The sequence below is a fragment of the Deltaproteobacteria bacterium genome (assembly GCA_017302835.1).
In the GTDB taxonomy this organism is placed as follows: Bacteria; Bdellovibrionota; Bdellovibrionia; order Bdellovibrionales; family Bdellovibrionaceae; genus UBA2316.
Genome location: JAFLCC010000008.1, coordinates 115,343 through 168,007, shown reverse-complemented (window position 1 = coordinate 168,007; position 52,665 = coordinate 115,343). Strand labels below are relative to the sequence as shown.

General features: G+C 37.0%; 48 protein-coding genes (1 of these 48 running past the window's edge). 7 read left to right on the top strand and 41 right to left on the bottom strand.

The annotated features are described in order from the left end of the window. Positions 1–667 precede the first annotated feature (667 nt). The 22 genes from J0M15_10975 to flgF form a co-directional block, all read right to left on the bottom strand. Positions 668–958, bottom strand: a complete 291-nt coding sequence (locus J0M15_10975; GenBank protein ID MBN8537565.1) for a helix-turn-helix transcriptional regulator — start codon at positions 956–958, stop codon at positions 668–670. Beyond that, positions 936–1,220 (bottom strand): type II toxin-antitoxin system mRNA interferase toxin, RelE/StbE family, encoded by a 285-nt coding sequence (locus tag J0M15_10970; protein MBN8537564.1) that lies wholly within the window; start codon positions 1,218–1,220, stop codon positions 936–938. Before J0M15_10970 ends, J0M15_10975 begins: the two co-directional genes overlap by 23 nt. A gap of 967 nt (positions 1,221–2,187) precedes the next feature. Further along, positions 2,188–3,603 (bottom strand): glutamate synthase subunit beta, encoded by a 1,416-nt coding sequence (locus J0M15_10965; GenBank protein MBN8537563.1) that lies wholly within the window; start codon positions 3,601–3,603, stop codon positions 2,188–2,190. Further along, positions 3,596–8,266, bottom strand: a complete 4,671-nt coding sequence (gene gltB / locus J0M15_10960; protein MBN8537562.1) for a glutamate synthase large subunit — start codon at positions 8,264–8,266, stop codon at positions 3,596–3,598. Before gltB ends, J0M15_10965 begins: the two co-directional genes overlap by 8 nt. 133 nt (positions 8,267–8,399) lie before the next feature. Beyond that, positions 8,400–9,182: a FliA/WhiG family RNA polymerase sigma factor gene (locus tag J0M15_10955; GenBank protein MBN8537561.1), complete on the bottom strand. Its 783-nt coding sequence runs from the start codon at positions 9,180–9,182 to the stop codon at positions 8,400–8,402. A gap of 153 nt (positions 9,183–9,335) precedes the next feature. Next, positions 9,336–10,151: a MinD/ParA family protein gene (locus J0M15_10950; protein ID MBN8537560.1), complete on the bottom strand. Its 816-nt coding sequence runs from the start codon at positions 10,149–10,151 to the stop codon at positions 9,336–9,338. Continuing rightward, positions 10,148–11,566: a flagellar biosynthesis protein FlhF gene (locus tag J0M15_10945; protein ID MBN8537559.1), complete on the bottom strand. Its 1,419-nt coding sequence runs from the start codon at positions 11,564–11,566 to the stop codon at positions 10,148–10,150. Before J0M15_10945 ends, J0M15_10950 begins: the two co-directional genes overlap by 4 nt. Then, a complete protein-coding gene (gene flhA, locus J0M15_10940) occupies positions 11,556–13,667 on the bottom strand; it encodes a flagellar biosynthesis protein FlhA (GenBank protein MBN8537558.1) in 2,112 nt (703 codons plus the stop codon). The genes J0M15_10945 and flhA overlap by 11 nt, the downstream gene beginning before the upstream one ends. Next, positions 13,664–14,734 carry a flagellar biosynthesis protein FlhB gene (gene flhB / locus J0M15_10935; GenBank protein ID MBN8537557.1) on the bottom strand — a complete coding sequence of 357 codons (1,071 nt, stop codon included), beginning with the start codon at positions 14,732–14,734 and terminating at the stop codon, positions 13,664–13,666. Before flhB ends, flhA begins: the two co-directional genes overlap by 4 nt. A 2-nt stretch (positions 14,735–14,736) precedes the next feature. Beyond that, positions 14,737–15,507, bottom strand: coding sequence for a flagellar biosynthetic protein FliR (fliR, locus tag J0M15_10930; protein MBN8537556.1), 771 nt, complete (start codon positions 15,505–15,507; stop codon positions 14,737–14,739). 1 nt (position 15,508) lies between these two features. Continuing rightward, positions 15,509–15,781, bottom strand: coding sequence for a flagellar biosynthesis protein FliQ (gene fliQ / locus J0M15_10925; protein MBN8537555.1), 273 nt, complete (start codon positions 15,779–15,781; stop codon positions 15,509–15,511). Positions 15,782–15,796: 15 nt separating this feature from the next. After that, on the bottom strand, positions 15,797–16,516 hold the full coding sequence (gene fliP, locus J0M15_10920; GenBank protein MBN8537554.1) for a flagellar type III secretion system pore protein FliP: 720 nt from the start codon (positions 16,514–16,516) through the stop codon (positions 15,797–15,799). Between the two features lie 77 nt (positions 16,517–16,593). Continuing rightward, positions 16,594–17,178 (bottom strand): flagellar biosynthetic protein FliO, encoded by a 585-nt coding sequence (gene fliO, locus J0M15_10915; protein ID MBN8537553.1) that lies wholly within the window; start codon positions 17,176–17,178, stop codon positions 16,594–16,596. Beyond that, positions 17,169–17,549, bottom strand: coding sequence for a flagellar motor switch protein FliN (gene fliN, locus J0M15_10910; protein MBN8537552.1), 381 nt, complete (start codon positions 17,547–17,549; stop codon positions 17,169–17,171). The genes fliO and fliN overlap by 10 nt, the downstream gene beginning before the upstream one ends. A gap of 10 nt (positions 17,550–17,559) precedes the next feature. Then, complete coding sequence (gene fliM / locus J0M15_10905) at positions 17,560–18,564, bottom strand: flagellar motor switch protein FliM (protein ID MBN8537551.1); 1,005 nt, start codon at positions 18,562–18,564, stop codon at positions 17,560–17,562. 11 nt (positions 18,565–18,575) lie between these two features. Then, on the bottom strand, positions 18,576–19,124 hold the full coding sequence (locus tag J0M15_10900) for a flagellar basal body-associated FliL family protein (GenBank protein MBN8537550.1): 549 nt from the start codon (positions 19,122–19,124) through the stop codon (positions 18,576–18,578). Between the two features lie 154 nt (positions 19,125–19,278). Further along, complete coding sequence (locus J0M15_10895) at positions 19,279–20,004, bottom strand: rod-binding protein (protein MBN8537549.1); 726 nt, start codon at positions 20,002–20,004, stop codon at positions 19,279–19,281. 386 nt (positions 20,005–20,390) lie between these two features. Further along, on the bottom strand, positions 20,391–21,395 hold the full coding sequence (locus J0M15_10890; GenBank protein ID MBN8537548.1) for a flagellar basal body P-ring protein FlgI: 1,005 nt from the start codon (positions 21,393–21,395) through the stop codon (positions 20,391–20,393). Then, positions 21,392–22,117 (bottom strand): flagellar basal body L-ring protein FlgH, encoded by a 726-nt coding sequence (locus J0M15_10885; GenBank protein MBN8537547.1) that lies wholly within the window; start codon positions 22,115–22,117, stop codon positions 21,392–21,394. Before J0M15_10885 ends, J0M15_10890 begins: the two co-directional genes overlap by 4 nt. Continuing rightward, positions 22,114–22,977 (bottom strand): flagellar basal body P-ring formation protein FlgA, encoded by an 864-nt coding sequence (flgA, locus tag J0M15_10880; protein MBN8537546.1) that lies wholly within the window; start codon positions 22,975–22,977, stop codon positions 22,114–22,116. Before flgA ends, J0M15_10885 begins: the two co-directional genes overlap by 4 nt. Before the next feature lie 8 nt (positions 22,978–22,985). After that, complete coding sequence (flgG, locus tag J0M15_10875) at positions 22,986–23,771, bottom strand: flagellar basal-body rod protein FlgG (protein ID MBN8537545.1); 786 nt, start codon at positions 23,769–23,771, stop codon at positions 22,986–22,988. 24 nt (positions 23,772–23,795) lie between these two features. Next, a complete protein-coding gene (gene flgF, locus J0M15_10870; protein MBN8537544.1) occupies positions 23,796–24,614 on the bottom strand; it encodes a flagellar basal-body rod protein FlgF in 819 nt (272 codons plus the stop codon). 208 nt (positions 24,615–24,822) lie between these two features. On the opposite strand from flgF, the gene J0M15_10865 reads away from it, so the two are divergent. Then, complete coding sequence (locus tag J0M15_10865; GenBank protein MBN8537543.1) at positions 24,823–25,764, top strand: lytic transglycosylase domain-containing protein; 942 nt, start codon at positions 24,823–24,825, stop codon at positions 25,762–25,764. Positions 25,765–25,814: 50 nt separating this feature from the next. On the opposite strand, the gene J0M15_10860 is transcribed toward J0M15_10865, so the two are convergent. From J0M15_10860 to J0M15_10850, 3 genes are all read right to left on the bottom strand, one after another. Further along, a complete protein-coding gene (locus tag J0M15_10860) occupies positions 25,815–26,189 on the bottom strand; it encodes a hypothetical protein (protein ID MBN8537542.1) in 375 nt (124 codons plus the stop codon). Between the two features lie 61 nt (positions 26,190–26,250). Next, the gene (locus J0M15_10855; GenBank protein ID MBN8537541.1) at positions 26,251–27,072 is read right to left on the bottom strand and encodes a hypothetical protein; all 822 of its coding nucleotides are present in this window, start codon (positions 27,070–27,072) and stop codon (positions 26,251–26,253) included. Further along, a complete protein-coding gene (locus J0M15_10850; GenBank protein MBN8537540.1) occupies positions 27,069–28,163 on the bottom strand; it encodes a GNAT family N-acetyltransferase in 1,095 nt (364 codons plus the stop codon). Before J0M15_10850 ends, J0M15_10855 begins: the two co-directional genes overlap by 4 nt. A 177-nt stretch (positions 28,164–28,340) precedes the next feature. Here J0M15_10850 and J0M15_10845 point away from each other — a divergent pair, with 177 nt between their 5' ends. Beyond that, positions 28,341–28,586: a ferredoxin gene (locus tag J0M15_10845; GenBank protein ID MBN8537539.1), complete on the top strand. Its 246-nt coding sequence runs from the start codon at positions 28,341–28,343 to the stop codon at positions 28,584–28,586. Beyond that, entirely contained in the window at positions 28,564–29,205 is a 642-nt protein-coding gene (nth, locus tag J0M15_10840) for an endonuclease III (GenBank protein MBN8537538.1), read from the top strand. The genes J0M15_10845 and nth overlap by 23 nt, the downstream gene beginning before the upstream one ends. Positions 29,206–29,239: 34 nt before the next feature. Here nth and J0M15_10835 read toward each other — a convergent pair whose 3' ends face one another. The 7 genes from J0M15_10835 to J0M15_10805 form a co-directional block, all read right to left on the bottom strand. Beyond that, positions 29,240–29,635 carry an HIT family protein gene (locus J0M15_10835; GenBank protein MBN8537537.1) on the bottom strand — a complete coding sequence of 132 codons (396 nt, stop codon included), beginning with the start codon at positions 29,633–29,635 and terminating at the stop codon, positions 29,240–29,242. 9 nt (positions 29,636–29,644) lie between these two features. Further along, on the bottom strand, positions 29,645–30,787 hold the full coding sequence (locus J0M15_10830) for a citrate synthase (protein MBN8537536.1): 1,143 nt from the start codon (positions 30,785–30,787) through the stop codon (positions 29,645–29,647). Positions 30,788–30,860: 73 nt separating this feature from the next. Next, the gene (locus J0M15_10825; GenBank protein ID MBN8537535.1) at positions 30,861–31,745 is read right to left on the bottom strand and encodes a SpoIIE family protein phosphatase; all 885 of its coding nucleotides are present in this window, start codon (positions 31,743–31,745) and stop codon (positions 30,861–30,863) included. Beyond that, positions 31,738–32,961, bottom strand: coding sequence for a hypothetical protein (locus J0M15_10820; protein ID MBN8537534.1), 1,224 nt, complete (start codon positions 32,959–32,961; stop codon positions 31,738–31,740). The genes J0M15_10825 and J0M15_10820 overlap by 8 nt, the downstream gene beginning before the upstream one ends. Before the next feature lie 53 nt (positions 32,962–33,014). After that, positions 33,015–33,800 (bottom strand): class I SAM-dependent methyltransferase, encoded by a 786-nt coding sequence (locus tag J0M15_10815; protein ID MBN8537533.1) that lies wholly within the window; start codon positions 33,798–33,800, stop codon positions 33,015–33,017. Next, positions 33,797–34,891: a UbiA family prenyltransferase gene (locus tag J0M15_10810; GenBank protein ID MBN8537532.1), complete on the bottom strand. Its 1,095-nt coding sequence runs from the start codon at positions 34,889–34,891 to the stop codon at positions 33,797–33,799. Before J0M15_10810 ends, J0M15_10815 begins: the two co-directional genes overlap by 4 nt. Next, complete coding sequence (locus tag J0M15_10805) at positions 34,888–35,844, bottom strand: polyprenyl synthetase family protein (GenBank protein MBN8537531.1); 957 nt, start codon at positions 35,842–35,844, stop codon at positions 34,888–34,890. The genes J0M15_10810 and J0M15_10805 overlap by 4 nt, the downstream gene beginning before the upstream one ends. 54 nt (positions 35,845–35,898) lie before the next feature. Between J0M15_10805 and J0M15_10800 the strand changes: the two genes are divergently transcribed. Beyond that, positions 35,899–36,309 (top strand): acyl-CoA thioesterase, encoded by a 411-nt coding sequence (locus J0M15_10800; GenBank protein MBN8537530.1) that lies wholly within the window; start codon positions 35,899–35,901, stop codon positions 36,307–36,309. A 12-nt stretch (positions 36,310–36,321) separates the two neighbouring features. Beyond that, positions 36,322–36,852, top strand: a complete 531-nt coding sequence (locus J0M15_10795; protein ID MBN8537529.1) for a YkgJ family cysteine cluster protein — start codon at positions 36,322–36,324, stop codon at positions 36,850–36,852. Between the two features lie 139 nt (positions 36,853–36,991). On the opposite strand, the gene alaS is transcribed toward J0M15_10795, so the two are convergent. From alaS to J0M15_10760, 7 genes are all read right to left on the bottom strand, one after another. Next, positions 36,992–39,730, bottom strand: coding sequence for an alanine--tRNA ligase (alaS, locus tag J0M15_10790; protein ID MBN8537528.1), 2,739 nt, complete (start codon positions 39,728–39,730; stop codon positions 36,992–36,994). 14 nt (positions 39,731–39,744) lie between these two features. Continuing rightward, a complete protein-coding gene (locus J0M15_10785) occupies positions 39,745–40,617 on the bottom strand; it encodes a hemolysin III family protein (GenBank protein MBN8537527.1) in 873 nt (290 codons plus the stop codon). 89 nt (positions 40,618–40,706) lie between these two features. Continuing rightward, complete coding sequence (locus J0M15_10780) at positions 40,707–42,026, bottom strand: hypothetical protein (GenBank protein ID MBN8537526.1); 1,320 nt, start codon at positions 42,024–42,026, stop codon at positions 40,707–40,709. 4 nt (positions 42,027–42,030) lie between these two features. Then, a complete protein-coding gene (locus tag J0M15_10775) occupies positions 42,031–42,912 on the bottom strand; it encodes a M48 family metalloprotease (protein MBN8537525.1) in 882 nt (293 codons plus the stop codon). Beyond that, positions 42,909–43,400, bottom strand: coding sequence for an SH3 domain-containing protein (locus J0M15_10770; protein MBN8537524.1), 492 nt, complete (start codon positions 43,398–43,400; stop codon positions 42,909–42,911). The genes J0M15_10775 and J0M15_10770 overlap by 4 nt, the downstream gene beginning before the upstream one ends. Before the next feature lie 108 nt (positions 43,401–43,508). After that, positions 43,509–45,584 carry an adenylate/guanylate cyclase domain-containing protein gene (locus tag J0M15_10765; protein MBN8537523.1) on the bottom strand — a complete coding sequence of 692 codons (2,076 nt, stop codon included), beginning with the start codon at positions 45,582–45,584 and terminating at the stop codon, positions 43,509–43,511. Positions 45,585–45,715: 131 nt separating this feature from the next. Continuing rightward, entirely contained in the window at positions 45,716–48,259 is a 2,544-nt protein-coding gene (locus J0M15_10760) for an AAA family ATPase (protein ID MBN8537522.1), read from the bottom strand. 176 nt (positions 48,260–48,435) lie between these two features. Between J0M15_10760 and J0M15_10755 the strand changes: the two genes are divergently transcribed. Together J0M15_10755 and J0M15_10750 are read left to right on the top strand one after the other, a co-directional pair. Continuing rightward, the gene (locus J0M15_10755; GenBank protein ID MBN8537521.1) at positions 48,436–49,239 is read left to right on the top strand and encodes a hypothetical protein; all 804 of its coding nucleotides are present in this window, start codon (positions 48,436–48,438) and stop codon (positions 49,237–49,239) included. A gap of 191 nt (positions 49,240–49,430) precedes the next feature. Then, on the top strand, positions 49,431–50,495 hold the full coding sequence (locus J0M15_10750; GenBank protein MBN8537520.1) for a gamma-glutamyl-gamma-aminobutyrate hydrolase family protein: 1,065 nt from the start codon (positions 49,431–49,433) through the stop codon (positions 50,493–50,495). 54 nt (positions 50,496–50,549) lie between these two features. On the opposite strand, the gene J0M15_10745 is transcribed toward J0M15_10750, so the two are convergent. Further along, positions 50,550–51,992 carry an alpha-amylase family protein gene (locus tag J0M15_10745; GenBank protein MBN8537519.1) on the bottom strand — a complete coding sequence of 481 codons (1,443 nt, stop codon included), beginning with the start codon at positions 51,990–51,992 and terminating at the stop codon, positions 50,550–50,552. A 17-nt stretch (positions 51,993–52,009) separates the two neighbouring features. Next, positions 52,010–52,665, bottom strand: the final stretch of a protein-coding gene (locus tag J0M15_10740; GenBank protein ID MBN8537518.1) for an AAA family ATPase. The gene runs 772 nt beyond the window's last position; the window shows 656 of its 1,428 coding nt (coding positions 773–1,428); its start codon lies beyond the right edge, outside the window; it ends in the stop codon at positions 52,010–52,012.

Sequence of the window (52,665 nt, the reverse complement as noted above, 5' to 3'; positions counted from 1 at the left end):
TTTGTTTATACTTTGGAATTAAATTGAAATCTGGACCTGTTAAAACTTAAAGTCTTACTTTAAGTAAAAGTTGAAATTATCTAAACCTAGTTTTCCACATATTTCCCACTAATTTTAGAAAGTTCCTGGTAATTTTTCATTGGTACACAAGTCGTCTTAATGTGTTGATACTCTTTGGTCTCGGATTGGCAATTGTAACAAAAATCGTCCACCATGGTGATTCAGAGGATCGTTCACGCTGAGGTCTTTTTGTGGCTGGATCAATTTCCTAACGCCGGTTCTAAATGACCATGTGATTCGAAAAATCCTTGAACACATGGACCTAGATACAAAACCACCACCACTGCATCCAGGTAGGGCAAATACCATACTCAAGGAAGTGATACCTATGTCGTTGTATTGAATTGTTTCCTATGAGTATAGACTGGACCCCTGGTTGTGGCGTTCAGCTTTGAGTCTTCTGGTCTAAGCTCATCACAAAGTATCCGTAGCAATTCTCATTCGGGAACTCATATCCATGTTGAGTTCTTGACCCCGGATCCTGTCCTCTTTCTATTGACTGAACAGTCATTGGTGTATTTCACTGTCCACGCAATGAATCTATCGGAAAATGTGTGTTTATGATACAAGGGATTTGCGTGTTTTATTCAAATCACAGGTAAATCTTTTATGACGCCTTTTCACTTTCCCAGCCAGGAAATACAATGACCGCAGGGTGAATGCGCAGGGCTTTTGCTAAAACTTTTGCTCGTTCTACGCCGATATTGATTCTTCCAGATTCCATACCAGAAATTGTGGACTGTGGAAGCCCACTGAGGTTTGCCAGTTCATTTTGAGAAAGCTCTTGAAGCTCTCGTATAATTCGCAGAGATTGGCCGGGGCTCACCAAGACAAGAGTCTTCGCGGGAACAAATGAACCACTCTTCAAAATTTCTTTAACCTTTTTTCCTGTAATCATGAGGCGTGACCTCCATCACCAAAATTTTTATCTCATTTGCAACTACGTAATATATCACTCGCCATTGATCATTCAGTCTGCTGGCTCTTGCGCCTTGCCACTCACCTTTGAGTGCATGGTCCCGAAAGCCTTTGATTTCAAACAATCCCTTTGGGCCTTGTAATTGAACAATGTCTTTCCATTTTTCGAACTTTTCCTGGATTTCCTTCGGGGCTTTATTGAGAGCTTTGACTGCGTTCTTTTCCAGAAAGACGTTCCACATACTAAATATGTACTATATCTTTTATGATATGTCCACAAATAAAGCAAGCGTGTTGATGCGCTACAGATTCGAAATGGAATTTTCTTATGTTTTTAATAATTTAGCGACTGAAATGGTCGAAAACGAAGATTTGCGTTCCCTGCGACACCTTTTTAGAACTATAACCACTATAAATCACGGACTTATTCATAGATCAAGGGCTTTGGGGGCTAAATAGATAGCTTCTTACCCGCTTGAGATCAACTTGCCGGCTAGAGAGCCCCATTTATGAATCTTTCTATCGACCCGCACTTGAAACAGAAACGGAATTAGCCGTATGCTAAGTACAAAAAATGATGCTGATTCTAACTCATCGAAAATTTGTCTTTTCAATACTTTTTGAAACCATCTACTGTTGAGTGAGGAGTCAAGATCATTGCCGAGGTCGAGGATCCCACTGTGATTGTGAAAATCTTAGAGCATATGTACTTACCAAGCAGAGCCCCTCAGGCGCATGCAGCCCGAGGGCCACCACGCCAAGCTGAAATCACTGACTTCGACATGAGTCAGTTCCCATCCATCGATGCCTATTTCGATCCAATATTCCAGGATTGAGCGGCTTCCATACGCCTCAACTCTGATTCTTCCTCGTTTTACGGAAGCTCTTACCCACTTCGGAAGCAAAAACATCATCCCGACCAATAATGAACTTTCCGAAACCTAGATTCCAGCCAAAAAATCCCTTCGTATATGTCGGTTTACTTATGCACTTATTAAACGTTCCATTATGAATCGAGCGACTGAAAATACTTAGCTCCATGAACTCATGGGCGATCGTAGGTAATGGCTCCAATGGGCGTGTCGATAGTAGTCTTTCAAATTCCATGTCGATAACCTTTATTTTTCTCATTTGGTGAGCTGTGCTGCTAATACGACCGACCCTTGCCTTTAATTTACTTTCAAAAAAGAATTCAAGACTCTTGACCGACTATCCAAATTTGTTTACCAAGTATTTATCTATACCTGCAGCCATTTTGCGACCTTCGGCGATGGCCCACACGATCAGCGAAGCACCTCTGGAAACATCTCCAGCAGCAAAGACTCCTTCCATCGCTGTTTGTCCCAAACCCTGCGTTTGAATCTTACCACCGGTGAAGTCAAGAGATCGAGAAGTAATCCCATCTAAATTCGCTCCCGTAAAGCCTAGTGCCAAAATGACTAGATCTGTTTTCAAAATCAGCTCTGGCTCTGAGGCGACTTTCTCAAATTTTCCATTTTTGTATTCTACTTTTTCAGCGACAAGGCGTTGGACATTGTTGCCATCGCCCTCAAAACGAGTGGTCAAAACACTCCAACATCTGGAGCCCCCTTCCTCATGGGCATGGGAGGTCCGTAATTTTAGTGGCCAGTGAGGCCATGGTGTTTCAGATGATCGTTCACTCGGAGGTCTCGGCATGATCTCTAGTTGAGTCACTGATCTGGCTCCTTGTCTCAGTGCTGTCCCTACACAATCTGAACCCGTATCCCCGCCTCCAATAATCACCACATCTTTATCCTGAGCCGAATATTTTAATTCAGAAATTTCATTTGCAATCAGTTTATTTTGATCCGTTAAATAATCCATGGCCAAATAAATCCCTTGGAGCTCCCGACCTGGAATCACTAGATCCCTTGGCTTTTCTGCTCCCAGTGCCAGACCCACGGCATGGAAGTCATTTTGTAAATCCTTAAATGAAAAATCCTTCCCTACCTCGGCGGAGGTTCTAAATTCCACGCCTTCTTCACGTAGTTGTTTTAATCGACGATCCAAACGCCATTTCTCGAATTTAAAATCAGGAATACCATACCGAAGAAGACCTCCGGCCTGAGCATTTTTTTCAAACACGGTGACCTGGTGTCCTTTGCGAGCTAATTCCTGAGCCGCTGCCAGACCCGCAGGTCCAGAGCCCACAATGGCTACCTTAAACCCCGTTTTTTTTGAATTTATCTGGGGACGAACCCAACCCTCTTGAAATCCACGGTCAATAATACTCCATTCAATATTTTTGATAGCCACAGGATCTGAATTCAAACCCAGAACACAGGCGGACTCACAAGGAGCGGGACAAAGACTGCCGGTAAATTCTGGAAAATTATTTGTTCGGTGCAAACGATGAAAAGCTTCTTCCCAACGATTTTCTGTTACCAGTTTTGTCCACTCAGGAATTAAATTATCTACGGGGCAACCCGTTTCGCTTTGACAAAAGGGAACTCCACAATCCATGCATCTTCTGGCCTGCTGCCCGATCTCGTCATAAGCCACTTTGGAATGAGCTACTTCATTCCAATCCCTTAGCCTCTCTTCTTTAGATCTGTACTTTAAATCTTGACGTTGGTACTTTAAGAAACCAAATGGATCAGACATGATTTACCTCATTTAGAAAAAAGGCTGACTTTCGATTTTGCAAAATCTTTCCATATTCAATGGGTAATACTTTTACAAAATAAGTTCGATGCACACTCCAACTTTCTAACAATCGCAAGGCTAAAGGGCTTTGTGTCTCTGTATAATGGGCCTGAATCTGAGCTTGTAAGAAATTAATTTCTTCTTTATCTAAATTCCAAACTAATTCTACCGAGGAAAGATTTATAGACGCAGCTGCCGTTCCTTTTGGATCATAGATATAAGCCAATCCCCCTGACATTCCTGCCGCAAAATTTTTCCCGATAGAACCAAGAATAAGTACATGACCGCCTGTCATGTACTCACATCCATGATCTCCCAGTCCTTCAACAACTGCGCTCACCCCGCTGTTACGCACGGCAAAGCGTTCACCAGCAGCTCCAGCAATAAAAACCTCGCCTGAGGTAGCTCCGTACAAGCAAGTATTTCCAACCAAAGATAAACTAGCCTCAGAAGTTAATTTTAAATCTACAGGTGGCCTTATAGAAAGTTTGCCACCTGATAATCCCTTTCCTACATAATCATTTGCACTGCCCATTAAATTGAAGCTGATACCATTGGCTAAGAAAGCACCAAAAGACTGACCAGCTACCCCATTAAAATTAAATTTTAATGTGTCCTTGGATAATCCTTGAGCTCCAAATTTTGAAACAAGAGAATAGGATAACAAAGCACCAATAGATCGATGAGAGTTTTCAATTTTCAAATTTGCTTCCATATTTCGGTGGTTTTGATGAGAGTTATTTTCATTTTTTGGAATGCTTTGAATAAATGAATGACATAGGGATCCGATCTCCTCCTCAAGGGAGTCTTTTTCCATTAATTTTATTTCATTTCCTTCTTGTTCTTTCGTTTTGCGTTTAGCTCCCTGAACCTGACAAGCTGGTTTTTCTAATAAGCTCTTTAAGTCGAGAGATTCTAACTTCCAATTTTCTTTTCTCTGCGCCTCTGTCGTTTCGAAATCTAACACCTCTGTACGGCCAACCATTTCGTCCATACTTTGAAATCCTAAACGGCTCATGAGCTCACGGACTTCTTCAGCTACAAAGTGAAAATAATTAATCACGTATTCAGGTTGTCCAGAAAATCGAGCCCTTAAAATGGGATCCTGGGTAGCAATTCCTACGGGGCAGGTGTTCAAATGACATTTCCTCATCATGATACAACCTTGAACTATCAAAGGTGCTGTGGAAAAACCGAACTCTTCAGCGCCTAGCAAGGCTGCGATCACAACGTCTTTGCCGGTTTTAAGCTGTCCGTCTGTCTCTAGCACCACACGATGCCGTAATCCATTACGAATCAGTGTTTGATGAGTTTCTGCTAATCCCATCTCCCAAGGAATTCCAGCGTATTTGATTGAAGAAAGGGGAGAAGCGCCTGTACCACCACAATCACCACTGACGACAATTTTATCAGCCATGGCCTTCGCCACACCTGCCGCCACTGTTCCAATACCCGCTTCGGCGACAAGCTTTACTGAAATTCTAGCTAGGGGGTTGCTTTTTTTCAAATCATGAATGAGCTGTGATAGATCTTCTATCGAATAAATATCATGATGTGGAGGAGGTGAAATTAAAGTCACACCCGGAGTTGAGTGTCTCAGCTCCGCTATCATTTTGTCGACTTTATGTCCAGGAAGTTGTCCACCCTCGCCAGGTTTTGCTCCTTGGGCCATCTTGATTTGTAGTTCAATCGCATTTGCTAAATAATGGGCTGTCACTCCAAAACGGGCCGAAGCAATTTGTTTGATCGCTGAGTTTTTAGAGTCTCCATTTTTTTCAGGAAAAAACCGCTTTGCACTTTCGCCACCTTCACCCGAATTACTCTTTGCATGGATGCGATTCATAGCAATAGCAAGGCTTTCATGAACTTCCGAACCCAAGGCCCCCAAGGACATGGCCCCCGTTGTAAAACGTCTTAAAATTAAATTTACCGGTTCTACATTTTCTATGGGAATACTTTTTCGAAGCTGATTAAAATGGAAAAACCCTCTGAGGGTATTGCTTGAATTTCTTTCGACCTCTGCCGAAAAAGCCTGGAAGGATTCCAAACTATTCTTTCGCGTCGCAATCTGTAATTGGGCAATACTTTTAGGATTCCACAAATGAGCTTCCTCTCCTTCGCGATAATGAATATTTCCGCCGGTTGGAAGTAATGACAGATAGGGGATCTGATTCAAAACTGTTGATTTTCTCAAGGCCTCGTTCATCGTGTTAAAATGATTGAACCTACCGCCTTGAAGAAATGCGTACTCTTTTGCTATCATTTCTAAACTGAGGCCGCCAATTCGGGAAACCGAGCCTGTAAAATACTTCTGAACTACTTCTGAATTGATTCCTAGAATTTCAAAAAGTTGAGAACCACAATAGGATTGCAATGTCGAAATTCCCATTTTCGACATGATTTTTAACAGGCCTTTTCCAACAGCTTTCATATAATTTTTCTCTAAAAAATCAATATTTGAGTTTAAAGAAAGGCTATTTCTATTTGAAGATAACTTGTTGTCTTTAACTAAAAAAGTTATCAATTCTCTGATGGCCGCTGGATAAACGGCCTCGGCTCCGTAACCAATTAAACAAGCAAATTGGTGCACATCTCGAACTTCATAGGTAGAAATAACTAACGATACTTGAGTTCGGATATTTTTTCTTATTAGGTGATGATGAACCGAAGACACGGCGAGAAGAGATGGTATGACTTGTTGATTTGAATCCACTCCTTCGTCTGTTAGGACTAAAACTTGATTTTGACCCGCTAATTTTTCTGCCCGATCACAAAGATCTTCCAGTGCCTTTTCTAAATTAGAATCTTTAGAAAACAAAATAGAGATTTTTTCTGTCTTTAATGGAAAACCTTCAGATAATAAATTCTGATATTGATCTTGAGATAAAATAGGTTGATCCCGTTTCAAAAGAAATGCTTTTGAAACTGCCGCCTGATCAAACTTACCCAAAGCTGGACGTTTTCCTAAAAACATTGTCAGTGACATCACCCTATCTTCTCGGATCGGGTCAATGGGAGGATTTGTCACCTGAGCAAACATTTGACGAAAATAATTAAATAGCACTTGAGGCTTCTCTGTCAGAATAGCCAAAGGCGTGTCATTTCCCATTGAAGATTGAGGCTCTTCTGATTTATCAATCATCGGAATCAATATCATTTCAATTTCTTCACGAGTGTAACCATAGCTATGAAGCTTTTCAAAAAGGCTTAAAAAAGCCACTTCGCCCTCTTCAGAATTGTTTGTTATTTCTTGTCCCTGGCACACTTCATCGATCCGGTCCGAGGATAATTGTTCTTCAGCAACCCACTGTTGATAGGGATATTGTTGGGCGACTTTATTCTTTATTTGGTCATCGAAATAAATTTTATTTTGTTCAATATCAAAAGCGATAATTTGCCCGGGACCCAAGCGACCTTGATATTCAATTTGATCATTAGGTATATCTAAGACTCCCAGTTCAGAAGCCAAAATTAAAGTCCCATTTTTAAGAACTTGATAACGGCAGGGTCTTAAACCATTTCGGTCTAATCTAGCTCCCATCCATTTGCCATCACAAAAACAAACAGCAGCGGGACCATCCCAAGGCTCCATTCGCGGCGCTTGAAATTGATAAAAAGAATTCAAATCATCAGAAGAAGACTGACTCCAGGGTTCGGGCATTAAGGTCATTAACGCCTCTGGAAGAGTTGCTCCCGATTCACATAGAATTCTGACCATGTCATCCAAATACTGAGAATCACTTTGACCTGATAATATCAGCGGCTGAATCAACTGTGGATTCTGTGGACATAGAGAATGAGCTATATTTTTTTCCCTAGCTCTGAGCCAAGTTAAATTTCCACGAACTGTATTGATCTCGCCGTTGTGACAAATACTAGAAAACGGCTGAGCCAGTCTCCATGCAGGCAAGGTGTTCGTGCTAAATCGCGAATGAACCATGGCATATTTAACTTTTAAATCTGTCGATTTTAAATCCAGATAATAGTCACCCAATTCAGAAGGTAAGGATAAACCTTTATACACGATTGTTTTGTTAGAAAGGCTAATCACATCAAATTCAGATTTTCTTTGAATCGCTTGTCTTAAAAAATAAAGCTTCCTGGAAAAGACTTCTTCTGGCTTTTCATTCCCTTCGGTAGCTGGCACTCCCCCGATTAAAAATTGGAAAATATCTGGTTCTAAAAACTGAGCCTGAGCTCCTAAAATCTTTGAATTAACTGGAACTTTCCTCCAACCTTGGATTTCGATTCCTAAACAAGTTGCCAACTCTTCTACTTTATTTTGCTCAAGAGATATAGATTTGTCCTTAGCAAGAAAAAGCATTCCAACTGCAAAATCGGAAACCATCTCTGAGGATTCGATTTTTGTGGAATTGAATTCTGGTTGCCGTCGAAAAAATGAATGGGACAATTCCATAAGAACACCCGCGCCATCACTGGTTTTACCGTCGGCGCCGAGGGCACTTCGATGATCTAAATTTTTTAAAATTTTAAGTGCTGACTCAATAACTTGATGGGTAGGACTTTTTTCTCCCGAACAGATAAGTCCAATGCCGCATGCATCCTTTTCAAAATTTTCAAGATAAAGACCGTTTTCATTTTTTGTTGTCGTTTTATTCATACAACATTCAGAAATAATATCTTTCAAAAATTTCTGCAAGAAAGAATTTCAAGAGTGGAGATTAAAAAATTTTATTTGATAGAGTAATTATACTTAAATGGAAACCACTAGAGCAATTACGTACCTAGAGCAATTATACCAACTCGATCTCTCCGGAGCCAATCGTCGCCATTAATTTTGCTTTCAATCGAATCACAGCTTGAGCGTGCAGCTGGGAAACCCGACTTTCTGTAACTCTTAAGACTTGTCCTATTTCTTTGAGATTTAAATCCTCATAGTAGTACAAAGACAAAACCAATCTTTGTCGATCAGGCAATTCTTCGATGGCGCCGGCCACAATATCCTTAACTTTCTTAATATTTAACTGATTGTAAGGATTCGCTAGTTTTGATCCTTCTAACAAATTAAGTATTGATTTCTTGTCAGTATTACTAAAAGTTTGAGCGTCATCAATGGAAAGTAAACTGACCGGCCTCACTTGATTGACTAAATCGTGGAACTCTTCCACTGTTATATTTAGGGTCTTACAGATCTCTTCATCCGTAGGTGTTCTTCGTAATTCTTGCTCAAGCATGGCGATGGTTTTATCTAAAACTTTAGATTTATCGCGTATGGAACGAGGAACCCAATCTTGAGAACGCAATTCATCGAGAATGGCGCCACGAACTCTAAACTCGGCATAGGTTTTAAACTTGTTATCGCGAGAGGGATCATACTTATCAATAGCATCCATCAATCCAATGACACCGGCCGAAATTAAATCATCTAGTTCAATATTTGCAGGCAACCGAACTGCAATTTTTTGGGCAATAAATTTAATCAGTGGTGCATATTCTTTTATTAGACTATCTTTTTGCTTTTGAGTTAGCTTTTTGGGATCTTCTTTATATTTCTTTAGCAACGCTAAATTTCTCACTCTACCAACCCTTCCATAATCGCTGTTCAAGTTATTGAAACTTTTTCTCTAGTAGTAAAATTTAATTGAACTTCTTCAGTGTAACAAAAAATACAAATTCTGAAAGTCCAAATAACAAATACTAAACCTGTGGCCTAGTTGTCTCAAAATGGCTCATGCCACGCTGGTGATATTTTCCCAAAATAGTTGTAACCCCCCGTTGTAGTTTACCTTTGGTTGAAAATTTAAAATTTCATTTGCAATCTGATTAATGGAGATAGCTGAATCTGAGGTGGGGTCCTGTTTCATAATAAGACGCTGATTATAATTTGAACTTCTTAAGGCGTTATCTAAAGGCACGGCTCCCAAATATTCCAGGCCTACGAGCAAGAATTTGTGAACCACATCCTGAAATCTTTTAAATAAATAAAATCCATCTTCATGGTTTTTTACTTGATTACAAATAATTGAAAATCTTTTCACCTTGAACTTAGAATTCAGTACTTTAATCAAGGCATAGGAATCAGCAAAACTAGAGGGATCGGGGGTAATAATCACATTAATACACTGAACCGCTGAATTTGTTTGCAAGACATTTGGTGCGATTCCTGGAGAAGTGTCCGTAATGAGATAATCAAATTTTCCGTGAATCTCAGCAAAGGAATCAATGACAGCTCTTCGAGAATAGGAATCTAAATTTTGTAACTCTTCAAATCCATGCCCCCCTGAGAGTAAATACAAATTGGAATCAAGAGGAGTTAATATTTCTTTAACCTTTTTTTGTCCTTTTAAAACATCCAGAATTGAGAAAGGAGCCCTGGTTCCAAAAAAGATATCTACATTTGCCATCCCCAGATCTGCATCGAAAATGAGAACCTTTTTACCTGCCTGGGAAAGCCTATAGGCCACATTGACTGCTAAAGTGGTTTTACCAACTCCACCTTTACCAGATGTAAAGCTGAGGGTTTTCGTATTGTAGTTAAAACTCATATATTGGCCTCTTGGTTAGAATTATTATTCTTTGTTATATGGAAAATCAAATCCACCAATCTTTCTTTGGTGGCATACTCAAAATCTTCTGGGATCTTAGATCCGATACCAAAAGAATGAATAGGAATACAGTTTGTTTTTATAAAACTATAAATGGGACCATTTTGAACAGATTCATCAAGATGATTAAATATAACATCATCAATGTTCAAAATAGAATAATTATGAAGAGTGTCTTGCATATCCTCATACTTACTTCGAGCCGATAAAACTAAATGAATCGCCTTGCTGGGAATTTCGTTCACAAGCAATTTATCAAAGAAAGCTTTTTCTTGAAGAGTTTTTAAATTTAAACCTGGAAAATCCACTAACACACAGTCTATATTGTTAATAAACTTTATGACTTCTTTCCAATCTGATCTATCTCGAATCACGGCAAAGGGAACATTTAAAATTTGTGAATATATTTTTAATTGTTCTACAGCGCCCACCTTATGATTATCCGTTGTCAGCACTGCAATTTTTTTACCCTCTCTGACAATTAACTGTGATGCCATTTTAATTAAGCAAGAAGTTTTTCCTGTTCCGCTTGGTCCAACAAAAAAATGAAATTTTTTATCTTTTACATCACTCAATGAAATGGTTTCTAATATTTTTTTTGCTAACAATCCCTCAATCAGTGATTTGTTTTTTAACTTATTCAATGGTAATTCATTTTGAATATCCAAAATCATCTCAATCGCATGGTCTTCGATCATTCCTTCTTTTAATAAATTTTGATAATTTAGTGCTAAATCAAAATGAATTCCATAGGCACTCCCAGGATAGTTCGCATGATTTGAAGGACTTACTTGATTTACCTGATTTGCTTGATTTGCCTGATTTATATTTTCACTTAGTTGATTTGCCTCTGCTAACTTTTTCTTTAGAGCTAAGATCTCTAACTTCAAGGACTCTATGTCCTCAGTGGATCGACTTTTGGAAGTGTCTCCTTTTTTTATTTCTTCTTGAAAATCATAGGCATTAAAGGCACTAGCAGCAGCATTTCTAATTCTTTCCTCTGCGAGGCTCTGCTCCTTGTCGATGTCTATGTACCTTTGTGCCGTTATCGGCCTGATGGGTGCCGGTGACTTATGATTGTTGACAAACTTATTAATAATTTCTTTCTGCATTCTTGCAGAACTATTACTAAATTTATTTTTATCTTGATCTCCCATTCTAGATTCTACAAATTTCTTTTTATGAAGCGTCTCTTCGCTCACAGCGGCAGTGATTTCAAAGCTACTATCACCAACTAAGCCGTATTTTTTACTATTATCCTTTGCGGACAAAATGATAGCATCTGGTCCGAGCTGCGATTTTACCAGCTCTAAAGCTTCTTTCATTGATCTCGCTTCAAATTTTTTAACTTGCATGGGTCATCTCCACCGTCGCAATTGATTTTATATTTGCATCTGAACTTAATTCATTATGTGAAAGCACAATAAGTTGAGGAATAAATCTATGAGTTAATTTAAATAAATGCCGCCTTGATGTGGGCGTTGTCAAAAGTATCGGCTGACCCGCAATTTCTGGATGAGTTTCAACCGCTGTAGCAATTTTATTTATTAACTGATGTGCCGATTGGGGGTCCATGATCAACTGCACCCCTTGCTCGGTCTGCAATAAAGAATTAGCTATCAATTCTTCGATTTGATGATCTAAAGTCATCACAGGAATTTGACCCTCATCGCTCGAATACTTTCGTGTGATGGAACGGCTGAGGGCTTTTCTTACGGACTCTGTCAGGATTTCAATATCTTTTTGTTTGGAAGCTTCATCAGCTAGACTTTCAAATATAGTTAATAAATCCCTAATTGAAACTTGCTCTTTTAATAAATTTTGCAGAACACGCACGACGGACCCAAGTGTCAACATATCAGGGATCAGTTCTTCAACCACTTTTGGATTTGTTTTCTTAAAGTTTTCAATTAACTGACTTGCTTCTTGTCGACCCAGCAACTCATGGGCATGGGATCTAATAATCTCGGTTAAGTGGGTTGCCATCACGGTTGGCAAATCCACAACGGTGTATCCAGACATTTCGGCATCCTCTTTACGAGAAGGCGTAATCCACAAGGCATCCAAACCAAAAGCTGGCTCTTTTGTTGGAATTCCTTCAATACGTTCTGAAACATTTCCAGGATCCATGGCCATCATGTAATCAGGTTTCAAATTACCTCCGCCAACTTTATTTCCTTTGATGAGGACTCGGTAATCACCAGGGCCTAATTGGAGATTATCCCTAATGTGAACACTTGGAATCACGATTCCTAAATCCAGAGCAAATTGTTTTCTTATGGAAACAATTCTTTCTAACAAATCACCACTCTTATTAGACTCAACAACATTGATTAAACCATATCCAACTTCTAATTCGATCAAATCTAATGGCAGTAAAGTTTCCACATTTTCTTTTTTGGGGACCTGAGCCAAGGCCTCTTCCTTTTTCTTTTCATCCTTAGCAAATTCTTGTTTGTACTTAAGAGTCACCCAGCCCGTCGTAATTAAAATAAGTGCAATTACGAAAAAAGGTACCGTTGGCAATCCAGGAACCAAACCAAGTAAAAACAGAACACCTGCTGAAATCATGACAGCTCTTGGGCTTCCTAATAATTGAGACGTCACCTCATGCCCCATATTTTCGTCATTGCTAGAAGATCGGGTGACAATGGTACCTGCGGCTGTGGAAATAATAAGCGCCGGAATTTGAGCGAGTAAACCATCCCCTATTGTCAACATCGTGTAATATTTAGCAGCCGTAGCAATATCCAAATTCTTCTGAATCACACCAATCAATAAACCCCCAATGATATTGATAAGCATAATGATAATACCCGCAATGGCGTCACCTCTGACAAACTTACTGGCTCCATCCATGGCTCCATAAAAATCAGCTTCTTGTTCAATTTCTTTTCGTCGTTTCCGAGCTTCCTGTTCATTGATCAACCCTGCATTTAGATCCGCATCGATCGACATTTGTTTTCCAGGCATCGCATCCAATGTAAATCTGGCAGCAACCTCAGCAACTCGACCAGAACCTTTCGTAATAACGATGAAATTAATCACAATAAGAATTAAGAAAACGATAAATCCAATGACATAATTATTACCAACCACAAAGTTTCCAAAGGAGTAAATCACATCACCGGCCGCCTTTGTACCCTCATGGCCATGGCTCAATACCAGCCTTGTCGTAGCCACATTTAAAGACAATCGAAACAAGGTAGTGAGTAATAACAAACTAGGAAAGGCTGTAAAATCTAAAGCTCTTTTGGTATAGATAGACACTAGCAATATCAAAATACTTAAAGCTAACGAAAAAGTTAAAGCGATATCTAACAGGAGAGGTGGCAATGGAATAATCATGACTGCCAAAATCGCCAATGTACCAAAAGCTATCAGTAAATCTGTGTTCTTGGTGAGCTTTTCAAATTTTTTCATAAATTGAAAAATGGGGTCTAAAAATTCATTCATGATTTTTTAACCTTTCTTCTTAATTTATACACATAAGATAGCACTTCGGCGACGGCTACAAAAAGCTCGCGAGGAATCACTTGACCTAATTTCATCGTTTTGAAAATGGTCCTAGCGAGTGGTTTATTTTCGATGATTGGAATATTATGTTCTTTGGCAATCGCTTTAATTTTCTCTGCGATAAGATCCGCTCCCTTAGCAATGAGCTGAGGAGCCGGTAAGTTATCTTCATACTTGAGTACCACCGCAATATGAGTCGGATTCGTGATCACCACATCAGCTTTGGGAATTTTTTCCATCATCCGACGGTTTGCCATTTCTCTTTGAATACGACGGACCCGCGACTTAATCATCGGATCCCCTTCCCTTTGCTTTGTCTCTTCCTTAATTTCATGCTTGGTCATCATCATTTTTTTTTCTAAATCCCAACGTTGATAAAAATAATCACCAGCAGCTAAAACCAACATAACCATTCCGATACCAAAAAGGAGTTTGGTGATCATTGTTCCCATGTATATTACTAATTCATTAACGGAATAGGTCTGTAGGTAGGGCCAAACAGCAACTTCTTTCCTTAAAGTCAAAAAAATAACTAGACCTATTAATAAGACTTTAAATAAAGATTTAATTCCTTCGATAAGGCCTCGAAGACTAAAAATTCTTCCTAGCCCCTCGACAGGATTCAGTCTTTCAAATTTAAATGAGAGGGCGTCATCCACATTCAAAAACCCTATTTGAATGAGGCTGGAAATGCTTCCGATCAAGGCACCTAAAATAATAATGGGAAAAACTAAAATGATAATTTTCCTTCCGGCAAGTTCCGTCATATCCAAAAAATTCCCTGATCTGAGTTGTTGTACCAAATTATCTCCATAGGTATTTTGAAACAGCTCTTGGAATTGCAGGTGATAAAAACGAGCAAATAGTGTTAGAATTCCAGAAACTGATAATAATAAAAAAGCTGTCGCTAACTCTCTGGTATGAGCGACTTGACCTTGCTTTCGGTACTCTTCCCTTCTAGCATCAGTTGCTTCTTCTGTTTTTTCGTTATCTTCGTCACTTGCCATAACTAAAACGACCTCATAAATTTAAACATTTCCGTGTGAGTCAAATCTAATATTTGAATCATTTCATTTAAAAATAGTGGAAGAGATATAAAAACAACCAAAAAGCCAACGAGTATAGTTACTTGAAAGCTGGTGACAAAAACATTGATCTGAGGAACTGCCCTTCCCAAAATACCCATGGATAAGTTGACAAGAAAGATACTACTTAAAACAGGTGCCGCGATTTTTAATGCTATTTCAAATAAATTTTTGCACCAAAAAACAAATTCACTAAACCCCATTAATTTAATGTGCAATGATGTTATAGGTAAGATTTCAAAACTTTGGTTGATGCCACCAATTAATAAATGATGCCCCTGTATGCTGAAAAAAACAAGAATCGCTAATACTCCCTGAAACTGTTCAATTAAATTTGAGCTGGTCCCGCTGAGGGGATTAAAAACAGATGAGGCTCCGAGCCCCAAAGACATAGAAATTAATTCAGATCCCATGGCAATAGCGTGAAAAAAAAATCTGGTCAGTAAACCTAGAGTAAGGCCAATAAAAACTTCTTTCACTGCGTAAAGCACAATTAGGCCATCTAAGGGTAATTCTTTATTTTTACTGGCTTCATAAACTAACATCGTAAAACATAAAGAAAATAAAATCTTAACCAGAGTTGGTAATTGCATGGAATGAAAAATCGAACTACTTAAAATAAAGGAGCTGATCCTTAATAAGATGAGCACAAACAAAATCATGGCAGAATCGTTGATAAACAAACTCTGAAACATATTATTCCCTGACCATGACAGCGATGCCTTCAAAAAGGTTTATCGTATAGGAAGAGATCACATCCATCATCCATGGTCCCGCAAACACTAAAATCAATGCAATAATTATCATTTTAGGTACAAAAGTAAGAGTCGCTTCGTTAATTTGAGTCACGGCTTGAAATATACTGATGACAAGACCGATAACTAAAGTGCTTACCAATAGCGGCATTGCCAATAAGGCAGTTGTTCTGAGGGCATCTTGTCCCAATTTAATAATGAGCTCTTCGGTCATTTCATCATCCTTGATTTAGCCAAAACTTTTTACCATTGAACCTATCAGCAATGCCCATCCGTCAACCATGACGAATAACATTATTTTTAATGGCATAGAAATGACAACTGGAGGCAACATCATCATTCCCATGGCCATCAAAACACTTGAAGCTACAATATCAATAACCAGAAAAGGCAAAAAAATAATAAAACCAATTTGAAATCCTGTTTTTATTTCAGAAAGAACAAAGGCAGGAATTAAAACCAAAGAAGGAACATCCGCTCTTGTTTTTGGTTTTTCGACTTTGGCCAATTTTAAAAATAAACCCAAATCATTTGAACGTGTTTGATTAAACATAAATTTTCTCATTGGGGCCATGGACTCTTCAAGCGCCCTATCTTGTGAAATTCTTCCTGCTAAAAAAGGCTGTATCCCTTTTTGATTTACTTCCTCAAAGGCTGGTCCCATTATAAAAAAAGTTAGAAATAAAGACAAACCAACTAAGAGTTGATTAGGTGGCAACTGCTGAACTCCCATGGCTTGTCGTAAAAATGAAAATACAATGATAATTCTCGTAAAACTAGTCATCATGATTAGAATAGCCGGAGCCAGGCTCAGTACAGTTAAAATCAGGACAAGTTTTATGGCATTCACAATTTCATTAGGATTTTCAGCCGTTTTAAATCCTAGATTAATATTTGGCAACGTTACTTGAGAAAAAGCTTGAAAGCTTACTCCTATGATAAGAAATATGACAAGGTAATGTCTAAAAAAAAGGGTCCAACTTTCTTCTAGACAGTACCTAACTCCCAATAAGCTTTTATTTTTCACTAAATAGACCTCATACTTTTAAGCTTCGTTGAAACGATATCTTTTATTCCTTTTATCGAGAATTCATCTTCTTCAGTTAATAATTTATTAAACTCTTTGGGTGTGACCTCTGGAAGTTCTTCATCCAGGATAGATAAGGCTTTAATTAAGTTGACATTGTGATCAGTAACTCCGATCAACAGGGACTCACCAGCAACTCTAATAACCGCAACACTTCTTTTGGGTCCCAAATAGTGTTGAGCTAATATTTTAATTTCGTTTTGATTTCTTGAAATATTTTTGTGATTAAATTTTTTTATAAATATCCAAATCCCTGTTAGCAGGGTACCTAATATTGAAAAAAATAAAACAAATTTAAACACTCCATTTTCATTTCCAGCTAATGCTTTTTTATTTTCAAGATTCAATGGGATTTCATTTTCTGAATTTTTAACTGCGATCACTTCATTTGGTTTTGAAATCTCCATCGACTTTTCAACGACCGTCGGAGGGCTTTCAGATTCCTTATCTGCAGACAAAGAACTCGCTTCGACTCTATTGAAAAATACAAAAAATATAATAGCAAAAACAAATCTCATTTTAATTGCTCCACTCTTTCTGCTGGTGAAATAATATCTGTGAGCCTGACCCCGAATTTTTCATTGACAACAACTGCCTCACCCCTAGCGATGAGTTTATCATTAACTAAGACCTCCATGGGTTCACCGGCCAGTTTATTCAATTCGATAACACTTCCTTGTGTTAAATTTAAGAGCTCCGAGACTGGCATTTTAGTTCTTCCAAGTTCCACAGTTACCTTCAGAGGAATATCCAATATTAATTGCAAATTTCTATCTCCACTTGGCGACAGCGCTTTGGCTGTTTCCAACTTGGCAGTTTTCACTTTATCTGTTGTCATGGCCTCTGCTTCTTGGACCAATTTCTCAGCTAAATTATCTAATGAATCGTCTGACATTCTAATCCCCTTACTTAATAATTGGTCGAGTTACTTGGACGGCAACTGTTCCATGATGGTTTCCATAATAACCTTTATATTTTTTAACATTTTCAATATGAACATCTAGTTCACCAGAAGCATCCTGAGTTAGGGGAATCACATCTCCCTCTTTAAGACACATTAAATCCTCAAGCATAATTTGTGTTTCACCTAAATTGACTCTCACTTCAAGATCGGTATCCATAAGCTGCTCTTTAATAATGGCTGTCCAAAGTTTTTTGTCAGTTTGATCTGACTCCACCTGAAAACCAGTTGAAAGTTTCTGCTTAATCGGCTCAATCGTTGCGTAGGGAATAACCATCGAAATAGTCCCTGTGGCATTTTCTAGTTCCACATCGAATGTCGAAGCAATAACAACATCTGTGGGTGGCACGATTCCAACAAACTGTGGATTAATTTCAGTACGCACAAAGCTGCATCCAATTTTTTCAATACTTGACCATGCAATTTCTAAATCATTTATCGCCAACTCAACAACTTTCCGAACAATACTTAATTCAATGGGAGTAAAATCTTTACCATCAATCTTAGTATAGGGACGATCTGCGCCACCAAAGAAAGAATCTACTAAGGCGTAGGCTAATTTACTTTCAATAACCATGAGTGCTGATCCACGAAGGTGATTAAATCTTAGAACGCTCATACAAGTGGGCATCGGTAAGGTATTAATAAATTCACCAAACTTTAAGAATTCAGTACTTGTCAGAGTCATCGATGCAATTTTTCTTAAAGCTCCAGAAAGTGAAACTCGAAAGGACCTCATGAATTTTTCATAGATCACTTCCAACTGGGGTAATCTTCCGCGAATAATTCTATCTTGGCTTGTTAAATCATAGGCAACTACTTTTCTACTATCAATGACTTTCGCTGATCCAGAAGAAGATTCCTTTTGAGAATCAGATGAATTGACATCTCCATCAGAAACTGCGGCAAGTAGGGCATCCACTTCACTTTGAGATAATACTTGATTCATACAATTATCCTTTAGTTGTAAATAAATTCAGTAAAAAAGACTTTTGATATCTTGCCATTTGTTAAAAATGAATTAATCGTATCTTTAATTTCATTTTTTAAGTTTTCTATGCCTTCTTTTGTTGATATTTCTTCATATTTTTTAGCCGATAAAATGATGATAATGATATCTCTGACTTGCGCTTTTCTTTTGTCAATTTCATCAGCGACATTTTTATCTTTATTATCCTTGAGCTCTAATTCCATCATCACCTTAGCAACCTTACGCCCCTTTGAACCTGCTAAATTGACGATAAAAGTTTCTAGAGGGATCACCTTACCAACAAATTGTTTTTCACTTTTGTTTTCGGCTTCCCGGGTTTCATGCTCACCTTTAATTACATGTTCAATTTTTGGCTCGGCATTTTCCTTTTTTTTTCCTTGATAAATCATCCAACCGACACCAACTAAGAAAACCATATTGATCAATATTAATACTAAATAAATAATATTATTTTTATTTCCACCAGACTGAACATGTGATGAAGACTCTGCCGCTGCTGATGCTTTTTCTTCTGCCAACCCATCCTCCTTGATGAAGAAATGACACTTCCAAATAGATCTAAAGCAAACTAAGTGCCAGCTAGACTTCTTCCAAAGAAGTCATTCTTTTGACGAGGGCATTTGATTGTAGACTTGCTAATTTGTCTCTGGGGTTAATTTCAAAATTTTTCTGTTAAAAATTATTTTTTTCGAGAGTCATTTTTTTGAGTCCAGATATAATTTTGACAGAGAAAGAGTTTGCGTCTGGGCTCAGGTATCCCAGTTCTTGACCTTGCTCTATGAGTTCATTCTCATATAATTTCAATAAGTTTCCTTTGAAGTGCATTTGACTGGTTAAACCATTGGTATGATTTATTTCTAAAAAGTACTCATCAGGAGCTAGCTGTAATTTTTTGGCAATATACCCGCTCCAAGGTTGTTGAACACCTACGGGTTTGGAGTCCATTGTTTTGATCTCTTTCAGAAAATACTGACTAGCATTTGAGCCTGAAGAATTTTTAATATGGTAGGTATCATTTTCTTTTAAATTTAACGGACCCGTTGGTTTATTTACAGGTTCTTTTAAACCTAACTTTTCTCCAAAACGTTCCATCATATTGTTATAGATCAGCTCCGAGAGACCTATGCCCCCTTTAGCTCCCCACTTTTCTACATATTCATTATCAAGCTGTTCACTAAATATTTTCTCAGCTTGATTTTTTTTAATCAATCCTCCATCCGTAACCGTTGTTCTCATGGATTTCATCATTTCTCTTAAAAATTGCTTTTCATAGAGATCCGATACTTCTTTAAATTGATTTTTAATTTTTTGGTTTCTATCAACACTGTCATTAGTTAACACTTTTTGTGGGGAATCTGAAATAATCCCTATCGGCTGACTTGTTAATTTTGAAATCATTTTTTTGCCTAACTAATGACTACACACTAACTAAAAAAAAAGGGGAGTTTGAGTTGGAGAATCTTTTGTGCATCCTGCACTATAGACTCTGGGTAGAATTCCTTCAGCATCAATCCTTGATGTTGCTTTCTTCTTCCTGCTTCCTGCGAGAAACATTCTTCGACTCTTGACCATCCTTGGTTTTCGATCTCTTTCCCACCCTCCCCGGGACTTCACTCTACATCCGTGTACAATGAAGTTACACTTTCATTTTAACTGCATTTGTCTCATTTCAAAACACTTATTTTATTTTTTTAAAAACTCCTCTTCCTACCTCTAGTCTTGCTTTTTAGGCCTCTAGACTCAAGACTGGATCCCCGTACCCTCCGTGCTCAATGGGCTTACTTCTAAAGCACTTCCAGTTCTCCATGAAGTGCTCCTGCGGCTTTAATTGCCTGAAGCAAGGTTATCAGGTCTTTAGGTGTTGTTCCCACTTTGTTTAAAGTTTGCACCAAATCGCCTACACTCACACCTTCAATAAGGGCAATTTTTTCTTCCGTTGTCTTTTCTTTATTTTTTCCATCTCCAATCTTTAAGGAAATTCCGTTATGGGCAACCGCAACTTTGGAAATTTTAACTTTATCACCAATAACTACTGTTCCCGTTTTTTCATTGATAATAACGACGGCTCTGGAATCTGGGTTAATTTGAATGGATTCAATTGTGGCCAATAGTTCAACGCCCCTGTTCTCGTATGAAAAAGGGGTTACTATATCAATGGTCCCCGCATCTTTCGCCGATGCATATTGCCCCCCTAGCTCTCTATTAATCGTCAGAATCGTTCGTGCTGCTGTGGTAAAGTCTGGATTGTGCAAAGTTAGTCTAAACATTTTTCTGGACGAAAAATCACTTTGCATATCTTTTTCTATCATCGCCCCATTTGGAATTCTCCCTGCAGTTAAATGAGCTTCTTTACTTCCATCGCTTCCAATCACAACGGTTCCTTGGGCCACCGCATAGACTTGCTCATTACCTGCCCGCAAAGGAGTTTGCAATAAGGTCCCTCCTTGAAGCGAGCTAGCCTCACCAATGGAGCTTACCGTGATATCCATAGGGTTTCCAGCTTTTGCAAATGCAGGTAAGGTCGCCGTCACAATGACAGCGGCAACATTTTTACTTTGCAAATCTTGCGATTCTAGTTTGACACCTAGTTTGTCTAGCATTCGCACCATACTTTTCGAGGTAAACTCATTCTTGCCATCGCCGGTTCCCTTTAATCCAATGACAATTCCATACCCAACGAGTTGATTTTCTCTGACACCTCGGATGCTCGCGATATCTTTAAGTCTTGCGGCTTGAGCAAAACTGTATACGATATAAAAAATTCCCCAAATGATAAATAGTCTCTTCATTTTGTTGTTTCCTTTTTTCGAATGGATACGACGTCATATTGAGGATCTATGATTTTCGAGGAATTAATTCCTTCATCATTATAATCTTCAGGTCTTAAAAGTCCGACAATAATGACTTTGTATTCGCGCTTGCCAATCATAAATGGTTGTTGGCCTTTGATGCGATAATTCCCATCTGGAAGTCTTTCAACAATTCTCGTTTGTATGGGGCCCATATCAGCTAACTCACTTTTTTCTTCTTTAACTGGCGCTTTTTTTGGTTCTGCGACGGGAGCTGCGGCTGGCGCCCGTGCCTCCGGAGTGGCTTTTTTATCATCTGTTGCTAGTTTTTGCAGTGCCTCTTCTTTTTCTTGTTGCTCCAATTCTAATAACAAACTTTTAATCACTCCCACTTTGGTTTCAACTTGCTTCAAAGCCGCACCTTCTAGTTTAACATTCAAAAAGTCGCCTTCTTTTCTATTTTTGTTTTGTGAAAAATAATAGGATTGTTGTCCATCCATGACCCATAAAGAACCCGCCTTACTATCTAGCTCCGATTCGTCTTCAAGTTGTGTTTTTGTTGTTTTTTTATAATTTCTTTGTCCCCAGACTCCATAGTTTGGATTTTCATTATACTTAGTCAGAGTGCTGTCAGGATCAATTTCTGGAGGTTTTTCTTTTGTCATAAAATAGGAACACGAAGTTAAAGCTAAAGAAAAGACGACAAATATTATTTTTTTCATTCTATTTTTACCTGTCCTTTATCAATTATTTTACCAGACAAATTTTTTAAGGGAGTTTTCACTTTGATATAATCACCAATTTGACCATCGTTTTCGGCAGAACCCATCAACTGAACTTCGATGGGGCCCTCACCCACAATGAGTTTAACGACATCCCCTTTCTTAATGTCTTTTTCAACAATCAGTAATTCCCTGGTGAGAATTGTGTTTTCATTTAGATTTTTTTTAACTTGTCGACCCATCAATTCATCTTTGTTCGCCAGCCTATCCGTAATATAGGTGACCTCTTTTAATTCTTCTTTCATGTCTTGAGAAACGAGTCTTGAATTCTGTGAAACCCACTTATTTAAAACGATAACTTTCTTGAAGGCTTTCCAAGTTCCTGAAAACCAACCTAAGGTCGTTGAGGTGTCAGATTTTAATGGTATTAAGAAACTTCCTTTTTGATTTCGAAACAAAGATTCCGATATGATAAACTCAAATCTTGCATTACTAGGGATCTGACTAATTTGTACTTCATAGATACATTCTTGACATTGAACTGTTAAATAATTTGTGACTTTTCTTATAGCTTCTTCTTTAGATAGCGATTTACTTTGTTTAATTTCATTTTCCTCATTAATGACTAATAGAATACTTTCTTTGTTATTTTTGACAACCCTCAAAATTTCTTCTTTAGATAAATTTTCCAGCTTTATTTTTTTTAAACTTTCAAGCTCCTCAAGCGTTCCTTTTTTCACAACGAGTATATCGAATAGTGAATAGGAACTTTTTTGCGTGACCTCTGTGACCGCAGGTAAATAAACTTCCATTTTCGCTAAAGCACTCATTGATAATAATAAAGAAAATAAAATAAACAAAATAACCTCTATTTCAAATTATTTACAGATTGTAGCATTTGATCGCTGGCTTGAATCATCTTTGAATTTGTTTCGTAAGCCCGCTGTGCGGTGATCATATTCACCATTTCATCAACTATATTTACATTACTCGCTTCAAGTTGTCCTTGCTCTAAATACCCTGTTCCGTTTAATCCTGGCCTGGTGGTTACCGGTTGGCCACTCCCTGGGGTTTGTATAAATAAATTCTTTCCTAGTGCTTTTAGTCCTGCTGGATTTACAAAATTTGCTATGTCAATTTGTCCAACTGACTGTGGAATATCACTTCCTCCTAGACTCACTTTGACTTCCCCCGTTGGCAAAATTTCCAAACCTTTAACTCCCGGAGGAATGGTTATTTCTGGTTGTAGTGCATTTCCATTCTTATCAATTATTTTTCCGCTTGGATCTTTTTTAAATGCCCCATCTCTGGTGTAAGCCAGCTGTCCATCTGGTGTTAGCACTTGAAAAAAACCACTTCCCTCAATTTGAATATCTAATGCATTTTTTGTTAACACCGCTTGCCCTGTTTCAAAATTTTTCTGAACGGCAGCGGTCCTTACTCCTAGACCTGTCTGAACTCCATTGGGAGAAAAGGAATTAGCACCTGTGGAAGAGCCTGGCTCTTTAGTTGTTTGATAGACTAAATCTTCAAATTCTGCTCGAGATTTTTTAAATCCATTCGTCGAGACATTGGCAATATTATTGGCAATAACATCCATATTAGATTGTTGTGCTGCCATTCCTGTAGCTGCCGTATTTAAACTTTTGATCATTTTGACCTCTTACTGACATTAGTTTTAGGCTGTTGTTTTTCCTACCACATTGACGAGTTTATCATTCATTGAATCATAGGCACTGATGGCTTTTTGCGTGCTTTCAAATACTCTCTGGGTTTGAATCATGTTCGTCATTTCCTTAACAATGTTCACATTGCTTGTTTCGATAAAACCACTTTTGACCGATGGATTCTTAACCTCTACTATCTCAGGCGGCTGATTTGGTTTAAAGGCGAACATTGAATTTCCTATTTTTTGCAAAGCATCCTTATTTACAATGTCAACAAGTGAAAGTTTTGCAACCACTTCAGTTCCTTGGATAATCTCACCAACATCATTAACTTCAACATTTCCCAACCCAGTTAATGAAATGGATCTGGACTCAGGAGTCTCACCTTCCCCACCTGATTTAAGAACAAAAAAACCTTCTTTTGTTACCAGTCTCCCGTTTCCATCTAAGGTGAAATTTCCCGATCTTGTTAATTTAACTCCCTGAGGCGTTGCTATTTCAAAAAAACCATTGCCATCAATAGCCACATCTAATTTATTTCCAGTGTGCTTTAGTGAGCCTTGCGAAAAGTCAGTAAATGTTCCTTTGGAATCAACAAAACTTTTATCACCTCCTTGAAGATCATAAAAACTTTCAATGCTGGCAGGAATCCTTGGAACTTGAATCACTGTTGGTGGTTTTTCATTTGCTGTTAAATACTCATTAAACAACTGTGAGTCTTTTTTAAACCCCGGAGTGTTTACATTCGCAATATTATTTGCAATCGTATCCATCTGTAAGCTTTGAGCCATCGCCCCACTTAAGGCTGTATAGACACCTTTGATACTCATAATTTCCTTTGTTAATATATAAAGAACTATAGAGCAATCCAAAGGCCATTCAGACTTTAAACTTGCTGACATCGTCGTAAGCTTGCTAGAAAGATTTTACCTTCGTTTTCTAGACTTAAGTCCATGTTTTATTTTGACGTTTTCTTCAGCCAGACCGTCAAAAGATTTTCTAAACAACATTGCCAATTAAGATGATAATGGACATAATATGGTAAGTTTTTTTGTTTTCTTCTTTGCGATTTGCTCCTGGGGTGCTATTCCACCCCAGGAAGCCATTACTGACTCTGTAAAATTAAAATCTAAATTGCGACAATTAACTTTATCAAATAATACCTCTAAATCAAATGCTCTCATTTTTGATATTCCTGTAACTTACAATAAACAAGTTTCTAAGTGGGTTCATTATTTTCAAACAAAGGGTTCAAAATGGTTTAGGGAATGGCTTGAACGATCCTCAAGATATTTACCTTTTATTCAAAATGAATTGGAAAATGCAAATCTCCCTTTGGATTTGGCTTTTATGGTTATGATAGAATCTGGTTTTTCTTCTAATGCCGTTAGTATTTCCGATGCTGTCGGCCCTTGGCAATTCATTGAGGGAACTGCCAAACGTTATGGTTTAAAAAAATCTTGGTGGCTAGATGAACGAAAAGATGTAAGGAAAAGTACACATGCCGCGATAAAATACTTGAAAGACTTACATACCGAATTTGGTTCCTGGTACTTGGTAGCAGCAAGTTACAATATGGGAGAGGGCGGATTGCGACGAAAGATTGAAAAATACAAAACGACAGATTATTGGACTCTTATCCAAAAAAATGCTCTCCCTGAAGAAACACAAAATTACGTTCCTAAAATACTGGCGGCAATGCTTATTACGAAAGCGCCGAATCTCTATGGATTTCGATTGCTCGAGAAACGAGAACCCCTAAAATATGACTATGTGAGTGTTCCTGGAGGGACCGATTTAAACACTCTTGCAGAAATCTTAGGCGTCACAAAAAAATCAATAAAAGAATTAAATTCCGAATTAATCATCGGTTATATTCCGAAACAAATTTCCACTCACACCATCAGAGTCCCCGCTGGAGCCGGCAAAATTATCGCTGAATTTATTTCACAGAATAAACCTTCTGAATGGACCAATTAGGACTAAGGGCCTGTAACGAAATAAAATGTACATTTTATTTCGTTACAGGCCTAAGCTGTCTTTTTTAGGAGTTGACCTTTTTTATCTTCCAAGTCCAAAGGCAAAGTCCACAAATCAGCTTCGGGAATTTTTCGAATGACTTCCCCCAAATTTCCAAGGACAAGGACGTACCTTTTTTCGTTTTCTATAAGCAATTGAATGACCCATTTGTGCTCTTTTACAAAAGGAAGATTTTTTAAATGCTCCAGCGCCATTTTTATCTGATCATCAGTCATGGGTTCATGATGTTTTTTATTTTGATCATAGGTCTGTTGGCCATTCCCATCTCTATCGTGAGCTATATCTGACTTGATCATCCGATCGACTTTATCAACGGTCTTTACAGGAGAAATAACATTATTGGGTAAAACGCTCTTGATATTCATTCCTCAGTTACATCGGAAGAATAGAATATTTCTTGAGTGTTTTTTTTATTTTTTTAGATTTTTAATTTCCAAGAATGGCATCTTTGACTTGTTGACAAATTTTAATTGGAAACTTTTGATTTTGATACTCTGACATTCCTTCGAAGCAATATTCGACCATCTTAAAAAGGTAGCCTATATTGTTCACAATTTTGTAGCTTATAATATTATTTACCGTTTTACTTTCCTTTGTATCTGGGTCCAGACTCTTCACTTTTAGGACAACAGAGACCTTTTTGCCGCTCCATTCACAGTTTTCAAAATGCCTGCAGTTTTGGTTTTTGATTTCCACGGGGACTTCTTCTTTAAAGTCCTCGACTTTAAGCTTATAACATTCCACATTTTTAAATCCGCACAGGCTCAATATGTAAACGAAATTTTCAAAAGGAGTTGTTTGAATTTCATCTTCAACATCTGTTTGTGATAAAACGTTTTCTTGCTTATTTCCTTTTTTTTCAACACTCAAAACTCTTTCCCGTGATGACATTTTAGAGGGTTGATTCTCTATAACCTCTTCAGAAGTAATGACGAGGTGATAATCCGTATGGTCAGGCGCCTCAACCACATTTGTTATCGTCATCCCTTTTCCTAATACTTTTTTCAAAATTCCGTTGTTGATTCCAATACTTTTTTCTACATAGGCGTAATCATTTTTTTTAATCTGACTGATCTCTGGACTTCCCCACGTATCCACAACCACTTTTTTATATTCTTCATTGGTTACTTTTGAACCCAGATCCTCCTCAAGTTTTTTGTTTTGATTGCAACTACTGATGGAAATAAAGAAAAAACAACACACCATAAGAATTAATTTGTGCCTTAGGTTTAATTCAATTTTTATCATATCGAATCCCAGCCCCAAATCCATAGGGGCAATGGAAGCACCTTCATCAATTTATCTACAGTCCCCTTCTGAAAAATATCGAGTTCATCTAGTTTTGCAGGACCAAATAAAATCTGTACCAGTTCTCCTTCCGAAACAACCGTACAAAGATCTTGACCACACCCAAAAAGAAAATACCCATCATGTCTTTCCAAGACAATGTCACTGGTTCCAAGGCTCCTAAAAGCCTTTTTGATTTTCTGTGACAACTGATTAAAATTAATTATTTTAATCATCCCCAGGTAACCGGTATTCTGATAGCTTGCTAACTCGGTTAACTTTCTGTTCAAATTTTCTGAATGTTTTGGAACGATCATCGTAAAGCTTTGTTTCTTTTGTTCACGAATAAAACCTAAAAGATGGATTAAGGCAGTGACTGAACCACCCCACTCATGAATGTAATTTTGAAGGTCAATGCCCTTACCTTCGACCGCGTAGGCAGCAAGGGCACCTTGTTTGGTCCAAGCCGTATAAATCTTTGTATTTGGAATCTGAATAAATTTTCTAAATTCTTCAATGGTCCTAATGCTTGCAACAGAATGCTGCATGTACATTTTAGCTATGATTTCGGGGGAAACATTATTTTCTGAAGAATATTTATAATTTTCTTTGTCAAAAGACATTTCTTTTTCAAAAACATAGGATATTTCATAACCAGCAAGTTCAAATCCCATTTTTCGATAAAAATCATATAGGTTTGTCCAGAGGATAGAAATATCACACTGTTGCTCTATAGCCAGTTCATTGCATTTATTAATAATTTTTTGCGACCAACCTTGATGGCGATACCTTTCATCAGTTACCACCGAGCCGATGGCTCCCACCTTGTAAATTATATGTGGTGATTTAATTATGAGTGGTTTTAATACCGCATGTGAAACGATTTCATTTTCATTCATCACCACATTTATGTTATGTCGGTTATTCACATTTAAAGCCGTAGGATACTCTTTATCAATAGACCATTGACAGTCCGTCCGTAAATTTTGATTTAAAAAGTCCAAAACTTTTATATACTCACGCTCATTAGGATTTTTTGGTCCCTCTAACATCACAATCCCCCATCCTCATTATTATATCTAAGAAGGGATTTTCATGATATAAAATTGGGCGATGTAGAGATTTATAAGACTCCAGTCCAATAAATCTGGTCCAGAATTCTGGACTTATAGCTTAAGTTAAGATATAGACCACTAACCTGATAAACATGATAACTAACGGAGGAGCCTATGGCAGATTTATCACAAAAATGGAAGGACAACATTCATGGAAAAATGTTTGTTGATCAATCATGCATTGCCTGTGATGCCTGTGTTTTGTCCGCACCCAACAACTTTGCAATGCATGACGAAGATGGGCATGCTTTTGTCAAAAAACAACCAGGGACACCAGATGAAGTTGCAGCCTGCGACGAAGCCATGAAGGGTTGCCCTGTCGAAGCGATTGGTGACTTTGGTGATAAATCTGATTCCTAATCCACGACAAATTTTAGCATTTTTAAAAAAGAATTATCCTGATGCCCACTGTGAATTAAATCATAAAAATCCCTATGAGCTATTGATTGCAACAATTTTATCAGCACAGTGTACGGATGAACGAGTCAACAAGGTGACGCCCGTTTTATTTAAGAAATTCCCTACGCCTCAAGCTTTAGCAGAAGGATCTCTTAAGGAAATTGAAGAAATTATTAGGACTACTGGTTTTTATAAAAATAAAGCCAAAAATATTAAGGTTTGCTGCCAAATGTTGGTTCATCATTTTGATTCTGAAGTTCCTAAGAGTGTGTCAGAGCTCACTCAACTGGCTGGCGTTGGTAGAAAGACCGCTAATGTGGTGCTGGGTGTGGCTTTCAATATTCCTAACGGCATTGTTGTTGATACCCACGTGAGCCGTATCAGCCAACGACTTGGATTTTCTAAACATAAAACCCCAGAAAAGATTGAAGCTGACTTGTTAAAAATTTTTCCTAAGAAAGAATGGATTAGGCTTTCTCATTATTTAATCTTTCATGGGCGACGAAGGTGCAAAGCCAGATCTCCTAACTGTAAAGACTGTTTTCTTAACTCCATCTGCCCGAAAAAGAGCTTTGGGTAACCTATTAAGGGCTTGTGACATTTCTCATTTTCATTTATTTTTTCAAAAAGGAAGTGATTCCTTTTTTGATTCTTTCCATTTCTTCTGGCTGCAGTCTCTTCCCTTTTTTGAAATCTAAATCCGCCATATTCCAAGCTGGAATTAAATGCAAATGATAGTGGGGAACTTCAAAACCTACAGCCACCGTCAAAATCCGTGGAGACTTTGTAAACTCTTTAATGGCTCGACCCATTTTTTGCGCATTGGATTGAACTTTTAAATAGACTTCTTCGGGTACATCCAACCAATGGTCCACTTCCATTTTAGGAATAACCAAGGTATGACCCTCTCGCACCTGGTCCATAGCTAAAAAAGAAAGAGTTAAATCATCTTCATAGATTTTATAACAAGGAAGTTCACCATTAATAATTTTTGTAAAGACACTGGCCATAATAGAACCCTACCGTTTTTCTAATGGTTGCCATTTCAAGTTTTCATTTCCAACCCATTTACCTCTCGGTCTATAGATTCGATTATGAGCATACTGTTCAAAAGCATGGGCACACCACCCGGCCACTCGAGAAACAGCGAAAACAGGAGTAAATAAATCAGTTGGAATTTTCATCGAGTAATAAACAGTTGCCGAATAAAAATCAACGTTAGGCATTAATCCCTTTTCTTTGTACATGGTATCGTCAATTAAAGAAGACATCTCGTACCAAATAGGTTCTCCAATTTTTTTTGTTAACTTTTCAGAAAACTTTCTTAACAGCGCGGCTCTTGGGTCTCCGTTTTTATATACTCGATGACCTATTCCCATCACTTTTTCTTTGGCTTGAAGAGCATCTTTCACAAACTGCTGGGCCTTCTCAAGATTTCCTATTTTTTTCAACATCAATATAACTTGTTCGTTAGCACCACCATGCAACGGCCCTTTGAGAGCTCCCAAAGCTGAAACGACAGCTGAATGCAAATCAGATAGGGACGAGGCCGTGACTCTGGTCGCAAAAGCAGAGCAATTAAGCTCATGATCTGCATGAAGCACCAAGCACGTATCAAATATTTTTACTAACTCAGCATCAGGTTCTTTTCCGTCCTTAAGCATGTACATAAAATTCCAAGCAATTGTTTTATCCGCCAAAGGCTGTAACGGTTCTTTTCCATTTCGGATCGCCTCGTAAGCACAAACAAGAGCGCTCATTTTTGCAGTTAGCTTCAAGGCTTTATGTAAGTTGGCATCTTCAGAAATTTCATTTGCTTCTACATCCCAATGAGCTAGCAAAGAGACAGCCGTTCGTAGCCAAGCCATTGGATGGACTTTGGTTGGAATCTTTTTTAAAACTTCAATATAAGAAGGCTCTAACTTGATTTCATGATTAAGCTCGGACTTAAACTTTGAAAATTCGATTTTATTTGGTAGTTTATTATTCCAAAGTAGATAGATAACCTCTTCGAAATTGGAATTTTCAATTAACTCTTCGATAGCATAACCACGAAAATTTAAAGTATTTTCAATAATCGAAGAAACTGCAGTTGTGCAGGCAACGATTCCCTCTAAACCTTTATCAATTGCACCTTCATAAACTTGAACTTCTGCAGACATGAATACTCCTCCGTCTTATTTAACACAAAATGATCTTCAACTTAATAACAACTAACTCAAACTATCAAAGATGTTATTCTGCCGCAAGTTTAATGACAGTTTCCTTGACCTCGGTGATAAGAACCGTCACATCATAATCCAAGGTATCTGTGCCTAAAAACTTATCCAGCTGAAATAAAATTTCGTTTCTTAACTCATGCACTCCTTTTTTAGGAGCATTTTGAATACTTTGAATTAAGTCTGATTCCAACCAAGGGACCTGTTCAGAATTTTGATTCTGCAAAACCCCTTCAGTTAAAAGGATCAGCCTATCCTTCGAGCTTAAATCGACAGTTTTTGAATGCAACTGTGTGTTAAATTTTTTGTTTAATGCCGGGCCACAGGCTTCTAAGGTTTGTAAGACATTTAGACCAAAGCTTTGCTTATAGGCATAAAAATGACCCACCTGACAATATTGAAAATGATAGTTTCGTTTATCAATAACCCCATAAAAAATCGAAGCATCCTCTTGGTGGCCCATCAAGGGACGAAGCTCTTCCAAGATATACTTTATAAGTAAATGAGGTTCAGTTCCTTTTCTCGCCTCAATCATCGAAGTCATTTTTATTAAAACGGAAAGAAGTAAAGAGGAAATATTAAATCCTGAACAGCTTGAAAGAAGTATACTAAACTTAAGTTTATCCTGATGCTCAAAAACATCAAAATAATTCCCCCCTTTTTTCATTCCTGGAATAAATTTTGAACTCATTTCAAACCCAGAAATTTTTGGAGGATCCGTAGGTGACAATAATTTTTGAATCTTCAAAGTTTTTTGCAAATCACGCCCAACTTCAGCAATTACTTTTTCTAATTCGATATTTAATAGCTTGATCTTAGATTTATAAAGAAACAGCTCTTCACGAACATCGTGCAACTGCTTTTCTAGGTTTTTAATTAGAGCATCATTTTGTTCATTCATCTATTTTCTCAGATAAAATTTTGATTAAAATATCTTTTTCATTATCAAACTTTTTTATTACAAATAAAGGAATTTTATTTCTAGTTTCTTCATTTAGTTCTAATTGAAACTCATTAAGTTTTTTTAGCCTTTGATCCAGGATATTTTGAATGTACTTAAAAAATGAATCCTCAAAGTAAGGTCCCCCACAAATATCACCTGTAAAACGAAATTCTGAGTCAGTCACTTTCACATCCGGATCATTGTGCAAACAAGTAAAATGTCCCCAAACCATAGTTGTCATGTAAGTCCCAAGAATTAAGTAGCTTAACGTGAATATAAATATCCACTTTTGCCAGATAAGGTTTCCATAGCTATTTAGTATTTGCAGGTTAAAACGCAAGAAAAAAAGAATAAGAAAAAGAATACAAGCAGATAAAATCAAGAAATAAAATAAATTCTTAAGGCGATCGAAATAGTCTTTATTCATTTTCTTAAAATTAAAATATAATACGGTATAAGAATATATAAATTCACCCAGCACAAAACTCACAAAACCTAAATAAGAAATTTGTGAATTCAAATACATAAAAAACGTAATATATAAACTATACCCCTGAAAGGGCAGCAGAAGACCCAAGAAAAATCCACTGGTTAATAGCACAATAAACTGCATCCACCCCCACTCTGTGAGAAAAAAAACAAGACCACTTTCCTCAAGATAAGGAAGAACTAAATGTGAATGCTTAAACAATTGTTCATTAAAGTATAACAAAAGCGAAAAGCCTATTAATAGCTCTAGAATTTTCTGAAAAGAAAATCCTTTTGGGTCGTAATCTACACCATTTTTTTTCAAAACTAAATTTTTCTTTAGAGCTAATAAAAATAACCATGGAAAAACAAAAACACAAACTAGATACAAACTATTTATTTCAAGCTGTATAGATAACAAAAAAACAATAATGAAAAAACTCAGCTGCCCCTGGGAAAAAGAAAACATAAAGCGTCGAAAACTCCAAATCTGAGTTCTCCAAAGAGAAGATTGAACTTTGGTATTATTAATAAAGCTCAATGAAGTCAGTCCAAGTCCCAGGGATGGAATGATCCAATCCTTTATTTTTAGAGATTGAATTTGGATCCATTTCAGTCTTAAAGGCGCAATTGCCGCGTTAAGTTTAGCTCCCAACTCATATTGAAAAAAAAGAAGAAAACCAAAAATTCCAACAAAAATAATCATCTTTCCACCATGCCCTTCTTAAAACACCTAATGAGCCTGTCCCCAAATGGCTCCTAATAAATATCATAACGAACCGTCTTGCCTTTAAACTGGTGACGAATCGGAAGCCCCAAAGGCTCCCCATGCAATGGCCGTTTGACAACTATCCGTCGGCCAGAGACTCTAATGAGTTCAAAAATTTGTTTGGCATCGGCATCACTGCCTACAAGGTCTTTAAACAACTCCATTTCTTGCTTCGACAAAGCTGATTTATCCCGATCAGGATACATAGGATCAAAATAAATCACATCAAATTGTTTCAAAATATCAGAATGATCCTGAACCAATTCTTTAGAGTCGGCCAAAATAAATTTGATATTCTGAATAATTGGATCGCAAGAAACTTCAACAGCTCTTTCTATTAAGAAATAGACTAAAGTGTTTCTTTCAATGCTTTGAACTTGATAACCATTCCGAGCCAGAAAAACACAATCTATTGCCAGACCGCAGCTTAAGTCTAGCACCTTTTTAGCTTTACTTCCAAGAGCTTTAAAAAGAATGTCCTGCTTACCTTTAGTCTTTCTTTTGTAATTGATATGATCTTTATCAAAATTAATGGAAATATAATTCAAATCACTATCTAACAATTCCCAAAGATATTCATTTTCATATAAATAATAAAACCCATCGACTGAAGAACAAACCTCTTTTAATAGCTTTACTTTTTTCTTTAATTCATTTTTAGTTAAAGGACCACTTTCAGGTTGCTCAACAAAAATAAGTTCAAAATCTTTCAACATCATCGAAAATATTTTTTTGTCGATTCCCCCAGAACTCATTTGAACAAAAATTTTCTTCACTTAAAAATATTTCCCTGAATTGCCTTTATCAAAAATAAAAACATTGTTTGTGTCACCCAAAGGCAAACTACCAAAATATATAGCTGATGAAAACTGAGCATCACCTTAGAAAGGTCTGACCCTAATGGTGACTTTAAATCCATTAACCCTTTATAGCTTTTAAGGGTCATATATCCCAGAACTCCTAAAGTGGGCAGGCAAATCAACCAGTGTAAAAAGCTCAACTGAAATAAAAGAAAACTAGTCAAAAACAACAACCAAGAAAAAAGTATAAACTTTTTTCCATTTTCAAAACCAAAATAATTTATTAAATTTTTAACTCCTGCCAAGGAGCCGGCCAGTAGATATTCAAAATGACTGAGTTGAATTTTAAAAAATATTAAGCTTCCCCAAACCATCCCAAAAAAGAGATAATGAACATGAGCCTGTCCACCTATTGCCATTTCAAAACCAATGGACAAAACCGGCCCAACCAGTATTCCCCAAAACAAATCACCAAGGGAATATTCTTGATAGCTTACATCATTTCTTAATAAACCAAAATAAATCATGACCATAGCAAATAAAATAATTCCAAATACTTTGGGAAAGGCAATGACAATGGGAACGCCAAGAAATAGCGAGGCAATCATTAACGCAACAGAAATTTGTTTTACCCTCACTGCCTGAATCCACCCTTTCACTAAGGGTTTTGACTGATGGCACTTTATTATTTTATCAAGTCCCTTCATGTAATCCCAATAATCTGACATGAGGTTCACCGCGATGAATAAAAAAGTGGTCGCTAAAATTGCTAAAAAAGTCGTCGTGGGGTCAAAAGTTAAATCATTTATATAATAGGTTAAACAAATATAAAAAATAGGAAATAGAAAATAGATAAACTTGTAGACTTTTAAAAAGGAACTAAAAAATTCACTAAGAACTAGTTTTTGATTTAAATCCTCTTCTATAATTTCAAAAGTAATAGCTTCCGCATTCGAATTCAAATTTAGACTTTCAACAACAACGGCCCTCTGTGTTTTTGAAAAAGATCCATCTAAATATTTTTTAAAATCAGGCGAGGCCTTCTCTAGGGTGATAAATGATTTCATCCTGATTTTTGTCTCCAATAAAGCAAATCTGGCAAGGGCCTTAAAAAGGCAATCATCTTTTGTTCCTTTGGGGATAATTTGTTATTTAGTCTTTCCAGATGATGATGATATATTTCGATTTTAGCTGTGTTTAATTTATCAAATTCTTTGAGCTTCAACTCAAAATAAGTCTTACCACCGATTTTTTGAATAAACTCTTCTAAAGATTGACTGATCGCTATCTTTTCAATTTCTGATTTGGATTTTCCAATGCACACAAAGGCTCCAAAAGAATTAAGATACTTCGATTTTAAATCCCCTAGGATAGCTTTTCCCTCATGGTTCCGAATATCATAATCCAAAAGATCATCACTTCTTTGAAATAATAATCCCAGCAATGATCCCAATTCATCTGTGATTTCAAGTAAAGTCGAATCATCCCTCATGGCTGCAATAAAAGGGGCCTTTAAACACCACTTAAAAAGGGATGCCGTTTTCAGTTCATGGATTTGATCCAACTGATCTAAGTTAATATGAAAGTCGCCAACGACTGAATCCTGAAGCCATTCACCCTCTAGCAAATCAGAAATCATTTCCGCCGTATACTGAACCAACCTTATATTTCCAAATTTAGATAAATTTACCATCACTCGAGCCAATAAATAATCTCCAGCAAGAACCGCGTATTCTGGACTGTACCGAGTCCAAGCTGCCGGCTTGCCCCTTCGTAAATTTGACCTGTCAACCAAGTCATCATGCAATAACGACGCATTATGAATAAATTCAATTGTCTGGGCTAATAAAGAATCGGCCTTTTCTGGCATCGCCAGATTCTGAGATACCCCTTTTACGAGTTTTGCTCGAAAGCCCTTCCCTCCTGCAAATAAATCATCATAGAGTGAATTTAATTTAGGCAAATAGGTAGGAAAGTCCTTTGAACTGTAAATTTTTAATTCTTGGTCATAAATAATCAAAAAATTCTCCTTGAGATTACCTGGAATTAACACAATACTTTGGCTAAAACAAATATGAATTATACATTAAATTACCAAATACATTTCGATGAGTGTGATCCTGCAGGCATCCTATTTTTTGCCAACACTTGGACTATCTGCCACCGTGCTTACGAGGCTTGGTTGTTAAGTTTAAAAAATGACTGGTCCTATTGGTTTCATCATCCAGAATGGCTCACCCCCATAGTTTCTTCAAACTGTGTTTTTCACCATCCCTTAGTCGCTGGATCAACGATCCAGATTCAATTAACTTTATTAAAAATGGGAACTAGCAGCTTCACCTCATTCTATCAATTTATGAAAAATGATCAGATATTTTTAGAGTGCACTTTGATTCATGTATTTACTGACAAAATTACTTTTAAAAAAATGTCTATCCCAAATGAAATAAGAAATCTATTTCAACCCTTTGTTAAAACTATATAGAAAGAATTTCCTATGAATACTAAACATCATTTACCCTCTCAAGAATCTATTCCTAAATCTTTTCCTACGAAAAACACTTTAACCAAAAAACCTCACAAGCCGTTCCTTGCGGAAGGGGTCCAATTTGAGTGTCAAGGCTCCGGAAAATGTTGTACCTCCCATGGTGAGTTTGGGTTTGTTTTTCTCACGCTAGAGGACAGAAGAAAAATCGCCAGAAACCTTAAACTCACGACATCTGCCTTTACTAAAAAATATTGCACTTCTAAAAATGGTTTTTGGCACCTTATCGAAGATCCAAAAAATCCCGATTGTATGTTCCTGAAAAAGAAAAGATGTCAAATTTATGAAGCCCGTCCTACCCAATGCCGAACTTGGCCTTTTTGGCCAGAACTCATGAACCCTAAGTCATGGGCCAAGGAAGTCGTCGCCTTCTGTCCCGGTGTGGGTAAAGGAAAAACCGTTGGTTTCGATAAAATTCAATCCCAAATGAAAGAACAAAAACAATCCGAAGAAGCCATGAAATCCGAAGCTCTTGGATTATAGAGTACTTTGAAATCTGGCCTTAGAATCCACTAATTATTTCCAGGAACAAAAGGCCTTAACGTCCTGTGTATTAATCCTGTTAAAAGCTCAACGCTCCTTGGTACCATTGTTAGACGATTAAGTACGCACGCCTGTTGTTCTAATAGGTTTCAGCGATAAGGTTCTTAAGTAATTGTAAATCGTTAAAGCTAGAAACAGAACCCTGAGCGAAATCAGGTCGGCCGCCCCCATTGCCTCCGAATTTTTGACAGAGCTTTTTGACGATATCTCCGGCTTTTATTTTCGAAATTAAATCTTTACTTACACCTACAACCAAAGGGAACTGTTGTTGTGAGGCAACAGTTCCAGCGCCTAGAACCACGACGATTCCTTGTTGTAGTTTGTTTTTTATTCTATCGACAATTTCAGCGATGGCCTCGCGGTCATCTGTTTCTACTTTGGCAACCACACAGGCAACAGCGCCTTGGGTTTGAAACTTCGAAGATACAACCTGATCGACATCTACTTGATTTAACTTAAGCTTCCTTATTTCACGATCTAATTCTTTAATTTCATTTTTCCTTGCTTCAATCCACAGAGGTAATTCAAATGTGGATTTACTTAAAAAGGTTTCCCAATTTTCATGAATAGATGCGTCCTGTTTAGATTTTTGATTTTCATTGAGGCTTTTAAATAGGTACTTGACGCCCATATCTCCAGATAAGGCTTCGACTCTTCGGACCCCACTGCTGACACCCGTTTCAGAAACAATTTTAAAAACCCTGATTTCTGAAGTGTTTTTTACATGAGTCCCACCGCATAGTTCACAGGAAAAATCTCCCATTTTGAGCACTCTTACCTGCTCGCTATATTTTTCACCAAATAAGGCCATCGCGCCAAATTCCAAAGCTTGAGGGTAACTCATCAAATGAGTGCCAACTTCAAGTGAGGATGAAATTGCAGAGTTAACGAGATTTTCAACTTTTTCAATTTCTGCAAAAGTCAGTGGTTTATTGTAAGTAAAATCAAATCTTAATTTTTGATCATCCACTAAAGAGCCCGCTTGGGTAACTTGCTCTCCAAGTACCTTTCTAAGGGCTGCATGTAGTAAGTGAGTCGCTGAATGATTGGCGGCTGTTTGATTTCTAGATTGTTTATCTACTTCAGCTATGACTTTCGCTCCGACTTGAAGATCACCCTCTAACACTTCAATTGAGTGCATAAAAATATCATTTAGTTTTACCGTATTTTCCACTCTCGTTTTAAAGTCAGAAGTTAAACCTGCTATGCCTGATCCTAATCCCGTGGCTGCGATGAAACCCTTGTCACCAGATTGCCCCCCACTTTCGGCATAAAATGAGGTTTTATCCAGAACAACAAAACCACTCTGTCCTGCCATCAATTTATCCACCTGATGATGTCCATCAGACATAATCATAATTTGCGATTCAATATTTAGTTGAGAATAGCCAACAAACACCGTCGCTTTATTTTTATTTAAACACTCCGAAGTCAATTTGATTAAATGAGCCTGATCTGCATCCATGGACTTGCCTTTCCATGAGGCTCTGGCTTTGGACTTCGCTTCGATAGCAAGCTTTTCAAATTCTGCTTCATCAGAAAGGATTCCTTTTTCTTCAGCAATAAGACGACTCAAATCAACAGGAAAGCCATAGGTATCATAGAGTTTAAAAAGAACGTCCCCAGAAAGCTTCTTTTTCCCATGTTGTTTCAAATTTTTAATTTCGTTTTCTAAAATTTCAGAACCCACATCCAATGTTTGTAAAAATCTGGTTTCTTCATCTTTAACCGTATTCAAAATGTGAATTTTTCTTTGTGCTAATTCTGGGTAAGCCTCTGACATCGATGTGATCAAAGCTTCCACCATGGGATAGAGTAATGATTTGTCAGATAGTTTTCTGCCATAACGAATGGCCCGACGAATGATCCTGCGTAAAACGTAGCCTCGTCCTTCGTTTGAAGGCAAAGCTCCGTCGGCAATCAGAAACCCGGTGGAACGGCAATGATCTGCAAGAACTCGGAGGGCCGAAGTCTTTTCTAAAATATCTTTATGGGATTCAAGAATCTTAACATCAGTCACATAGTCCATCCCGCTGACACGACAAGCAGACTGAATCATCGGTTGAAAAATATCGGTATCAAAATTATTCCACTGTCCTTGTACGACAGATACAACGCGTTCTAATCCTGCTCCTGTGTCCACAGAGGGTTTCGGTAGAGGTTCCATCACTCCTGGGGACTTTTCAAAGAATTGCATGAAAACTAAATTCCAAATTTCGATAATTCGGTCTTCACCACTTTCGATGGATTTGAAAGGATCTTTTATTTTTCCAAACTCTTCACCACGATCAAAAAATATTTCCGAGCAGGGCCCACAGGGGCCGGTATCGCCCATTCTCCAAAAATTATCTTTCTCGCCAAATCTAAAAATTCTGTCCTTAGGAACACCCTCTTGATGATGCCAAATATCTGCAGCTTCATCGTCATTTTGAAAAACAGTTACAAAAAGTTTATTTTTATCCAATCCTAAATCTTTTGTTAGGTATTCCCACGCAAAATGAATGGCTTCTTTTTTGAAGTAGTCGCCAAAGGAAAAATTTCCCAACATCTCAAAAAAAGTATGATGGCGAGCTGTAAAACCAACATTTTCCAGGTCATTATGTTTTCCTCCGGCCCTCACACATTTTTGAGAGGTCACCGCCCGTCGATAATCCTTTTTTTCTAATCCTAAGAATAAATTCTTAAATTGATTCATTCCTGCATTGGCAAAAAGCAATGTGGCATCATTCTCTGGAATTAATGATGAGCTTGGCAAATGGACATGTCCTTGTCTTTTAAAATAATTTACAAATGAACTTCTGACATCTGAGCTTTTCATAACTAACTCTTTCTTTAAAATTTATCCGAAGAAGTTTTTTCTTCATGAAAATATCTAAAAAATACTTCGTAGGTTGGTTTTTGATGATAACGTTTTTGGATTTGAGCTAAGGCTTTCTCCTTAATCTCATTTAAAGATTTTGCAGATAAATACAAACGATCATTTAAAGCATTTAAGACAAAATCATTTTCAGAATATATTTTCACATCGCATATAAATTTATCCGATATGGGATGGTCACACCATTTATAGATAAAAAGCCAGTGGCAAAAAGCCCCTAAGGTTACAAAGAAATGAAACACTTCATGGGGTCCAATGTATTGATACCACAATATGGGCCAACGAGTAAAATCAATGATGGCACCAATGGAATAGCTTAATCCGCCAAAAATAATCAATCGAGGACTATGCTGCGGATAACTTTTTCTGAATTTATAATCACTTAGTTTTCCAATCCAACCCATTCCTAAAAAAAACGAAAGCGCTAGCCATTCTGGAAAATCTTTAAAGAAAACTATTTCCAAAACCAAACCGGTAATGGCAATCGTCCAGATACACAACAAAATAAGCCATCGCCACTTTCCACGAAATAAGATGGCATGCAAAGGCGTGAAGGTTCCAGCGATTAATATCCATATACCCGCATGATCTAACCTTTGCATAACCGCTCTCGAGAGACCTTCTCTTGGTAACAAGTGAAAAACTCCACTCATTGAAAATAAAAAAATGAGGGAAAAAGCATAGACCCCTAGGGATAACACTCGCCAAGAATTCCCTCTCCCTTTGACCATTAGAAAATAACTGCCTGTGAGCGCCATCAGCGCGGTAAAAAAATGAGACCAACTACTAATTGGATCTGAAAAACCAAAGATAGGAACATTATTCATATTTAGTAAGTATTCCCATAGTTTTAAAATTTGTAAATAACCATTTTCCTGACCGCCGGTGTCGCAATCGCCTGCAATCCGCTCTAGGACTACATTTGATAGCTACCCGTTAAATAAGCTGTCATCGAGGTTCTTTCTATGTCTTGCTGAACTGTCACATCACCTACAGCCTGCCCCTTTCCTTTTCCATTTGAGTAAAGGGCTCCAAAGGACAAGGCTGAACCAGCAGAAAAAATCGTCATGCTTGCTGTCACCCCAAACATATCCACATGAGGCGGTTGATTGGCGGCATCTGAGCTAAGTTGTTTGGTATTAGCATTATTTGTATATAATCCAAGACGTATCGCCTTTTTATCTGAAAGAAAATATTCAGTCCCCATCGCTAAATTAAAAGTATCCACTGTCTTAAAGTCTTTGAACTCAGTATCGCCTGAATAATAATTTAGATCAGCAGTGAGCATTAACTGTTTTGAGGGAAAGTAGGCGGCCCCTAAGGCTACTTCTAAGGGTGACAACTCAAAAGACTTTACGGTTTGGTTCCCTTTAACCAAATCGGCACTCAAATTATATTGAAAATCCTTTGGTAGACCTGAACTCGCACTCCCATCTGCAATGGTACTGTTTTTATAGGTGCGAGTTTTAGTTTCGCCTGAAAGATGTTGAATTTTTGACAGAGTTATCCCCAATGATAATTCCTTAGTTGCCATGTACTGCATTCCTAATTTTGGATAAATTGAAAAAGTTTTTCTATTTAAAGAGGTATTCAGTATCAAAAATTTTTCCTTACTTGATCCATCTGCATTAAACTCTATCAATTGATTATCTATCATTTTTTCATCGCGAAACATTCCAAATAAAGAGATTCCCACCGTCAATCCCTCTTTGATTTTGGTGGCACCTCCGAAACCGATTCCCGTCATATTATTCTGTCTAAAAAATTTTCTTTGTAAAGATTTGGCGGCACCAGCAATTGAAGATATATCCCCCACTTCATCATCTTGATCAATAAGATCGGACTTTGGCACAATGACAGCAAAACCCCACTTATAATCTTTAAAAGTTTGCGTAAATCCAAAGAAATTAGGAATCAAACCTTTTGATTTATAAGAGTAGTTTCCATTTTTAAAAACATTTTTATACACTTCACTTGTTTCATTATAAGCATTTGCTGATAAACTAAAATAGTTTTCAAAACTAAATATAATTCCTGCTGGATTATACCATAGGCCACTGGGATCGTCAGAAATAGCTATGTAGGATCCCCCTAAACCAGACGCACGCTCACCAATAATGACATCTTTGTAGTGAAAGTCATCAGCGACGCAACAAAATTGATAAAGCACAGAAAATAGGATCAGTTTTATTTTTAAATTTACGATTAATTTTAAATTAATATTTTTTTTTATCATCAACCTATTCCATTTTAGTTAAATTTTTGAAATTCAAAGAAAATCGTTCATCAAGCGAGCTTTTATCCCATCTCAATTCAGTCGAAATCGAATTTGACTTTATCATCGCTTCAATTTTTGAGACTCTCATGTCAAAAGGTGGGTGTGTATTTTTTAAGTTGGTCGTATCGGATTTAGTTTTAAGTCTATTTAAAAGATTAATGTAATCACGTGGATCATATCCAGCTTGACTGGCAAACGACACACCATACTCGTCCGCTTCAAACTCTTGTTCTCTGTTTAACCCCGTTTTTGTTAACAGCTGAACACTTTCACCAATGGCTTGAGACATCGCGCTGCTCAGGCTCGCCTTTCCCATGGACAAAATGGAAGTCAATGTTTCAGCAAAACCAATTTGCCTGTCTTTTCGAACTGTTTTAAAAATATGCTTTTGGTTGATATGGGCGACTTCATGTCCCATAACCGCAGCTAATTCACTTTCATTTTTAATTTTTTCTAACAGACCCCTTGTTAAGAGCACGTACCCTCCGGGTAAGGAATAGGCATTCACTTCCATCGTATTCAAAATCCCGAACTTAAAAACGATTTCACTTCTACCAAACTGATAAGAGATATTATTTCCAGACAATTGAATGTATTTGTTTAAGGGTTTGTCTGAATTAAAATTTCCATAGTCTTTGATGAAATTTTCTAATAAGAGCTTCCCAAGTAGTTGCTCTTCTTGAAGTTCCTGCTCTATTTGGTTTTTTAAAGATTTGTCCTCCATCGGGTTGGACAAGGTTTTCCGTTTAGCAGCTGAACCGCTTTGATTTTTTGTATTTGACTGACAATCCATTAAGACTATCGACAGAAAGCCAAGAATTAAAAGTAATGTGAATTTCTTCATTGTTTTAATTTTCCCTCATTTTGAAAATTAAGAATATCATCTTTGCTGAAATTTTGGTTTTCTATGGACTGAATTCCTTCAAATAATTTTTGGTTGTCTTCATACCCATTTCGACTCAATTTAGTTGTTGCGTCTGTTAAACCCCTGGCAGCGCCTTTATTTTCGTAATTTAAACGAACTCTGCCCACTTTATCTGAATCTATTTTTTTTAAATTGTTAATATCTGAATTTTTTAACGGCGGCGATTTAGAAGTGAAAAGTTTGGCAATCCAACCCGTTTTTCCCTTATAGTTAACGTGATACCAAGCACCTTCCATTTTGATAATCTCCATGGAATCTCCTCTGGCCAGCTCTTCCAAAGCTTCGCTTTGCGAGTTATTTTCTTTTAAAATTTTTCCTTTAAGAACGGTGATAAAAACCACTTCTTTCGCGAAACAGACTTCAACAACAATGCTTATAATAAAAAACAATCCAAAAACCAATTTCATTCTAATTCCTCTTCAATCCAATGGATAGGCCTAGGATAATTTATTTTTTTGAAACAGAATAGAAATTAGTTAAAAAACCCGTCTAGAAATATCTACTCTTCTTAGCCCTTATTTAGAAGAAAACGTATACACTCCAGTCCAGTGACTCGGAGGATTTTCAATCAAATGGCAACATCTATCTAGCATCACCCTAGATGGTGGATCTTGAAATTTTTGAATTAACTCTTCAAAACATATTTTGGCCTCATGAAACTTGGCACTTCTATAAAAACCTAGACCTTTGGAATAGGTGTCATATAATTCTTGATCTTTTTCGGTCATCTTTGATTTTAATACAATCGGTTCATAAATGCTTGTGGCTTCTTTTTTTCCTTTTACCAAAACCCAATCAATAGGCCGACAAAATATGGAGTCTTTAATCGAACTAAATGTCGCTTCACCAATCAAAATCTCTATGCCATAATTCTTGGTCAAACCCTCTAGTCGAGAGGCTAAATTTACATTATCACCGATAACGGTGTAATCGAGTCTTTTATTGCTACCAATGTTTCCGACAATGACATTTCCTGTATTGACACCAATTCCAATTTTAAATTCCATATTATACTTTGATAAGAAATGTTTGTTTATTTCTTTTAGTTTGAACTTCATGCTCAGGGCCGAGATGACTGCATTGAGAGCATGTTTGCTGTCGTCGACCGGGGCCCCCCAAAATGCCATCACAGCATCCCCTATAAACTTGTCCAAGGTACCTTGATTGTTGAATACGACGTCTGTCATTCTAGCTAAATAGAAATTTAACATTTCGACAACTTGTTCAGGTTTAATGGTCTCTGAAAGGGTTGTAAATCCTCTGATATCTGAAAACAAAATGGTCAGCTCCTGTTTGTGCCCTACCTCTGCCGTTGGATCTATCCCTTTTTCAATTAATTGTGAGGTGACCTGAGGTGATAAGTATTTTGAGAGTGTCCCCATGATTTTTTTCTTCTGCTTGGCCTCAACTAAAGTCAGATAAAGTATCCCATCTCCATAACTTAGGAAACCAAAAATCAAAGGCGTTGCTATGGGGAGATCTATCTCGTTATTTTGGAAAAGGATTAAAGAAAAATAGATATACCCACCCATGAACAAAAGTGGAAAAATATTTTTTACGATCACATTGTTTAGGAAGATAAAACTAAGATAAATGACAATCATAAATAAGAGGGCAATTAAATATTTAGAATAAACCGGAATAGTTTTTAAATAATTGTTATTTAGAATATTTGAAATCGCCGTCCCGTGTAATAATACTCCCGGAAAATCTTTATCGATATTCGTAACCTTCAAATCCTGAAGTCCCGTAGCGCTGCCACCGATAAGGACAATTTTGTTCTCAAAGTCTTCTTTGAGTTTTTTTAAATGGGCTTCAGGATCAGAAATCTCACCCTGAAGCACGCTTAAAGAGTCTTGATAGATCTTATCGAATTTTATAGTTTTAAATAAATTTTTATGAGGATAAAAATGCAATTTAAGATTAAAATTATCATCCAAAGGAATTCTATATTTTATCACGTCATTTTCAAACAACAATAGCCGATGATCTTCAATGAGGTATGTTGGGTTGTTTACAAATTGAGATACCGCTTTGAAAGTCAATGAAGGGAACACTTCTGAATTGTACTCAAAAAACAATGGAGCAAATCGAAATAGGCCATCTGAATCTTTTGTTGTATTGACTACATGAACATGGGAAAGGCTTTCCCATAAAGGACTAAATGGTTTCGTATAGGACAAAAAATAATTATTGGACTTCGGTTGATAATTCTTTATATCAATTGAAAATGGCACTTGACTGGCGGGCAATCGATCCGCCTTATTGCCCTCAAAATTCTCGAAACTGAGAGCAAATGAAACATTTTTATAATTGGAAATAGTCTTAGCTAAAAAATCATCCTTTTCAGGATTTTTCTTATCGTTTTCTGAGTATAAAATATCCATTAATATAATTTTTGGATTTCCTTGTTCAATATATTCTATGGCATTGCTCGTAACTTCACGACTCCAAGGCCAACGACCTAACCTATCATTGAGTGAATTTAATGATTGATCGTCAATATCAACAAATACGATGTCCTTTGATGGCATTCTTTGGGGCATAAAATTCTTATACCGATAATCCAATGTCGCCCGTTCAAAATTCATTGAGGTCATTTTTAAAAATGGCTGATTCTCCCAAGCCACCAAACAAAAAGAAATCAGGACAAAACTAACTGAAAACCTTTTTAAATTTTTTAATTGCACATGATTCATCAGAATAGGAATCGGTACTTAGTTCAAAAAAGTTGAGATAATAATTCAGTCAAGGCTGTTTGCCTTTCCCTATTATCAATTTGACCAATAGCCAGGGTTAAAGCTTTTCGACTCCCGACAAAAATGGCCAATTTTTTGGCCCTGGTCATTCCTGTGTAAATTAAATTTCTAAATAACATATTAAAATGCTGCCCTAGCACTGGAATAATCACAGCTTGAAATTCACTTCCCTGACTTTTATGAATAGTTATCGCATAGGCGAGTACAAGTTCAGAAAGATCTTCTCTTTGGAAAATCACTCTTCGCTCATCGGCTCCCTGAAAAACAACTTCACAAGAAAGCTCCTCTAAATCTATTTCAGAAATTTTGCCAATATCCCCGTTAAAAATACCTAAATTATAATTGTTTCTTGTCTGAATGACTCGATCTCCGAGCCTTAAAATTTTCTCACCAAACTTTAATTGTTTTTTCTGTGGACTCTGTGGATTACACAGATCTTGCAGGCAGGAATTCAGATTCATAGTTCCCATGCTTCCACGAACCTGGGGAGTCAGAACTTGTATTTCCACCTTTGGTCCCAACCACTCAGGTATTGTTTTATGATACAATCTCAGCAGAGAATCGACGGCATTCATTCCATAGTGAAGGGAGGACCATGGATGAATATTTTTAAGAACAGAAGCAAGCTCTTCACTCCCAGACTTTGCCTGGGCCAGTTTTTCCAAATTCACATGTTTATATTTTTCAGGTATCACCAACACTGGCGCTTTAATGGATTCAACATCTACTTGTTCTGGCCGATAGAGCTTATCAACCTCGACTCCGGATAAGGAGCTTTGCACACGTCCGATCCAAGACTCGCCCTGCCTCAGCAAAACGCCGCCTTCCTTATTTCTTGCAGCCTCCATTAAATATTTGGCCTTTTGAATAAATTGAATTTGATCTTTCGTGGCCTCGTCCGCATCTAGAAATAAACAATCATTTCCCTCCTTAAACCCAGAGGGATGAGTTAATGGAGATAATATTTTTGGAACCGATCCCATATTGATTTCATGGGCGAAACGAATAATCGACGAGGCTTGAGCTTGTCTAAAAACCTGTGTGAGTTTAAATCTGGGAACCCCTTCCGTTTTGAGTAAATCAGATAAGACATTTCCCGCACCAACTGCTGGTAATTGATCTGGGTCACCAATAAATAAAACTTGAGCCCCAAAGGGTATTGCTTTGAATAAGGAGGCCGACAAACTGATATCCAGCATCGACACTTCGTCCACAATTAAAAAATCACAAACCAAGGGCTCTTTTTCATTTTTCTTAAAACCTCCCACATCAGGGGTCCACTCTAAAAGTCGATGAATCGTTTTGGCCTCCATCCCAATAACTTCCGTCATACGTTGGGCTGCCCGACCCGTTGGAGCTGCCAGCAGAATTCTTTTTTTCATGGAATTTAATAACTGCGCTAGCACTTTGGTTGTTGTTGTTTTTCCACAACCAGGACCACCAGTCAAAATCGAAAACGATTTTTCAGCAATACCACAAACAGCTTGGCTTTGCTGATCGCTCAATAGAATTTCAAATTTCTGGCAATACTTTGATACCCAGGTTTGAACTCGATCCTTATCAACTTGAATTTTCGTTCTTAATAATTCAGTTAGTTTTTTAGTTGTCGTTAATTCATCGAAATAAAGAGTTTTAGAGTAATAACAAATCTTTAAATTATTTAATTTTCTGGATTTAATTTGATCCGATTTCAATAAATTAATTAAAATATCTAAGATGATATCTTCAGAAAGATCTTCGCGTAACAACTCGGGAGTTTTTTCTAATATTTGTTCTTGAGTTAAAAAACAATGCCCCTCGTCCCTACTTGAAGATAATACATGCTTCACTCCAGCTTCAATCCGAGGTCTCCCTTTTTTTTCAAAACCCATTGCCAAGGCAATCCTATCGGCTGAAAAAAAACCAATACCGTACACATCGTTTGCCAAACGATAGGGATTTTCAGAAACAATTTGAATCGCTTTATTTCCATAGGTCTTATAAATTTTGGTAGCAAATAAGGTACTGATTCCATAATTCTGTAAAAAAAGCATCACGTCCCGAATGGCCTTATGCTCATCCCATGAAACTCTGATTTGCTCCAATTTTTTTTCGGCTATACCTGGAACCCCTAAAAGCTCAGCCATTTTCCCTTCAAACACTTCCAAAGTTCGCTCCTTAAAGTGATTGATAATCCGTCTGGCAATCGCAGGCCCCACACCTTTAATTAATCCCGAACCCAAATATTTTTCTAGAGCTGCGGCAGTAGCTGGTTTTTTTTCAATAGCGTGAATGGCCTTGAACTGCTCTCCATGTTTTGGATGATAGGAATAAGAACCATGAAACTCCATCGTCGCCCCCGCAAAAACCTTGGCTTGATGAATCACCACTGCAATCAATTTTCCAGGATCCCGAAAAGGAGACACCTTGAGAACCGTCCAACCATTTTCAACATTGTGAAACGTAATCCTCTCAACAATACCGGTTAACCTCTCAAGCTTTTCACTGTTGTTTGGGTTATTGTTCAAAGAATCACTCCTGACTTTAAAATATTGTATATCACCAGATTGTCATCAAAGTATACGAGTGACACTCATTGCTGCCAATTTCAAAAAAATTCCTATCCAAATCATTTTAACTTACCTCGGTTATGGCAGAACATTCGCAAGCTCGATAACCGCAAGTCCCTACACAGGAGTTTTAAATGAAAAATAGTTGGTCACTGTGGATTCAAGGAAATACTATCAGAATTTTATTATTGATGACCTTTATCATTGATATTCACCCTCTACATTCAAACCCCTTATGTTATCAAATGTATCAAGATCACCATCTTGAAAGTAACCTAAGCGCCCTTTCCCCCATTCCTTCCAATACTTCCAAACCTTTTGGAATTACCAGAGAATTGCACTTTAACTTAACTGCGTCCTTCTTAGAGAGATTCTCACTTGGAATAGTAAATGAAGTTAGTGGTAAAAGCGAAGATTTCGAGCCAGTTAAGAGTGCGATTCAAAAACTAGTGAATATTGGTTTCTTACTAAGTCCCATCCATGAAGCACTCTTTTTAAAATCCATTGAATTAAGTGCTCATAAAAGCGAAACGCAGATGAGGAACCAGCTGAATCCAAATAATATTGAAGCTATTAAGACTCAGAAAACGGATTTAAACATTGTTTCTACTTCGGCTTACGTGTTTTCGGAAATTGACAAGTTATCCCGACATCAGATTGCCAGAAAAATGTTTGATATTCTTTTTAAACTTGGAAGTCCTCTTAATATAAATAGATGGGGAAATCTTTCGTCCGGGACAAGAATAGAACTGGCTTCAAAATTTATTAATGATACTGGATTAAAAATGAATCTTTATGATCTAATTGAAATTGTAAATGGTTTATCTGATTTAACATTTAAAATTAAGGAAGGTTTAATATTGGAAGTATTATATCTAACTCTTCCAGAAATTTATTTTGCATCTCGAACTCGAACAAATATTTTAACGATAGATTGAAAGCTTGGCCAACCCTTAACCTATGCTGTCTAATAAAATGACACTAAACTGTGATTTTAAATTCCATCATTTAATTTTTACATTTTAAACTCGAGTTTTTGTGAAAGATCGCGTTTATGGGGGTCTAACTTTTGCAGAGCAGAATAGTTAAATATGTAAATATATAATTAAGTAAATATGAGAATCGCAATATGAAGAAATCTTTTATATTTTCCGATAAGATGAAGGTGAATTACATTTTTGAAGAAAAATTTAAATTGGGCTATTTTCAAGAATCGTCGATTCCTTTTTTATTTTTAAAAAATTCTTTCGAGGAAAATTTTTATTATTTTCGCCGGTTTAAAATTTCAGTTACGGATATTCACTTTCGATCTTTAAAGTCTGACGCTGGTAAAGTTAAAATTGGAATTATAGCAAATTCTGTGGAGGACATGACTTTAGGTGATCGCATTGTCAGAGACTATAATTTGCTGAATAAATCTAATTGCCAAGTTTTCATCATTCCCATGGGATTTGATTGGACACTTTCCTTAGAGGATTCTGTAACCTATCAAAGATTTGTTGCAGAATATTTTGATTTACTCATATCTCTTGGTGGAGATGACATCCATCCTTCGCTTTACAATCAAAAGAATTTGTTCGCACAAAATGTTAACTTTGAAAGAGATCTTTCTGAATTCAACTTAGTTAAATATTATAAAAAATATTCTACAGGAGTTTTTCTCGGAATTTGTAGAGGCCATCAACTTTCCGCTATCATAGATGGCTTCGAATTGATCCAAGATCTCGGCGAAATTAATTCTGAATGCCTGGCAAAACATCGAAAATCCTCTAATGAGAATCCTGAATACATTTACCACTCTGTTCAGATTAACCCCTCGCTCTTATCTAGGCTTTTTGGATATAAGAATAATTCTACATTTTGTGTAAATGTTAATAGCTATCATCATCAGGCCGTCAAATTCAGTGAAAATAAAGATAGTTTCTGTGCGGCTCTAGATAAAGAACATAATGTCATTGAGGCTTTAGTTTCAAATAACCATAAATCCATAAGCGTTCAATTCCATCCAGAACTTCCAAACGAATTGAATAAAAATCACGAGTTTACGGAATTAGGCCATAGTTTTATTCGAAGAGTGGTTGCCTACGCTCGACTGCATAAGCGCTTTAAAATAAAAACAACTTCTGATATTTCACAGACTCAAGAAGTAAATTCTCAATTACCAAGTGAGCAAAAATTCAGAAAATTCAAGTAGGTTTTAAATAGAGTCCATCTAAAAATAAATGCTCAGATTTTTCTAGATAGACCTTTATCTTAACAACTTCATTCCTTTTTGAATAACAACCGCTTGCAATGGTTTTACCTCAGTTTCTAACATCCTATCCCCTGACACCCGTACTGAAGGATTTAAACATCTGGCTCTTAAAGGCTCATATCCTGGATCTAAAATATTGCAATAGCTTCCCATTTCCATCTTTGTAGGTATTCGAACTTGCCATAGGGAATTCGAGCCATTAATAAGAACCATTCCGTAGGGCCCTCTGCCAAAAGCAATTCGCTCTGAAGAATCACTCCAGAGATTACTGGCTGCAAAGTAAGAATTGGTCTGATTTCTGAATTCAACCATCTTACGTATTTCTGGCAATCGATGTTCACAAAGCCAAGGGGCCTCACAGAAGTTTCCATTAGGAGACAATATTCTTTTTACATATCCTGAGCTTTCTAAAGGTGGACCTTCGTTAAAATTTAAAAATTTATAACCAGAAAAAAGCTGAGGGTAACCATAGGGCCATGCCAGAAGAAAAACTTGCGCCAAGCTGTAAAGCTCCGGATTTTTTTGTAAAGACAAGATAAGAGGTGAGTCGATTCTTTGCAAATCATGGTTTTCAATAAATACGACGGCTGACTCTGAGGACGGTAGCATGTTATTAGGCATGATCTTAAAAAGAGAACTTAACATTTTTTTTTGAAAGGCTTGACCAATTAAAAATGGAACTTCAAATACATTCACATCACCTAAATAACTATAATCTTTATAATGAAGCCCCTCCTCGCCAAGAATTAATTCAAATATAATGTATGGGGAAAATTGAACTTTAGATAACAAATTATCCAAATCCCTCACCGAGATATGCTTAGCTGCATCCACACGAAAACCACGGACTCCCATGGAAACAAGTCGATTCAAGTACTGTACTTGTGTTTGTTGAACCTTTAGACTTGATGAATTTAAATCGGCAAGATTAACAAGTTCACAGTTTTGGACCTCATAAAGATCCTTGTAATTCACTAAATCATCATTGCCATTCCGACCACAATGATGAAAATCGTTGTTATTATAAATTCCAGGATATTCATAATGACTCACTTCAGATCCAGCAGTGCCTTTTCCTGAATCTGCGCCTGTCATGTGATTAAGTACGACATCCGCATAGATTTGCACACCAACTCGTCTACAGCGATTTATCATATCTTGAAATTCTAGCTCAGTACCTAATCGATTATGAATTTTATAACTTGCTGGTTGATAGCTTTCCCACCAGGGATGATTCTCAATCATGAGCGTCTCATTTGGTGGTGAAATCTGAACAGCTGCAAATCCCACTGGTCCTAAATAAAGTTCACATTCACGAGCGATTTCTTTCCATGGCCATTGAAATAGTTGAACCATTACCGTACGTGTGGCTTCGTTCCCATAAACAAATTGATTTAAAATTAATAAAAGTAGTATTTTCTTTAAATTAGATAACATACCTGTCCTATCTCTATTTACACAAAAAGATCATCTATTTTCAAAATATGATTAAAGTATTTAGATTGAATTAACCCTTCATCCGCTCCACAAACCGTTAGTAAAACTTTTTCAAGGACATATCCCCTTGGTATTTGTAACCGATTTGATTTCTCCTCAACAGAAGATATTACTTTTGCTGTGATGGGTTTTTGCATGTACTTTACTTCGCATAAAGTAATCACCTTGTCTGATCTTTTAAACAATAAATCAATTTGAAAACCTGTACCCTTATTATCTAACTCTTTGGCCCTATTAAAATAAGGTCCAAAAGATTCAACATATTCATCAAATTCCAATTTACTTGCTAAATACATAGCGTTTTTTAAACAAAAATTTTCAAATGCAAATCCTGACCAAACTTCCCACTTCGATTGAATGATTCTTTGAAAAAGAGGTTTATTTATTTGGTTATTTTTAATAATTCTTTGGTTTTCCTTTATAAATTTAAAATAGTACCTCACATACTCATCTGAAATTTTATATTTCTTTAACTTTGAAGTTTCTGATTTATCGAAAGGACTATAACTCATCAAAAATCCAGCTAAGGAAAGATTATCTAGATATGATTTTAAGCTTCCACTTGATTTTTTATTCAATTTTTTAGCAATTTCTTCTAATGTTAAAGGTCGAG

Excerpts from the sequence above, each read along its gene's own strand:
- J0M15_10975 (MBN8537565.1), bottom strand. The coding sequence starts at position 958 with ATGATTACAGGAAAAAAGGTTAAAGAAATTTTGAAGAGTGGTTCATTT.
- J0M15_10970 (MBN8537564.1), bottom strand. The coding sequence starts at position 1,220 with ATGTGGAACGTCTTTCTGGAAAAGAACGCAGTCAAAGCTCTCAATAAA.
- J0M15_10965 (MBN8537563.1), bottom strand. The coding sequence starts at position 3,603 with ATGTCTGATCCATTTGGTTTCTTAAAGTACCAACGTCAAGATTTAAAG.
- gltB (MBN8537562.1), bottom strand. The coding sequence starts at position 8,266 with ATGAATAAAACGACAACAAAAAATGAAAACGGTCTTTATCTTGAAAAT.
- J0M15_10950 (MBN8537560.1), bottom strand. The coding sequence starts at position 10,151 with ATGAGTTTTAACTACAATACGAAAACCCTCAGCTTTACATCTGGTAAA.
- J0M15_10945 (MBN8537559.1), bottom strand. The coding sequence starts at position 11,566 with ATGCAAGTTAAAAAATTTGAAGCGAGATCAATGAAAGAAGCTTTAGAG.
- flhA (MBN8537558.1), bottom strand. The coding sequence starts at position 13,667 with ATGAATGAATTTTTAGACCCCATTTTTCAATTTATGAAAAAATTTGAA.
- flhB (MBN8537557.1), bottom strand. The coding sequence starts at position 14,734 with ATGGCAAGTGACGAAGATAACGAAAAAACAGAAGAAGCAACTGATGCT.
- fliR (MBN8537556.1), bottom strand. The coding sequence starts at position 15,507 with ATGTTTCAGAGTTTGTTTATCAACGATTCTGCCATGATTTTGTTTGTG.
- fliQ (MBN8537555.1), bottom strand. The coding sequence starts at position 15,781 with ATGACCGAAGAGCTCATTATTAAATTGGGACAAGATGCCCTCAGAACA.
- fliN (MBN8537552.1), bottom strand. The coding sequence starts at position 17,549 with ATGTCAGACGATTCATTAGATAATTTAGCTGAGAAATTGGTCCAAGAA.
- fliM (MBN8537551.1), bottom strand. The coding sequence starts at position 18,564 with ATGAATCAAGTATTATCTCAAAGTGAAGTGGATGCCCTACTTGCCGCA.
- J0M15_10895 (MBN8537549.1), bottom strand. The coding sequence starts at position 20,004 with ATGATTTCAAAATTAACAAGTCAGCCGATAGGGATTATTTCAGATTCC.
- J0M15_10890 (MBN8537548.1), bottom strand. The coding sequence starts at position 21,395 with ATGAAGAGACTATTTATCATTTGGGGAATTTTTTATATCGTATACAGT.
- J0M15_10885 (MBN8537547.1), bottom strand. The coding sequence starts at position 22,117 with ATGAAAAAAATAATATTTGTCGTCTTTTCTTTAGCTTTAACTTCGTGT.
- flgG (MBN8537545.1), bottom strand. The coding sequence starts at position 23,771 with ATGATCAAAAGTTTAAATACGGCAGCTACAGGAATGGCAGCACAACAA.
- flgF (MBN8537544.1), bottom strand. The coding sequence starts at position 24,614 with ATGAGTATCAAAGGTGTCTATACAGCCTTAAGTGGGGCGATGGCTCAA.
- J0M15_10865 (MBN8537543.1), top strand. The coding sequence starts at position 24,823 with ATGGTAAGTTTTTTTGTTTTCTTCTTTGCGATTTGCTCCTGGGGTGCT.
- J0M15_10860 (MBN8537542.1), bottom strand. The coding sequence starts at position 26,189 with ATGAATATCAAGAGCGTTTTACCCAATAATGTTATTTCTCCTGTAAAG.
- J0M15_10855 (MBN8537541.1), bottom strand. The coding sequence starts at position 27,072 with ATGATAAAAATTGAATTAAACCTAAGGCACAAATTAATTCTTATGGTG.
- J0M15_10850 (MBN8537540.1), bottom strand. The coding sequence starts at position 28,163 with ATGTTAGAGGGACCAAAAAATCCTAATGAGCGTGAGTATATAAAAGTT.
- J0M15_10845 (MBN8537539.1), top strand. The coding sequence starts at position 28,341 with ATGGCAGATTTATCACAAAAATGGAAGGACAACATTCATGGAAAAATG.
- J0M15_10835 (MBN8537537.1), bottom strand. The coding sequence starts at position 29,635 with ATGGCCAGTGTCTTTACAAAAATTATTAATGGTGAACTTCCTTGTTAT.
- J0M15_10830 (MBN8537536.1), bottom strand. The coding sequence starts at position 30,787 with ATGTCTGCAGAAGTTCAAGTTTATGAAGGTGCAATTGATAAAGGTTTA.
- J0M15_10825 (MBN8537535.1), bottom strand. The coding sequence starts at position 31,745 with ATGAATGAACAAAATGATGCTCTAATTAAAAACCTAGAAAAGCAGTTG.
- J0M15_10820 (MBN8537534.1), bottom strand. The coding sequence starts at position 32,961 with ATGATTATTTTTGTTGGAATTTTTGGTTTTCTTCTTTTTTTTCAATAT.
- J0M15_10810 (MBN8537532.1), bottom strand. The coding sequence starts at position 34,891 with ATGAAATCATTTATCACCCTAGAGAAGGCCTCGCCTGATTTTAAAAAA.
- J0M15_10800 (MBN8537530.1), top strand. The coding sequence starts at position 35,899 with ATGAATTATACATTAAATTACCAAATACATTTCGATGAGTGTGATCCT.
- J0M15_10795 (MBN8537529.1), top strand. The coding sequence starts at position 36,322 with ATGAATACTAAACATCATTTACCCTCTCAAGAATCTATTCCTAAATCT.
- alaS (MBN8537528.1), bottom strand. The coding sequence starts at position 39,730 with ATGAAAAGCTCAGATGTCAGAAGTTCATTTGTAAATTATTTTAAAAGA.
- J0M15_10785 (MBN8537527.1), bottom strand. The coding sequence starts at position 40,617 with ATGAATAATGTTCCTATCTTTGGTTTTTCAGATCCAATTAGTAGTTGG.
- J0M15_10780 (MBN8537526.1), bottom strand. The coding sequence starts at position 42,026 with ATGATAAAAAAAAATATTAATTTAAAATTAATCGTAAATTTAAAAATA.
- J0M15_10775 (MBN8537525.1), bottom strand. The coding sequence starts at position 42,912 with ATGAAGAAATTCACATTACTTTTAATTCTTGGCTTTCTGTCGATAGTC.
- J0M15_10770 (MBN8537524.1), bottom strand. The coding sequence starts at position 43,400 with ATGAAATTGGTTTTTGGATTGTTTTTTATTATAAGCATTGTTGTTGAA.
- J0M15_10765 (MBN8537523.1), bottom strand. The coding sequence starts at position 45,584 with ATGAATTTTGAACGGGCGACATTGGATTATCGGTATAAGAATTTTATG.
- J0M15_10755 (MBN8537521.1), top strand. The coding sequence starts at position 48,436 with ATGAAAAATAGTTGGTCACTGTGGATTCAAGGAAATACTATCAGAATT.
- J0M15_10750 (MBN8537520.1), top strand. The coding sequence starts at position 49,431 with ATGAAGAAATCTTTTATATTTTCCGATAAGATGAAGGTGAATTACATT.
- J0M15_10745 (MBN8537519.1), bottom strand. The coding sequence starts at position 51,992 with ATGTTATCTAATTTAAAGAAAATACTACTTTTATTAATTTTAAATCAA.